The following is a 50,199-nucleotide window of genomic DNA, read 5'->3' as shown; positions in this document are numbered from 1 at the left end:
GCAAAGGTACGAACAAAAGAGAAGACTACAATGGTATAAACGCGGAGCCGCTTACTGAAGATTGGTGAAGAGTGGTGAAGAGTGGTGAAGAGTCAGCGTAACTCTTCACAACCACAAATGTCTCATATTCAACAATTTACACTACATCCGTGAAGAGTGAAGAGTAGAATTAAGAGTAGAATTTTTTCTTTCCTTTCAGAACATCTTTAGAATGGCAAGGGATTATTATCATCAACAATATCACACCAAATATACACTTCTTTGTCAGCCAACTTATAGCTAATAATTTTCCCGTCAAGAACTTTCATCACAACATGTTCTCTAACCAATTCGTCATCAACTGTGATGTAGCAACAATAAACATGAGCGGAATATCCTTTTTTCTCATCTTTTATCTGCACAGTAGGCAGAAAGTAACTCTTTTCAAAATCAGCTTTCAAAGCTACACCGTTTGAGGCTATATAAAAATCCAAATCTGAATTTTGCAAAATAAGATGCCGCTTTTCTGTCCATTTAGAAATCACTAGTGTCTTTTTTATAATCTTCAAACGACATTTCCTTGACGAGGTTTCCATCCAAATCATAAACAGATACCACAGAATACCTACCAAACCTAGTATCAGAATAATGACGATAAGACTGGCAGATTGGTAGTCCATCTTCAGATGTGAAACCTACACAGCCGAGATTAGAGGGTAACAATATTGCCTTTCCCGCATCCTTATCTACTATAAAAGTATAAATTGTATTCATCTTGTCTGTTGTTCCATTTACAACTACCACATCAGGATTTAGAGGGACAAGCATGGCTTCACTTGCCACAAAAACAGAATCTAGCCCTATCGTTACACCATGTTTTTTATCTGGATTATACCATAACAAATCTGCCATAGGATGCGCCGTAACTATTTCTTGAATATCATTCTGCTTCTTATAATATTTCCAAATGCTAACTACGTCACCGCCATAAATGCCATCTCCCCCATCAACGCTTCTCAACAAGATTGCATCAACATCCTCATCTGTTACAACAGTATTATTTGGCAGATGAAAATGTTTGATGATTTGTGCTATCATCGCTTGCGAATACTTTTCATCTTCATCATTTTCATATTTCAAAAAGGCATGATCTTGAGCAGGAGCAACTTGTTTTGCCCCCTTTTCTCCACAACTGATAGAAAGAAAGCACAGCTGTAGCAGTACAACTATCCAATATTTACACTCTTTCATTTTCTAACTTACGAGAGTTTAAATGACACAAAAGAACTTCCTTTATATCATCGGCAACATTATTAGCCAACCTTTCAAAGACCTTTGGTCCAGAACCATTAGGCAAGCTATCTATTTCATTGACTTCTATAAGATTATAATGAGGAATTTCGGGATGGCTATAGTCATAGCGATATCCTCCAAATGTCAGAAACTCTGCATTCGGAATACCAATATCCTTCATACGATTGATTACATTAGTGCCAGCCCCACCGACACCGATGCACAATATCTTCATTTTTTCAGAATCCTTTTCCATATAGTAGCATCTATTAGTATCGATTGCAAAATTAAACAAAAATTTGATAAGTTGTATCAGCAAGCCTTGTTTTTTTCATTCACAAGGCTTGCAAATAAATATAGCGTCCTATTCTATAGATTTCGATTTAAATTGAATATGCATCATTTCATGATAACTTTCATGCTCTTATTGCCAATCTTCACTATAAAAATAGAATTTTTACGAATAGGAGTGATAAGCGATGCAACCCCATTTTTAGAACCCACTAATCAAGTGGGCTCTTTTATGATAATATCCCAAGATATGCTATGCTGTGTTTTCAAGACACAGCATAGCAGCTTTATTTATCAATGAGGAAATTGATTCTGATCCAACTCACAATCAACATAATTACCTTCATGTGAAATCTCAGAAACCTTTAATCCAAAAATCTCCATGGAACTACTTATTGTACGATAATGACTATCCAAATAACAGCCATATATGGCCACAGAATCTATCCAACCATCTGAATTTGGATAAAAATCGAAATTATTCACTAATCGCCCATTCTGTTCTTGATGAATTCTTATCATTCCTTCACAAGAAGCAGCCATCGTGGTTTCAACACCCGCATAAATAGGCGCATTTCTCATAGTCTCGCAAAGTTGCATCAAAACTCTCTTGCAAGACTCGTTCATACTCTTTCTTGAACCAAATATTCCAAACATAATCTTACAGTTATAAAATTACACTTCAACAAACTTATCAATAGAGAAAGGTAACAACTTCTCGAACTTTGTACGGCTACCTTTTGGTATTCTTATTTCCTTAAGATTATCACACTTGTCAAACACGCCAGACCCCATCTCCATAACCGTATCAGGAACATAGACCCATTCTAACGAGTCGCAGTTCTTAAAAGCATAACTGCCTATTTTTTTGATAGAGTCGGGAAATACAACATTAAGTACATTGTAGCAATTCTCAAAAGCCTCCGCCTCAATATATGCTAAAGATTTTGGCAAATCCAATCCTTGCTTTGCCTTAAGGAGTTTGCATCCATAAAAAGCAGAAGCTCCAATAAACTTTAATTTTTGCGACCAAACCACATCCTGTATATTCGCTTGCGAAAAAGCACTCTTACCAATAGTCACAATACTATTTGGCATATAGATATTTCTACGGCGTTGTACCCCTTTCTTATTAAAGGCATTGTCGCAAATTGCAACAGTTCCTTCCTTTATCTTATATTCAACAACAGAGCCTGTTACTGCAGTTTGAAGATTACAGACTACATCAGACACGCCACTAATCAATCTATTGCCCAATGAATAAACTATATCATCATCATTGGTAATCTCCTTATTAAAATCTCGAAATGAGACTTGGCACAACACAGCCAATTCTTGCTCTGTCATCTCCTTTGACTTTTCTCCAAGGCCATTCATAAAGTCTCGAAGTTGTTCTATGGACTGAATCTTATAAATCAATCCATTGTACTCTAAATAACCATTCAAATCATTCATATTCATTTTATTTTGTTCTACGTATTTTCTCTTCACGCAACACACTCAATGTTTGGCGATAATTAGCCAATTTACTTCTCAAAACTGCACACACATTGTAATCATCTTCATCAGAAAGATAATCCTGAGCAGTTTCTATTCTATCTACACATCGTTCTATCTCCTCTTCTAATTCATCATTAGACAACAATCGTTCAGGATAAGCATTTCTAAACTCATCCACGGTTGCAATTTCTTCTCTCAACAAATCAGAAGGAATAGCCTCACTGCTTTTATCTTCATAAAAACAAATATGAAACCCTAAATCCAAACGTATCATTTCTATTGACACAATAGACTTTTCATCTTCCGACAAATGGTATATAATTTGTATACACTTAGAACGATCCTTAAAAACATATGGTTCCTTATCCCTTTGTTTATCTTGATTTACAATTTCAAAGGATACTACTCTATCAATACAAAAGTCAATTACAGTATTAGCCAAAGTTTTATCTCCATAGCCAATTGGTATATTCTGAAAAGAATAGTCTTTTTCAGACACTGCTGTCAAATTCCCATTTTCAAATCTTTTTTGAAAATGAGAGGTAAAAATAAAATTACTCATATCACACTAAATTACTTACAGTAAATCTACAATCTTTACTGGTCGGATAATTCTACCATAAAAACGTGTATCATCAACCAATTCATAAGTAGATTGGTTAAAGCGTAAATTATAAGCAGAACAATTTCCTTCCTCATGCAAGGTTGATGTCCAATACCTACCAAACTCCCCAATTCCCGCAACTCGATTTCCACTTGCAGAACCTGCTGCCGGTAAATAAATCGATTTTCCATTAGGTCCAGTCACTCTCCAACCATAAATACCATTCTGCGCCTCAACCTTCCAAGAACAATAAGACAAAAGTTCTTCCATATTCTTCTTTGATGGAATATGCCATTCTTTCCCTAAAGTCAATGTCGCTATATCATCTTTACCGTCCAGTTCAAATAGCCCATCAACAATTCCATATTTTGAATCTAAACAGTATTTTGAGAGAGTATTATAAGTTCCTTTACACAATGTATATGAGTCCCAGCCATACGATGTCTTACATTCAGTCTCACCCCATGCAAAATATTTTCCCAAAGGATAAACTGAAGATATGCCCAAATTCTCTGTAGCCCATAATACACCAGATGGAAGTCCTAGATCGACAACTTCTATTTTACCCATAGAATTTGAAACACTTGCCTTTTCTAAGTTTTTTTGAACAAGCGCAGATTTTCCAACACACCTTCCTAACAATTCTTTCAAGAAATCCATAACAATAGTTATTTAGTAAAATTCAATTAATCTATCAGGGTTCACGAAACGGAACGCTACTTTTGCGACCTTTTGGTCGATAGTAAAAACATTGCCGATAATAGGTTCATTCTCAACATATTTCTTTTTCTTTCGAGAATACCCCATCACCAGGCCTATCGCCGAAAGTCCTGCATCGTTAATGTTGGATTGCTCTGCATTGATGTAAAACACGAGTCGATCATTGTTTGTGATACAATTATCAAACTCAAACTTTGATAGAATTTTCTCAGGAATAGGATTATTCTGTAAATTAACAGTAATCAATCCTGCCTTCGTAAAGATACCACCATTATGCTGTTTGAAACGAATTTCAAAATGCACTTCACCTTGTGAGATGAGTTTACCGTCGACATACTCCTCATATCGATCAACAGGAAATGGAAACTCTCTGAACGTCAGAGTTTGAAAAATAGGCCATCTATCCATAGAGCTTAAGAATATTAGTGCTGTTGGCTACCTTTGCAGCAATAATTACACATGTTACATATATACAAAAAACGTGGAGCCAGTCCTGTCACTCGTTCCACTGTAGAAAGGCCTTCGCATTGCCCTGATTGTCGAAACGAGCAACGACAATACAACGTCAAATCTCATGCAACATTCAAAATGACAAGAAATTATGCGTAAATGCTAATATATACAGCATATAGCAGGCATTTGATAAAGTGTGTATTTTGTTATTTGTTTGTTACTTTACCATTTGATTTTATTATTTATCATAGTTAATGGTTCGTAATTGGTTCTTGTTTTGGGTAACAAATCCGATTATTTTTCGTATCTTTGCACCGTGAGTAACAAATCTCGCAAAATGACAATAAGTAGAATAAATAACAAAGTAACATGAGAAGTAACAATGAACCTGTGCGCATACGCTACAAGGATTTGGCGAATGGCACAAAGTCGATTTATCTCGACACTTACAAAAGTGGAAAGAGGTCGTATGAGTTCTTGAAGCTTTATCTGCTTCCAGAGGACGATGGCAAGGCTAAGGCTGTCAATGCCGAGACCTTGCAGAAGGCAGAAGCTATCAAGAACCAACGAGTGCAAGAAATTCTGTCTGGGAAGTTGGAAACAGTGAAGGCTTCCTTGGAGCATCCTGCTTCTACAACAACTTCAAGCAAGAAGACCGCACGTTTAAGTAAGAAGAAAAAAGTCGGCAGTGATAAAACTGGCAAAAGTGTCAAGGGAAAGGAAAGTGAGGTAAACGAAGTCGTTGGAGCCGTTTCTGGCAGAGAAGGACACCAATGGAAGTTTATTGACGATGACGGTGAGGACAGAGCCATAGATGGAACAATCAAAAAACATAGAGGCAGACCCAACAAGCGTGAAGCTGTCACTCTTCGTTTCAAGGACCTTGCCAACGGCAGCAAGTCGCTCTACTTCGACATATATTATAATGGTGAGCGCAAGTACGAGTTTCTGAAGCTCTATATCAACCCAGAGATTACCGAGGCTGACAAGCAGAATAATGCCTTGGTCATGGAAACCGCAGAGCGTCTGAAAGAACGCAAGATGCGAGAGGTTGTCAATGGAGAAACTTTCACGGATCCTTCTGACGAGCTGAACCAAGTGGAGAAAGTTGAGGAATACACCAGTTCTGTGATAGTCCGTAGTCGCAAGATGCGCAATGGAGACCGTTCCCTCTTTCTTGATATATATTATGGTAAGGGACAACGTGCCTATGAGTCAGTTGGTCTTTACCTTCGTAAGGATGACAGCGAGGAGAAACACAAGGAAATCTGGAAAGAAGCTGAGAAAAAGGCCAAGGAACGCATGAAAGCATTGAAGGACGGAACCTTTGAGAAGCGTGTCGGCAGAAGAGGCTACAAGCCGCATGGAGAAGATCCAGATGCCAACGTGGACAAATACAAGGAGTATCTTGCCACTAAGAAGGTGAAGACAGAGATTGCCGTTGCCGAGACTGAGCGCAAGAGAAATTCCAAGACCAAGGAGCCTGTGAGAATCCGCTTCAAGGAACTTGCCAACGGCAACAAGTCGGTCTATCTATCCATCAATGTCAACGGTCGCCGTACCTATGATTATCTGCGCCTTTATCTCATACCAGAGGTTGACGCAGCTGCCAGGGAGCAGAACAAGCAGACGATGCAAGCAGTCTATGCCATCAAGGCACAACGCATCATGAGCATCACTAACGGTATCGCAGGGCTCAAAGACAAGTCGAGAATCAAAATGCGACTTGTGGATTGGTTGGAGATATTCCGTGACGCACAAGTGGAGCGAGGAAGACAATCTGCCCGAAACTGGGTGAACAGCGTGCTGAATGCAGTGAGGGAACACTCGCCAAATGTGACACTCGCAGAGATGACCAAGGAATACTGCAATGGTTTCATGGTGTTCTTGTTGAACGACTATATCACCTACAAGCACACCCATCCGTCCAAATCCACGGTGATGAACTATCTCAAATGCCTCAAAGCAGCCTTCAACATGGCTATTGAGGAAGAGATAATGGACGACAATCCCGTATTGCGTCTTCGCATGGATGTTCTGAAAGGTGGCGGTACCAAGCGAGAGTATCTAACCGTTGACGAGGTAAAGAGACTGATTGACACCCCTTGCAAGCGTGAGGATATCAAGGCGGCGTTCCTGTTTTCATGCTTCTGCGGACTCCGTATCAGTGACGTGAAGAGTTTGAAGTGGAAAAACATCATCACCGAGGGTGACAAGACACGAGTTGAGATATTACAGTACAAGACCAAGCAGCCTCTCTATCTTCCTCTCAACAAGCAAGCCCTTCGTTGGATGCCTGAGCGTGGATCTGCGAGTGACGAGGACAAGGTGTTTCCAACACTGCCAAGCAAGAACTACGACTGCATCCCGGAATGGAGCCGTGCGGCAGGTATCAGCAAACATGTGACCTACCATGTCTCAAGACACACGTTCGCCACGATGGAGCTGACCATGGGCGCAGACCTATACACTACAAGCAAACTTCTCGGTCATACGGAGGTGCGTACGACACAAATTTACGCAAAAATCATCAATAAGAAAAAGGACGAGGCTGTTTCCCTATTGGACAGTGCGTTCGAAGAATAAAAATGGAACATAATAATACATCAAACAACCAAGGACGAGACGACTCCTCGTTCTCTCTTTTTACCCCAATGCAATGAATGCACCTTCGCTAACGGTGTAGGTGGCATTTGTGGTACCAACAAATTGTGGCTGTTCTTCAAGGAAGCCCATGAGTGCTATCAGACGGAAGTAATAGGATGCGGTAAACTGTATCACCGCTATAAAAAGGACTTTCTCAACAGCCATTCCTATACGGACTGCCAGTATGCGGCAGGCAAGAACGAGCACAAGAAGAACTTCTACATCATGGAGGAGTTTCTTGAAGAACGTGAGGACTTGGTAGTCATATTCTTTACCAAAGTGGATTTCGAGTATCATGACTACAAGGCTCTTCATCACAAGTTCAACACCACGGAGCCGCCTCCAAACGGTCAGTATCTCCATGGTAAACCACCGTCAATATTACAAACAGCACAAGAAACCAAACCGAAACAGGACTTTCAATGTTACTTTGATTCTACTCAGTTGAACCTCATTGCGCGCCATGCCAATGAGGTTCATTTGTTCTCAGCCGATGTGTCGGAAGAGGATATGCGAAAACTCTTCTCGTGCCAAGTCTGCAAGCAGCTAAAGGCGAGAAGTAACAGACGTGTGGCATTCTTCTTTGACATGCTCTGCAGCAAGAACTTGATTTGCAAGCAATGGCAATCGGTCATTGCCAAGCATAAACTCATTCTGTCTTCATCAACAGACAAGCCACTTACAACAACCAAGCTGTCCTCAGCAACCAGTGATGCCAAAAGTACCAACGCCAGTATCTATGAGGCTATCCGCAAGAAAGTGCAAGAAATAGCAGATTGCGGTAAAAATGACAGCAAGGACACCATCTGACAGATGAAAACCTTGACAGTTGGCTTGATAGTCGGTTGACAGTCAAGCGCACTTCCATCCGATTGGGCAGAAATGCCCTTACCTTTGCCCTCCGTAATCAGAAACCTGGTTATGGAGGGCGACCTCGTTATGTGTAACGATAAATAAAATTACGACAATGATTGGACAGACAACAAATCAGGCAAACAATCCACCAAAGGATGGCGCTATCCTACCGCCAACGATAGACGTGGATAAACACGAGTTGACAGAACCAGAACTGGCAGATATGACACCAATGAGACTTGCCGAGCGCATTCAACAAATGGAAGAAGCATTCAAGCTGCTTGGACCAGTGGAGGATGTGCTGAACCGCATCAAGTGCTTGGAGAAATGGCTCTTTGCAGGAAAAGACGTGCTCACCCTTGACGAGGCAAGCGTATTCCTTGACGCTTCAAAGAGTCAGCTTTACAAACTGACACGTACCTTTGCCATTCCCCATTACAAGCCAAACGGCAAGACCATCTATTTCAGCAAGGAAGAACTGGTGGAATGGATCAAGAAGCACCCTGTGAAAACAAAAGAGGTGTATGAGCAGGATGCCATACGCTATGTGATGAACAAACCCTTGAAGAGCAGATGACGATGGAAGAAATGAACGACATGAGCCTCTTTGAAGGCGCAGCGGACAATGCTGATTTGTTGGAAAAGTTGCTGAAGGCATCGCTTATCCATGCGGACGAGACCTACCAGACACCGCCACAGATAATATGGGTGGACAACTCGACCATAGCCACGCTTGGCAACTTCAGTGCCTCCACAGGCAAGGCGAAGAGCCGAAAGACGTTCAACGTGTCCGCTTTGGTAGCTGCCTCGCTTGCTAACGGAAAGGTGCTGCAATATACGGCAAAACTACCCGATGACAAGCGTAAGATACTCTACGTTGATACGGAGCAGAGCCGTTTCCACTGTCACAGCGTGATGCAGCGCATCCTCCGGCTTGCAGGATTGCCCGACAACATGAACAGTGAGAACCTTGTGTTCTTCGGACTGCGAGAGTACAGTCCCAACCTCAGACTGCGGTTGATAGAATATGCTTTGCAGACACAAAAGGGGTTTGGCTTGGTCATCATTGACGGCATAAGGGACTTGATGCTCGACATCAACAATCCGAGCGAGTCTGTCCATATCATCAACAAACTGATGCAATGGTCAAGCCGCTATGACCTGCACATCCATTGCGTCTTGCACCTGAATAAGGGTGATGACAATGTAAGAGGTCACATAGGAACGGAACTCAGCAACAAGGCAGAGACGGTACTGGTGATAAGCAAGAGCAATTCGATGGCGAATGTGAGTGAAGTGAAACCGCTCAACATCCGAGACAAGGACTTTGCGCCCTTTGCGTTCCAAATAAACAAGGAGGGACTTCCAGAGATTGCCAAGGACTATGTGGTTGACTCCACCACAGCCAAACAGCCGAAGATGACAATAGCCGACATTACCGATGAGCAGCATGACAAGGCGCTTGGAATGGCTTTCGGCAAGAAAGTGGTGTCAGGTTATGAGAATGTGATAAACGCATTGACGAAAGGATATACAACTATTGGTTTTGCCAGAGGTAGAACAGTGATGTCAAAGTTGCTGACCTTCCTATTGAAGAGCAAACTGGTGGTGAAGTGTGGCAACAACGAGTATTGCAGAATGAAGGATTATCCTTCGTTTCCGCTGCTTGAAGAGCAGGAGGTGAAGAAGTGAGGATGAAGCGAAAATCGCTTCAAAAACCACTTCATTCACCTCGGTGTATATATAATAGTAGAACGGACGGATTTTGTGAAGTGGCATCATATTTAACTACATGGACATACGACAAAATGACTTCACAAAACCGTTCATTCACTCTGGTGTATATATAATAAGCGCACGAATGAACAAAAAATGAATGAAAGATGAACATACAACAAGCAAAGGAAATCAAACTCACGGACTATCTGAGCGCATTGGGACATCAGCCCAAACGATGCAGCAAGTCCACATCTTATTATCTGTCGCCATTGCATGCGGAGACAAAGCCATCGTTCAAGGTGAACTTCAGCCGAAACCAATGGTATGACTTTGCTCTTGGCAAGGGTGGCAACATCATTGCTCTTGCCCAACTTCTCTACAATACGGATGATGTGGGTGCTGCATTGCAGCATATAGCAGCGGACATGAACAACCCAAAGTCCACAAAGGCAAAACCTCCCATACCGACACAAGTAGAGACAGACAAGATGGACAAGGTACATATCCAAGAATTGTCCTACCCTGTGCTTATGTCGTATCTGCGTTCACGCCATGTGGATGCGGACATAGGTAAACGCTATTGCAAGGAGATCTGGTACACGTTTAAGGGCAAGCGGTATTTTGGTATAGCCTTTCCAAATAACAGGGATGGTTATGAGCTGCGTAACCCATATTATAAAGGTTGTTTGGGCGAGAAAGACATATCCTTGATACATTCACAGCAAGTTGGAGTGCAGGACAGATGCTGCATCTTCGAGGGGTTTATGGACTTTCTTTCGTACAAGACTTTGGAAAAGCGAGGCGACAATGTGATTTGCATACAAGAACCATGTGATTATATTGTACTGAACTCCATCAGTAGCCTTGGGAAATGCATGGAACGATTGGTGTGTTACACTGCTATCCATTGTTATCTTGATAATGACCAAGCAGGAACGGTGGCTGCCCATACAATCATGGACTGTTATCAAAACAGGGCAATCAACGAATCCATAAGATATGCAGAATACAAGGATGTCAATGATTATCTTATCGGCAGAAAATCCATTATTCCGCATAAAGAGGATGTATAAAACGATAATTTTCTACGGAGAAAGTCAATATTCTCCGTAGAAAACTATATTTTGCGTGATTTTTGCGTAGATTTCCGTACAAACATACTACACTTTTGAAAATATGTAGTAACTTTGTACAGAATTAAAGATGCAAATCATGGAAAAGCGTATGACAAATCCAAAATCTGAAGGCTACATCTCTGCAAAAGATATGGCAGGAAGAGCTGCATACTATAAAGTATTGCAAGCCGCCAAGAATGGCGAACTCACCAGAATAAAAAGAGGTGTGTATGCAACCGATGACCATTTGGCAAGTCAAATGCTTGATGTGGAAAAGGTTGTTCCTGGTGGCGTGTTGTGTCTGTATTCCGCTTGGTCACATTATCAGTTGACTACACAGGTACCACAAGAATATTGTCTTGCAATAAAAAGAGGCCGAAAAATCACCCTTCCAGATTATCCCCCAATTACACTATACCATTGGAGTGATACCGCCTTTAACCTTGGAATTACGAATACTGAGATTGAGGGTTTCAATGTGAGGATATATGATGTGGAGAAATGTGTCTGTGATGCAGTAAAGTATAGAAACAAAATCGGCATAGATGTCTGTACGGAGATTATAAAGGAATATCTGAAACGCAGAGATCGTAATGTCAGCAAACTGATGAAATATGCCTCACAACTGAGAGTTGCCAAAACATTGGGACCATATCTACAAATGGAACTATAAAATAATAAATATGACAACAAAGAATTATGCTCGCTCGGTAAGAGCGAAACTGCTTAATATATCGAAAGAAGAGAATGTCTTCTACCAATCGATATTGACACGATACTTTCAGGAGCGTCTGTTGTACCGTCTGTCGGTAAGTCCATACAAAGAACGCTTTATATTGAAAGGTGGTGCATTACTGTATGCCCATGAGCATTTGAAAGCAAGACCAACATTGGACATAGATTTCCTTGGTCAACAGATTAGCCGTGAGTTGGACAATATCAAGGAGACATTCAGAAATTTATGCGACATAGAATGTCTGGAAGACGGAGTTGTCTTTGAAAAGGACAGCATTAGCGTAGAAGAAATCACTCTCAAAAAAGAATATAATGGTGTGCGAGTGCATGTCAAGGTAGGACTTGACACGGCAAGCCAAGTTATTTCCATGGATGTAGGCTTTGGCGACATCATAACTCCTGCACCCGTTGACCTTTCTTATCCGGTGTTGCTGGACACATTACCAGAAGTTGACATCTTGGCTTACTCTTTAGAGACCGTGGTGGCTGAAAAGTATCAGGCAATGATAGACCATGCGACAGAGAACAGCCGCATGAAAGACTTCTTTGATGTGTACAGAATACTAAAAGCAGGAAATATTGACTTGAACACATTGCAAGAAGCCATCACAGCCACGTTTGAGAATAGAGGCACCGCCATCTCAACGGAATATAGCCTTTTCGAGGATTCTTTTGCGACAGATGCCAAACGAAATATTATGTGGAATAGTTATTTGAAGAAAATCAAATTCAAGGAGCCACTAACCTTCCAAGAAGTTTGGACATATATCACACAGGAACTGAAACAATACATGGAAAAATAAAGGTATTACGATATACCTTATCAAGCTCTCCCATTCGGAGGGCTTTTTTTATGCCCTTTTCCCAAAAATGCGAAAACGAACAGAAGAAGCTGATTAAAGTATGATTGAGAGTATGATATATGATTATAATTTGAATATATCTTAAACTTTGATGGCCATACTTTACAAAATTCTTGTATGTCGGATTTTACTCTTTACTTTGCACTCGCAATTGGCACGTTTGCCACTGCATAGAGTATAAATCATCAATAAAACAAAGTATTATATGAGTCCATTTTTGATATTCGCTATCAGTCTTACCATTGCATACGCCATCTACTATGCGGTGATGATAACCAGAGACCTGTATGGTAAGAAGGAAGAAGCCAAGAGCAACGAGGAAGTGTTTGACATCAGCAACATAACGGAAGAGGAAGCCGCAGTAGCCGTCAATGAAAGCGATGGTGGCTTTAGCGTTGCCGACAAGCAATACGACACAAGTTTCCAAGACGGCACATCATACGATGAGGGCTATGGTATGGGAACAGAGAACAACGGAATGAGAGGTTATTCTCCAGAAACGGATTCTTCCGGCAGAGAAGATGATGTTGATGAAGACGAAGGAAATGATGTCAACCAACAGAAGCCGAAGAACGCAGCCGAGTCGTTGCAGGAAAAGATGGATGGGCAGATGGAGTCCACTTCTCCCATATGGATAGACGGACTATGGCAGGACGACTTCACGGAGAGCCTATTGAAACAAGGCGAGACAAAGCCAGGACAACCAAACATCAAAACAATACCAGTCAAGGATGAAATTTAGCCATATCATAAAGAATGTAGTAAGTTCCTTTGTCTTTGCGCTGCTCCCCCTGTCAGCATCAGCCAAATGCGGTAATGTGGACTATAGCTGGGGAGCAGACGCACTAGCAGGGATGCACGACTATGTGGTGACGATGATGCTGTATGTGCTGTATCTGACATACGCTGTCGCTGCTGTGATGGTGATTATATCCGCTTTGCAGATATACATCAAGATGAACACAGGGGAAGATGGTGTTACCAAGTCCATACTGACGCTGATAGGAGCCTGTCTGTTTATGGTAGGCGCATCCATCCTGTTCCCAGCATTCTTTGGCTACCAGATTTAAGACTCAACTGCAGAAGAGTATATCATGTGAAAGCGACAACACCTTTCTATATAATTATAATAAGGTGTTTCCAAACGAATCATTAACAAGTAAAACAAGAAAGAATGTTTAAGAAAACAACGAACTATTTGAAGAAGACCGCCAAGAGCGTTCTCTCTTCAGGACGCTTGAAGACATTGGCATTTATGCTCCTTGTGGGCGGTGGCATTGCCATGGCGCAGAACTCGGCAGGTGACTATACGGCAGGTACCACTGCGCTTACAACAGTGACGGAGGAAATTGCCAAGTATGTGCCTATTGTGGTCAAACTCTGCTATGCCATTGCAGGTGTTGTAGCCGTAGTGGGTGCTATCAGCGTTTACATCGCCATGAACAATGAGGAGCAGGATGTCAAGAATATCTTAGTCCTCCGAAATGCGTTTGAAAAGGCAAGAAAGCAAATGAAAGTAAATGCGCTAAGTATCAATGGTTTAAGCAATAATTTGAATTTTCCGATGTTTGCTAAACTCACTCTTAAAAAGACTTAAAAGACTGTTTCTTGTTTCCGTTTTGTTTCTCGTTTCTCGGTTTGTTTTCTTATCTTTACATCAGTTTTCCGAAGTAAGGGAAGAGAAAGAAAAGCAAATGTCAGCATAGGAAACCATATCTGACATGAACTTTCAACAAGAGGGAGAAAGACTCTCCAATGTAGCAGAATACAAAAACAAAATAACACTTCATACATCATGGCAAGACCAAAGAAACAAGTAAAGCTGAAAGAACCGATTAAAATTCGGTTGAAGTCGCTCGCAGATGGCAACAAGAGTATCTATCTTGACATCTACTATAAGGGAGTGAGGAAGTATGAATACCTCAAACTCTACCTCGTCCCCGAAATCAACCCTGTCTGCAAGGAACAGAACAAGCAGACTATGGCGGTTGCGGAACGCATCAAGGCAGAGCGCATCAAAGCCCTTCATGGTCACGGCATACAGGACTGGGAGACAGTAAAACAAGGCTCGATGCTTCTTACCACATGGATAAAGAAGTATTGTGAAGGTGGTGTCGGCATTAAGAAGTCAACGCTCCATTGCCGTGTGGAAATGCTGCACACCGTGGAGAAGTTTCTTGACGAGACTAACAAAGGCTTCATTTCGCTTGAAGAGGTCAATGCGGAGTTCTGCCGTGGTTATGTGAAGTTCTTGCGTAACTTCCCAAACTCCCATATCAAGTATGGCGAGCCAAGACCTATCAGCGAGAATACGGCAAGCCGATACCTCGGAATGTTCTCCACTGCTCTCAATAACGCTGTGCGACAAGGCATTATTCGCAACAACCCTATGAAAGAACTGGATGCACGTGAACGCATTCAACCCAAGGATGGCAAGAAAGAGTATCTGACCATTGAGGAACTTCGCACCCTCATGGCTACGGACAGTTACCGCCCAGAGGTCAAGGAGGCTTTCATCTTCGCCTGTTTTACTGGATTGCGATTAAGCGACATGTACCGTCTTGCTCCGATGCACATCTTCAAGACCGCTGACGGAAAGGGCGAATACATAGACATGGAAATGCAAAAGACGGAGAAGCCAGTTATAATACCTCTCTCGGAAGAGGCTAAGCGGTGGTTGCCAAAGCCAAGAGGAAATGATATTCCTTTCTTTGATATACCAACCACACAGACCGTTATAGGCAGGGCTCTTCGCAAATGGGCGGAAGCGGCAGGGATAGAGAAGCATATCTCATTCCATTGCTCACGGCACACGTTCGGAACGATGATGCTCACGCTCGGTGCAGACCTTTTTACCACAAGCAAGCTGATGGGACATTCCAACATTCAGACCACGAAAATCTATGCTAAAATCGTGGATAAGAAGAAGGAGGAAGCCATTAACCTCATTGACGGTATGTTCACATAAATCATTGACAACGAAAATATATAGAGACATGACAATAACTATCAGACAAAAGGCACTTGCCAACGACAACATAAGCTTGTATCTTGACATCTACGATGGTGGCAAGCGCAAGTTTGAATTTCTTTCCCTCTATTTGTTGCCGGAGGTTGATGCAGAGACCAAAGCAAGGAACGAAGAAACATTGCAACGTGCTCACCAGATAAGGGCAGAGCGCATTCTTCATCCAGAAACCATCCCAGAGGTAGGTCACTTGATGATTGTGAAGGAAATCCCCAATGACGAGTCTCCCGAAGTCTTGGACTGGATCCAGACTTACATCGACTGGATGAGCGACAATACAGACTACTCCAAGGCTATTGTTGACCAATCAAAGTATCTGAAATACCTAATGAGCGAGTTCCTTGCCAACAAGCGCAGACCTCACATCACTCTGAGGAAGTTCGACAAGGAATGGTTCAAGGCATTATTTCTTTGGTTGAAGAACGACTATGTACCACAGAAGTATGTACGAGTTGAAGCCAAGCCTTTGTGTGAAGGCTCGCTTCACAATGTTCAACAGCGCATAGTGGCGGTATTCAACAAGGCTGTCAAGTTCGGTAAGTTGAAGGCTAACCCTTTCTACCAGTTGGAGAAGTCAGACATCTTCCCCAAGCCAAAGACATCACATAAGCAGTATCTCACTCCCGATGAACTGAAAAGGTTCATGGCTTCAGACGAGAGAAGTCCAGGAGTTGCAGAAGCACAGAGAGCTTTCGGTTTTGCCTGTCTGACAGGACTTCGTATCAGCGACATCAAGGCTCTGCGGTGGAGTGACATCAAGAGAAACAAGGAAACGAACACGCTTGTAATCGTCCAAAAGAAAACCAAGGCTCTCAATGCCGTACCAATCGGCAATACCGCCTTGTCATGGATGCCACCCAAAGGCGATGATGATTTTGTGTTTCACCTTCCTGCCAAGGCTAATGTGGATGCAGCCCTTAAAAGGATAGCCAAAAAGGTGGGCATTGAGAAGAATATCTCTTTTCACTGCTCCCGACATACATTCGGAATTTTGGTACAGGCGGTTACTGGCAACATTGAGACTACCAAGAAGCTGATGGGACACAAGTCGCTCAAATCCACCGCCATCTATGCAGATGTGCTGACGAATGAAAAGGTCAAGGCTGTTGACAACACGAAGAAAGCCTTTCGAGGTCACAAACAACGTGAGGAGAACAAGCAAATACCGAAGACAAAGCGGACAGCAGCCACCAATACCCATCCACGCAAAACTACATTTACACAGGATAACAAGTAAACAGAACTTTTCAGGATAACGACCAGTTAATTTTCACTTTTGTAGTCCTCATTTATCGGGCAGGGATTTCTCTCTGCCTTGGGGGACTACACTTTCAAAACAAGCAATACAACAAATCATAAACAATTAAATTACAGGATAATGAACAAAACTATCGACACCGAGACTCTTCTTTTGAAGGTAGAGTCACATGAGCACCGCATTGGGATAATGGAGAACCTTCTCCGTGATGCCAAGCAAGTATTGACACTGGAGGAAGCTGCCTTATTCATGGGTATATCAAAGAGCAGTCTCTACAAGATGACACACAAGCATGAACTTCCGTTCTTCCGTCCCAACGGCAAGATTATCTACTTTGAGAAGTCCGAACTCTTGAACTGGATGCGCCAGAACCGCAGTATGTCCGAGGCTGAGACCAAGGCTGCAGCGACCAAGCACATGAGTGAACTTTGTAAATAGACATGGCGATGATGAAGGACGATATTTCCCATGAGGAGTACAGAAGCAAGTTGGCGAATGTCGCTGACATTGCCGTGAGTTACATCAATACTGGCAACGGCTACTTTCGGATGCGTGATGCTTTCAATCAGCTTGCCGAGCAATGCGGAGCCAACAAGGGCATCAATGATGAAGCAACTGTCGGCAGAAGAAAACTTCTTGCCCAGTCTGTTTGCATTGAGTGCATTTCACGATTAAGCAGCCATTCTAATGACAGGTTGCAAGGCGAGCTCTATGTTATAGCAGAGGACATTTCCCCAAGGCGAGGACGGCACAGATGATTTTCTCTTTACTGAGAAAAACAGTCTTGCCATTTATGGTTATAATATTCAAAATCCACGGAACATGGATAAACAAAAGATACATTACTGCTTCACGCTGTCAGATGTACAGATGGAGTATCTTCGCTGCAAGAAGTACAAGATTGACCGCATGGAATGCTTCATGTCTCTTGCCTCTCTTGCTGAACGTGAAACAACACTTGTTTCTATCAGCAAGACCCAACAAGTGGAAATCTTGTGTGGGCAATGTATGGTTGACAATACCCAACTTGCCAAACTCTGGGATAAAGACCGCAAGACCGTACCCAAAATTTTACAGGCTATGGAGGCTGTGGGCATTTCCTCTTCACAAAAAGTTGGAGACAACCGCATCATTACCCTGCATTCCCTCTCTGGTTGGTATGTGGACGGAAGATTTGTCAAGAACGGATTTTCATTGAAACGCAATGCGGATGGCTCTGCAATCATCCACACGGAAGTTCCACAAGCAAGAGTAATTGTTACGACAACAGAGGATGATACAAAGTCGGACAAGGAAGATGAGCATTCTGCCAATGGAATATCCGATACTGACAACAAGGACAATTCTTCTACAGCAGATATTTCTTCTTCCCTAAATTCGGCTTCATATAATGACAACAGAAGCGTGGGTAAGGTCGGAACGAATGGCAATCTTTCCGATGCTGTTACTGGTGGAATTTCCCAACAACAAAACTACTCCAGACAGTCTGTTGGCAATCCTTCTTCCCTACAAGAAGCAGATGCCAAACAGAATGAGGGAGAACACAACACATATCCACAGCATCTGGCAGAAGGACAAACACAACAGTCTAACGGTTCTAATGCCAATGGCTACAAGCCTAACGAATACCATAACGGCAACCAATAGGCATACAGAGGCTAATAAGCCACCATACATAAAAAACATCCCAAAGGACGATTAACCGCCATAGGCTACCGCCCAACTGTTATACGTTTAAGCAGCCTTGGGGACGGAGGCTGTTAAAAGTGCCGTCATTTTATAGGTACTTTTCGAGAAATCCTTTTGTAATACAGAAGCCGTGTCCGTCTTTCTGTATTCCTAAAAGTTTCTCGGACTACTCGCAGGCTCGCAGTCGTGACCACCTTTGTAAGATGCTTGTAATCATCCCTTTTTAATCAGAGACAAGGACAAATGAGAAAGAAGAACATCATAAGAAAACCGCCTACGGAAGTCCATACCTACCGATGCACGAAAGAGGAGTTGATGCAGCTCCAGACGCTTGCCAAGGAGTGTGGGTTAAGCCTGAGTCGCTATGTCGTTGAGACTGGCTTAAAGCACCGTCCACGCATGAGGCTTACCAAGGATGAGGTGGACGCTCTCAACTCTCTCGCCATCGCAAGGACGGATTTGATAAAAATCAGCAACGTGCTATCCAAGAAAACGGCTGAGGAAAAGGCTCGGTTCTTCAAGAATGAGAAGTTCATGCGTTGGTGGATTGATGCCGTTGCAGGACTTATCCAACATTGGTATAGCATTGAAGAGAATATCGCAACAAACGTACAGACCCAATCAAAGGAACAATTATGATTATGCTCGCAAAGGTCGTATCATACGGAGGCAATTCCGTAAGGTACGCATTGGAAAAGGAGAATGCAAAAACGGTCAAGGTGAACAATATGCCCGATGGTCTTGACCCTACCGCCATCTGGTACATGATGAAGCATCATTGCCAGTATCATCAAGCGGAAAGGACGGTGGGCAGAAAGTTGGAAAGGTTCATGACCACTTTTGTACTTTCCCCATCAAAGGAAGAGTCTGCAAACTTCACGATGGAAGATTGGGCAAACCTCCAAGACGAAGCATTGGAAGTTTTAGATTCTGTTGGACTTACACCCAACGGTTTCTCCAATGAGATAAAGACCAACTTCACCAATTCTATGAATGTGGGCGGATTGCACTCTGACTCCAAGTCTGGAACGCTGCACCTTCACATTGATTGTTGTCGTGTGGATATGGAGGGTAAGACCAATGATGTACACGACATTCACCTTCGGGCAATGAAGGCTGCGGAAATCATCAATATGTGTCATGGGTGGGAACAACCGCAGGAGATTCGGAATATGCGGAAAGTGGAGCTTGCGGAGGATTGCGAACATATCCTCAAAGATATGCAGCAGTTCAACATTGACAGATATTTCAATCTGTTGCGTATGAAAGGTTATGAGGTTAAACCTCGTTACGACAGGCAGCGGAAACTTGTCGGCTACACAGTCGGCAAGAATGCTTCCGTGTTCAAGGCTTCTGAGATTGGCAGAAAGTACATGGTGTCAAAGATAGAAGACACATGGAAGAAACTGCACCCAACACCAACGCAAGTCAAGACAAAGCCAGCTTCTCCATCCGTTGCTTCAACGCCTCGCCCAGTTCGTCCTATCGTTCAAACTCCAACTGCATCACAACCAAAGGCACAAGTTCAACTTGCACAAACGGCATTCACAATCAACATTGGCGATGGAGTCAAGAAGGTGTGGATTCCGAACTCTGTCAAAGATGTCTTTACTAATGAGGTTCAGATTCCAGAGGATAATGATATAGCGACAACAGAGAATGTAGCCCATGTAGCGATGCTGTTGTTTGCAGGGTATATTGACGCAGCCACTTCCATGTCTGAGTCATGTGGCGGTGGCGGTTCAGCTCCTTCTTCTGGTTGGGGTAAGAAAGACGATGAAGATGAATGGAAGTTTGCCCACCGTTGCGCACAGATGGCTCATTCCATGTGCAAGCCTAAACCACGCAGTAGAAGTTTCCACCGATAAATCAATGACAATATGGCTATCAGAAAAAGCAAGATAAACATAGACACAGAAGAAAGATCCGACTTTGACAACATGATGAATGATGTCGAAAACGAGGTCGAAGAACAGCAAGCCGAAGACGGACTTGTAAACCGTGTTCCAGAGTTGAAGCAGTTGAGTGAAGACATTGATAAGGCTACCAATACCTTTATCAATGCCACACTTGAACTGGAGTCTGCCATTCAGCAATATCAGCGTGCGGAAGCCCAATTAGGCGGCGCTGTGACTACTATCGGCAAAAAGGTTGATACCATCAATCAGCACATAGACAAAGTCTTGGAAAATGCTCCCACAAAATTAAAGGTGTCTGTAAATGTCAATGATGCTGACTGGCAGAAAATCCAAGAACTGTTTGCCAAAGAACGCCAATGGATGACCGCACAGATGCAGAAGCATATCCGTGATGTCAATTCCATGTTTGCTGATGAACGGAAAAAAGTCCGTGAACGATACAAAGAATATGATGGCTGCTATCTCGGTCACTATGCACAGTGGTTCTTCTGGTTCTTCTTTACGATTGGTATTTTTGTGGTTGCAGGAGGTGTTGGAATGATAATTGCACAGAACTATATATGAGATAGACGAGTTACTGCCTAACATTAATTTTGCACTTAAAATTAGGCAATTTTGGTTCAATAATCTCTTTATTCTGATAGTCCTGTATCCGCATATAAACCTCTATGGGATACGTGTCACTTCCCAGATCCACCAAGACCGCATTCAAAGCGAACCCTCCACAGAAATTATTGGGGGTTGGAAATGGAGTTATACAATGTTTAGGTCTATTCTGGTTTAATTTATTCCCATAACACATTATATTTCATTTTTAATGGTTAATACTAATTCTGTTGTTCAGTATTATTCTTGTTCATAGCCTGGAGGAGTTTCTTGTAGTCTTCCACAAACTTAGATATGGTTACAAATCCTGCTGCCATTTCATCATCGGATATCTCGTCCATGATGGAACTCTTGTCTGCCGGTGTCGCTTGCAGATAGTAACCGATAATCTGAGGAGTGGTAATCTTGATGTTGAAACTCTTGTCCGTGGAGATGGTCGGGATGATAGAAGAACTGGAGATTCTCGTAGTTGTCGGGGTCTTTGAAAGACTTGGCAACCGCGCGACTCTGAGCCTTCCTCATTGCTTTGGTCTGAGCAGCCTCCAATGTGCCGTCGTTGCAGCAGAATTCCTCGCCATCGGCATAGTTGTTGTTGTCCGTACAGTTGTAGAATACATCAAAGAATCGGTAGTGGTTTTTGATTACCTGTTGCTATGCAGTGTACCTGGATTTGTAGTCAACTGACAGTCCATCAGTCTCGTTTCCGCCATATTCTATACGGCGTGGGTCAAGAACCTTAGGAGGCGAAATCTCCGACTTTCGATACGATTCGCTGCGAACCAGCGTATATATGCTTGGTGTAGCGACCACCCTGATTTGCGACAAGGTAAGGACTTACGTAGAGCGAGAACTTCGCGGTGTTGGTCGAGCCTCCGGAGAATACTCCGTTGACATAGACCTGATCGCTTTCGCCGGAAGTCTTCACGGTACGCTCACCATCAGCGTCATACCAATAGTTGGACACGAAACCGTTATCGTCCACTGAAAGCAGACGGTTCTCCTCGTCCAAGATAAGCTTACGCTCACCGACACTGTTGTCCCTATGTCCGTCGGTCATCATAAAACCCAATTCTCATCAAATAGGAGTAGTGACTTGCGTGTCATCTATTTGAATGCCATGCGAATCGAAAATATTATAAAGGCGCTTCAGTTCACTGATTAACATTGAGGAAAGCGAATCCCATACAAACAAACTTGTTGAGTCATCAGTATGACAAAAGTGTATTTTCTCATCGGTAGTCATATATAATAGAGAACCATCCCAATCATAACTGCCGATAAACAACATATCTTCTGTTGAATTTCTTGGCTTATCATACTTATTTAAACTTACTAAACTATAAGGTTGCCATGAAAAATCAACAGTTCTCATATAATTAGAGCGATATCCAAACAGACACAGGGTATCTCCAAGGATATTTAGACCATTTGAAAAGTCGGTCAAGAAATCAACATATGATGCTGGAATCTTTTTATTAATACCATCCTCCAATTTAAATATTTCTATTTTGTCTATTGGTGAATATAGCCGATTTAGCCACGCATTTTCCGCAATGTGCGGAGCCCTACCAATCAACATTGCACCAGTTGATTTACTATTTTCTATTCCTAGAAATGAAAATTTCAGGAGTAATTCTTTTATTTCTGAATAATCTTTCATATCAAAGTAACGTTTGATTTTGTGCCCTGTTCAGTTATAACTGAGCAGGACACAAATTTTTTAATCTTTATTTGGATTTCTGTTTAGTAACTCTCCATGTGTTTCATTCTATTATTCGGTTATGAAAACATGATAATTTTGATCAACCATCATCTTTCTAGGTTTGTTGGGATTTGGCTTCAGTGTTTCAAAATTCACATGAGGTCCACCTCCATGTTTACCTAAAATATCATTGTCACCCATATCTCTTATCCAAGACGGAGTGATTCTATTTTGGAATCTTGACAAACGATTTTCCGTAAGCCATTGCGTATATTATTTTTGTTTTCGGTTGCAAAAATACTCATTCTTCTCCAGATATCGTTTGTTAAATCCGAAAATCATTATAAAAAGCGAAAATTATTTGTCTAATTGGAAATCCCATTGATTTTTGTATGATTTACAGTGACTCTTTCCCTATTTATCTTGCATATCACTATATTCTGTTAAAATGAAAACAGATGTGGCTACTTATAAGATTCTTCTTTTGTAGTTGATTTATGAATGCCAAAATCGGAAAAATTCCGTTGTTTTCTATGTTAATTTTTGTTTTCCCATACTTTCATTTTGGGGTTTCTCAATTATGTTGTTCCTAATTTGTTTCTTTCGTCATTTTATCATTCCAATCAGTGTTGATTATCAGTACGTTACGAACAATCAGCAAGATTTCAAGAAGAAGATCATGATGATTGTAGGAGCATGTATCTTCCTCGTGGCAGCAGCACAGGCATTGCCATTGTTCTTCGGTGTGACCAACTAACGAGTGAGAGTTATTCAGTGCATATTCAGTAATAGAGAAACGACGTGAAGAATGGCAAGAGAAGAACAGGAAATCCGCTACCCCGACTACCCACTGTTCAAGGGACTCCAGAAGCCCCTTGAATTCATGGGAATACAGGGGCGGTACATCTATTGGGCAGCAGCCACGGCAGGAGGAGCCATCATCGGCTTCATTGCCGCCTACTGTCTGATGGGTATCATTGCAGGACTGATAGTGTTGGTCGTGGCAATCACTACGGGTGCAGGTCTCATCATGTTCAAACAACGGAAGGGACTGCATACCAAGAAGAACGACCAAGGAGTGTTTATCTATGCCTACAGCAAGCGCATATAAAAATGTGAAACAAAAAAAGTATCGACATGACCAAGATGTGGATGACAAGTAGAAAGTGAACGACTGGTAGGCTCATTCTCCCCCAAGGGCGTGAGCCTACCATTATTTGTTTCCAGCCGAAAGTATCGCATCTTTGACATAAAAGAATGGTTATGAGCATGAAAGCAAAAAACACCATCATGATGGCATTGACTGGCATATTGCTAATTTCTTGCAAGGATAAGACCTACACGCCACCCACATTGGATGCCATGAGGAGTGCTGACAAGGCAAGGGCAGCTTGGGCGAGAGAGACCGAAGAACATCCTGCAACCGTGGAAACACCAATAAACAGGATGGATTCCACAGCAAAAGATAGTGTATCAACCCTTTATAGCGAAGAAAGTTCCAATACCTCTTATCAAGAGAATGACAACAAATCATCCAGTATGGGAGAAAATCATCAATCATCCGAAGAAACAGAAGAATAAACGAATATGGTACTATATGTAATCTTATTTTTCGTGGCAACCTGCATTGGCATGGCCATATCGGTCTATGCCTTTGGCACTGGTGGCAAGCGGAAGAAAATCTTTCAGGACATCTACTTCTCCGTGGAAGACACGGACGGTATCGGTGTGCTCTATACCAAGACTGGAGAATATTCTGCCATTCTGAAAATGGAGAACCCTGTGCAGAAGTATTCTGCCAATATAGACAGCTATTATGAGTTCACCAACCTGTTTGCTGCCATCGCACAGACTCTGGGTGAAGGCTATGCCCTGCACAAACAGGACATCTTTACCCGAAGGCAGTTCAAGGATGAGAGTGGCAAGGGACATGAGTTCCTGTCAGAATCCTATTTCCACTATTTCAACGGAAGAGAATATACGGACAGCATGACCTATCTGACCATTACGCAGGAGAACAAGAAGAGCCGTCTGATGTCTTTCGACAGCAAGAAGTGGCGAGATTTCCTGGTGAAAATCAGAAAGGTGCAAGACCAACTGAAAGATGCCGGTATCAAGTCGGAGTTTCTGAACAAGCAGGAGGCAAGTCTGTATGTTGACCGCTTCTTTGCCATGAACTTCCGTGACAAGATGGTGAGCATGACAGGATTCAAGGTGGATGACGAGATGATAGGTATGGGTGACAGACGCTGCAAGGTATATAGTCTTGTGGATGTGGATTGCGCCAACTTGCCGACACAAATCCGTCCGTTTACCAACATCGAGGTGAACAACACAAGTATGCCTGTGGACTTGGTGGCATTAGTGGACAGCATTCCAGGTGTGGAGAGTGTGGTGTATAACCAAATCATCTTTGTGCCGAATCAGAAGCGTGAGCTTGCCCTGCTAGACAAAAAGAAGAACCGCCATGCCAGTATGCCAAACCCAAGCAACTTGATAGCCGTGGAGGACATCAAGCGAGTGCAGGAGGTGATAGCGAGAGAAAACAAGCAGCTGGTATATACCCACTATAATCTGATAGTGACGGTGAAGCCCGACACGGATATACAGAAGTGCACCAACCATCTGGAGAATGCCTTTGGCAGGATGGGCTTCCATATCTCGAAGCGAGCCTATAACCAGTTGGAATTGTTTGTCAACTCATTCCCCGGCAACTGTTATGGGATGAATGCCGACTACGACAGATTTATGACCTTGGGCGACGCTGCCACTTGCTTGATGTACAAGGAAAAGATTGTGCATAGCGAAGACACACCCTTCAAGGTTTATTATACCGACCGCCAAGGAGTGCCAGTAGCCATCGATATATCGGGGAAGGAAGGAAAGAATAAGTTGACCGACAACAGCAACTTCTTCGTACTCGGTCCTTCGGGAAGCGGCAAGAGTTTTTATGTAAACTCCATGGTGCGCCAAGCCCATGAGCAGGACACCGACATCGTGTTGGTAGATACAGGAAACTCGTATGAGGGACTATGTGAATACTTTGGAGGCAAATACATATCCTACACAGAAGAACATCCTATCACGATGAACCCTTTCAAAATCAAGCGAGAGGAATGGAACATCGAGAAGTTGGGATTCCTGAAGAACCTGGTGATGCTGATATGGAAAGGAAGTCAAGGCACAGTGAGCAAGACCGAAGACAGACTGATAGAACAAGTCATCAACGAGTATTATGATGCCTACTTCACCACCAAGCGAGTGAGCAACCTCTGTTTCAACAGCTTCTATGAGTTCAGTACTGAGCGACTGCCGAAGATATGCGAGGAGAATGGTCTGCATGGCATAGACCTGTCATCCTACAACTATCTGTTGAAGGACTTCTATAAAGGAGGCAGCCATGATGTGACGCTGAATGAGAATATGGACAGCAGTCTGTTTGATGAGACCTTCATCGTCTTCGAAATCGACAGTATCAAGGATGATCCATTGCTCTTTCCACTGGTGACACTCATCATCATGGACGTGTTCCTGCAGAAGATGCGCATCAAAAAGAACCGAAAGATGCTCATCATCGAGGAGGCATGGAAAGCCATCGCCTCGCCCATGATGGCGGAATACATAAAATATCTGTATAAGACCGCCAGAAAGTTCTGGGCAAGCGTGGGTGTGGTGACACAGGAGATACAGGACATCATCGGCAGCGAGATAGTGAAGGAAGCCATCATCAACAATTCGGATGTGGTGATGTTGCTCGACCAGAGCAAGTTCAAGGAACGCTTTGACACCATCAAGGCGATACTCGGTTTGACCAATGTGGACTGCAAGAAGATATTCACCATCAACCGTTTGGAGAATAAGGAAGGACGCAGTTTCTTCCGTGAGGTCTTTATCAGGCGAGGACAGACAAGTAATGTGTATGGTGTGGAAGAACCGCATGAGTGCTATATGACCTACACCACGGAACGAGCGGAGAAGGAAGCATTAAAACTCTACAAGCGAGAGTTGAAATGCAATCATCAGCAAGCCATCGAAGCCTATTGCAGGGATTGGGATGTAAGTGGTATCAGCAAGAGCCTCGCCTTTGCTCAAAAGGTAAATCAGGCAGGAAAAGTACTGAATTTAGGGAGCAAAAATAAAAAGTAATCAAAGATGAAACGACTTCTATCCATCATAATGCTGATAGTCTGTGTGTTGGCAAAGGCTGACGCACAGTACTACAGTGTGAACTATGACAAGCAGACGGTGGCTGCTATGGCTGCTGCATACGGAACGGAAGCCGTGGCAGAGGCATACTATAACGAGCAGGTGCAGAACATATTGAAACACTATAATGCTGCAGAAGTGGCGAGTGCCGGCATCTTCGCCTCCAAGTTCTTGGAGCGTAAAGCAATGACAGAGTTGGGCATCTGGAACAGTAGCACAGAGAACTACTATTACCGCCGTATCTACAACATGGTGTCGGGCAAAATCATGCCGAAGATATGGACGGTGGCAGGAATGATGCTAAAAAGTCCGCAGACTGCCTTTTATTGGGGAAGTTATCTGGTGAAGATATGTGACGACACCAAGAACCTGTGTATGCAGTTTGAGAGCGTGGTGACAAACAGCACCCTCACCTTCTCGGACATCGCCTTTCTGCAAATCTTCCTCATCGATGGTGAGGTCGTTCATTTCCCAATCGTATGCGAGTTCAGGCATTGGGTCACGAGAGTAAGGGAAATGGATGGTATAGCCAATTTGTCCATAGGAGACATGGAGCGGAGTGACGCAAAGGTCTCTACCGAAATAGCTTTGGGTGGTAAGGTATTTGCGCCAGTCGAAACGCTCATTGAGAATGTTTCGACATAGGCGGTAAAGATATTGTTCTATTGTCATACGGCTTGAAGTTCCAACTGTGAATAATATTGTCTGAATGCCTCATAAAGGTCAGCCATCATGACTTCGGCTTCCTCCATGTCTTTGACTATATCGGCAATGTGGTAAGGTGCGCCATTTTTGCCGTGACCGTCTGAGCCAATCCAAATGTACGCTTCCTCGTCAACATCAAAGTTCTCATAATACTCATGGATATTGTCGATGAAGGCTTCCATATCATCGTCTTCAAGTTCCACGCTGAAATTGAAATCTTGACCATAGGAAGTATATTTGGCGAAGTTTACATCTGTCTTGCCATTTTGTGGCTCGGAGAAATCAACGCTCCATCCTAATATTTCGGCTATCTCCGTTATCTTTTGCTGTATCATATCGTTTGATTTTTAGCAGCCATAGGCAAGAAGCCTACGGCTGATGTGTAGTTTAAGCTTCTTCCCTGTCATACATATCAGACAGGAACGACTGCAATCTTTCGTCGGGAATGTTTCCGATTGGGCAAGGCTTGAAGCTCTTGTCCTGCAATATCGGTATCTTAGGAAGGTTATATCCGACATCCACGCTGATACTTTCCATTTCCTTGATGGAAGCATAGCCATATTCTGTATCGGCAAGACCGACAACGATAGAGAACAGCGTGAAGTCATTGCCTTCCGGCTGACCTTCCAATACATACCAACGGACTTTGCCGATGAAGAAGACGCATTGGCAAATGGCATTCTTCTTCTTGCCGTCCTGTGAATAAAGCGGATATTGCTTGAACAGCTCCGCCAACTGTGGTGTAATCAATCTGCTTGTCATAACTGCATTATTTATTGGGTGAATACTCTGATGAAGATGGATAGTAGAGCTGCTGCTCACGCAAGGCTTCAATGGCTGCATGTGCCAAAGTGCAAGCCCATTCATTGCGAAGGTCATAATAGCCCTTCTGATAGTTTATTGCCAACTGCTCCATGAAAGCCATCGTCACCTTGAACTTCTCGTTTACAAGAAAGCGGTGGTCATTGGCAAACTCTGCACCCACCTTGGATGCGGAACACATCTTGCCGTTCACGAAGCGTGAAAACTCACTGGCAAACTCCTTGTCTCTTTCGTTAATCATATCGTTCATATCTGTTCGGATTAAATTGTGAAACTTCTTTTTCTTCCCTATTCTCAAAGCCTTTACGACTTCATCGAGGGAATTGATTTTACGTGCAATCAAGAGTTCGGACATGGAGGCAGACAAGACAAGGAATTGGGAGATTATTTCATTGGAATACCCCAATCTTTGATTGGTGGAAGGCTGCTGATGAAATAACCTGCTAATAGCAAGGCGGTACTTGACAGTCTGGTGGGCTGAACTAAATTTGCTAAGGAAAAACAAGGGAGGATGAAGAGGTATGGGAGATGTGTTCAACAAAAAGGGTATGTTCAATACCATTGAACAATGTATAAAAGTTGAACAAACGGCGAAAGGAAACTGACAGCTAATGGCTTTTACAAATGGAATTGGAGGAAAATATCGGGCATGAAAGGTTAAATAAATATATAAAAGTCAAGTTTATGACGTAAAAAACAAGACTTTTATTAACTTTGCAGTCGAAAAAGGAGATAAAATATGGTTATAGCAAGACAGATAAAGGAAAAATTGTCCTCAACTCCTGCTGGAGTTGTGTTGACAACAAGAGACTTTGGCGTGGAGATGCGGTATCAACCTGCACTCGCCAAGGCTCTCAGCCGTCTTGTACTCCAAGGCGAACTGCAAAAAATAGCAAAAGGAAAGTATTATATTCCGAAGAAAACCATTTTCGGACAGTTGAAGCCTGCCGACTCTGAACTTGTAAAAGACTTTTTGGAGCAAAATGGCAAGATTGTGGGTTACATTACAGGAACTGCCGCATTTGCAGCTATGGGGCTGACAACACAGATAAGCTCATCCATCCTTGTCGGCACAAATAAATATCGGAGACCCATCACAAGGAATGGCGTGAAAATATCTTTTTTGTTACAAGAGAACGCCATAACATCAAGCAATATTCCACTACTTAGAATATTGGATGCTCTGCGCCTTATCAAGGATATTCCTGCCACTTCACCAGATGACTGTGTGATGAACATTTGCAAAGCAATCAATTCTCTTTCAAAGGAACAGAAGCAAGAATTGGCAGAGTTATCTTTGGCATATACGCCTTATGTAAAAGCTTTGCTTGGAGCCATCTACGAGAGCTTGGGACTTGAAACGGAAGTCATCAGCAGGACATTGAATGGGGTGACAAGCTACAAGTTGCCAATCTCCAACAAAGTATTATCAAACAAAAGAAACTGGAACATCATATGAGATTACATGAAAACTGGGAGTTGTTCTCAGATGCCTTGCAAGCAGCATCCCAACCAATAGAGGATGGAGGTCTTGGTATCAAGAGCATTTTTATAGAGAAAGACTATTGGATTTGTCGCTCGTTGTCATTGATGGCTGCGAATGACAAGGATAACCGTGCCATATTCAAAGGAGGTACGAGTCTTACAAAAGCATACGGCATAGGTAGCCGTTTCTCTGAGGATATAGACATTGCCATATCCGAGGCATGGACACTTAGCGGCAACCAATTGAAAATGCTGATTAAGAGAACAGCCAAAAGCATGACTGAAGGATTGCAGGAAATGGATATGCCTGGTTTTACAAGCAAAGGTTCTCACTATCACAAGGCATACTACTCTTATCCACGAGCCATTGATACCTTACAAGTAGGTGCTATCAAGGCAGGACAGTTGCTTGTCGAAATCAACTCCTTTGCCAATCCATATCCATTTCAGAAATGTAAACTGCAAAGCTTCTTGACCGAGTTCCTGCAAAAAACAGGCAACGAGAACTTGATAGAGGAATATGATATGCAACCTTTCGAGGTGAATGTTCTCGACAGGCGTAGGACATTGACGGAGAAGCTGGTGTCATTGCTACGTTGCTCCTTGGCAGACAATTATATGCCTGAGTTGACAGCCAAGATACGCCATTTCTATGATTTGCATTTCCTCTTGAATGATGCCGAGACACAGGACTATCTGAAAAGTGACGCTTTCAAGTCAGACTTCTGTAACTTGTTTGCGCAAGACCAACAGAGATTTGACAAGCCCGAAGGATGGCAAGACAAGAATATCATGGATTCTCCAATCATCAATGACTTACATAACGTATGGTCAGCATTGAGCAGTGTATATTCACGAGAATTGCCTGACCTTGCCTACAAAGAGATACCGACAGTTGAGAGCATCGAGAATAGCATGGAGCAGCTGATTTCGTATTTGACAGAATAAACGATTATGGCAAAAAAGAAACATAGAGGACATTACTGTAAGATTTGTGGTGAATACAAGTCGAACGAGTCATTTTCGGGGAAAGGTCATGCTCAACACATCTGTAAGGAGTGCATGGGTGAGATGAAGAAAGAAAACAAGAAGATTTTGGACTTGCCTTTCGGGGACAATGAGTTTGAGATCGTAGATGCCGATGAATATATCGATACTATTTTATATGGCAACAACGAAGAACGAGAAAACAAGACTTTCAAGAAACTCAGCCGTGAACAGAAAATGGTGTTGAAAGCGATAGTGCAAGATGAAATTACGTTCTATTGGCAAGCCCATCGACAGATACCAGTAAACGACAAACTAAAACAACTCAGAAGTTCTGTCAATACTGTAGTATATGAACAGTTGGACTTTGCCATAAAGGATGACACGATGTTCAAAGCTTATATACAAGAGCAAGTCATCACTGTCATAAACAAGATATTGCGACAGGAGAAAGAACAAAACAACCAATAGCAGAAAGAGTCCATTCATCACGAACGGACTCTTTCTTTTGATAATCATTGTTTTGCAGATTACCGCTTATCGTATGAATGATAGTAAAACACATTTACTGTGCAAATAGTCTGACCGCCGTATGACGGTTGGCAGCAATTGGTGAATACTTATCAATACCGCCCTCGCTTTTTGATATTATCATGGACTTGTCAATGCCTCTTGCCACAAGCTGTTGCGTGATATAATCCGCTCTTGACTTGCTGAGAGGATTGTTGATGCCATCGTTTCCTGTGGCACTGTCGGCAGCACCAACAACGGAAATTTTGAGATGATAAGCCTTAGCAACACGAGTAAGCTCATCCAAGTTTGCCATCTGTGAAACGTCAACTAACTGCGTGGTTCCAATCTTGAAAAAGAAGAACACTGGCGAACCGATGCACTTGGTTCCACCTGCCATTTCTGCAATGTATTTGTTCCAAGAAACAGAATCGGAAACAGAGAAACTATACTCCAGAGAGCGGCTTGTTTTAGGTTTTCCCATGCCATTCCAATCCTTGTGAGCCAATCTTGCACGGAGCGAGTTCAAACCGCTGTAGTCATTTTTGGGGTAGATGCAATACTCCGTACTATCCGCATAATATGTCAGGCGGTCGGCATAGGCTTTCAGCAATCCTTCAATCTCCAAGATCTTTCTCATTTCAGCGATGGCATTGGCATCCTCCGCATGAGCTTTGCTTAACTTTTGGTTGCGAGCCAACAAATCATTGGTGTAATCTGTCAGCCATTTGTTCTGGTTGATATAAGGAGTGGCATCTACAACCTTCTTCCAACCGACCTTCCCGATATTGAAAGTCAGTCCGGCAGACAAGGTGAACAAATTGTCACCAAACTTATTGGATGCGCCCACACCATCAAAGTCACGGAATGCGGTTGCGCCACCCAATTCCATGTTGACCGCCAAACGCTTTGTTAAACGATATTGTCCAAGCACACCATAGTTGATGACAAACGGACTCTTGCCGTTATCCTCGTTATAGATAATACCGCAACCAGCATACGGAATTAATCCCCATCTTTGTGTGGTGGCATGGTCTTTGACAAAACTGTTGGTCACATTCCAAAGAAAATCCGCATGAACCATCTTGTAATCACGGACATTCTTGCTGGCATCCTTGAACTGAAAACCTTGGAAGCTCAATCGACCACCAATCTCTGGTGTGAACCACTTTCCTGCCTTTATTGCCAGGGAAGGTTTCATCCTGTCGAACAAGTTCCCTTTACCATGCGGTTTTCCTACAAAAGCGGAAGTGCCACCCGATACACCAACGAACCAGTTGGAAGACCATGCAGAAGGAACTGCCACTTCTTTGAGGTATGTAGGTTCAATCTGTCGAAGCATATCCTCGTTTATGCCAGATGACACCATTTCATTCGTGCCATCATCCGTTGTTGCTGCATTGACCTGCATTTGTCCGCATAGGCACAATGCCATCATAAATATTGCTTTTCTAATCATAAATTTCAATTTGTCGATTATTTTTTCTATTAACGCTTTCTACTCTTGCTGCCTTTCGGTCGCATCATCCTGTTTGTCATCGCAAGACAACGGTGCGCCCAACGCCTGTCATCTTCGTCATCGTTGCGTCCCCATTTCATGTCATTGCTGCCACCGCCTCCGCCACCTTGCCCTTCGGCAAATGTCGTAGCTTGGTCGATGTAGCCAAGATACAACAATGTGGCACAATGCAGAACTTCGGCAGTGTGCTCGGCTATGGTTTCCAATGGTGAGCCGTCAAATGCGACTTTGATTTCAGGTGGCAACGATGCTATCTTGGAACGGTAGTCAGTGACCATACTTTCCAACATAGCTGTCTTGATAAGTGTGCCAGCACCAGTCTGAGCTTCACGAGAGAACTGCATGGCATCCTGTCGAAGCGTCTCTGTCCGCTCCTTGACAAACTCCATGTCCTTATTCAACTCATCCAACTGTCGGTCAGCCACAGCGAGCTTGTCTTTCTTGTCTGCCAGTTTCTCATCAACGGAAGCCAACTCATTTTGCAATTTTTCCATCTTCTGCGACAAGATGGAACTATCTCCTTCCTTGTTAGCAATCTGCACCTTCAACTTGTCAATCTCCAACATCTTCTGATGTTTCTCTTCTTCCAGATGTTCCACCATAGAAGAGAGACCTTTCACACGACGTTCTGCCAGTGCTATTTCCACCCGAAGATCGCTTACAGCCTTGTTAAGGTTGTCCAGTTCCTCTTCCTTTGAAGAACATTCCTCGGACAGGTGCTTGCGGTATTCCTCCGTAGGTCTGTGTCGTTGCCGAGTCTCCGTTTGGCTCATTCCACGCACCAGTCCCCAAGGCTCATTGACCACCGCCAACTCGTCATGAAGTTTCGATGTACGTTGACTATATTCCCGATTGTTGGCACCTGCGAAGATTTCTTTGAAGGCAAACTTGCCGTCCTTGATTGGCAGAAGAACGCAATGGATGTGTGGTGAAGTCTCGTCCAAGTGTACATAGAAGGCAACGATATTCTCCTCACCATACTTTCCTGCGACAAAATTATAAATGTCCGTCGCCCATTGCTCAATCTCAGGCATACGCTTGACGGCATAATTCTCCTTGTTGTCGCCGGGCTTGAAGACAACCTTTTGGTCACCGAAGGCAAGCTCACGCATCTTCCATTGCGAACCGCTGAAAATGAAGTCCGCCACCGTTCTGAAACGTGGCTCAGTCAATCCCTCATTTTTGTCCTTGATGCCACGAGCAGCCAAGTTCTCAGCCATCATCTGTGGGATGGACTTGCTCTTGTCGATAGGTGCTATCTTGCCTCCCTTGGAAATCTGGAAGTTCAGATGCTGTCTGCCGAGGTCATAGTTACCCTTGGCAATGGCTACCTGCCAAGCCCGGTCGCTCCAGTTTCGTTGGTATTCACGGCTGAGAGCGGCGGCGCATCCCTTACGTCCCCTGACGTTCAATACCTGCTTTGCTATTCTTTCCATATCTCTGATATGCTTATATGTGTCAGTAAAAACAGTGTCCCAGCTTGCTGCCTTGGCGGACACTCTCCCGAAGACTTTTAGGTCGTAGGGGTAATGAGTTACCACACTCCCTAAATTCGTGAACAGCGGGCAAGCCCGATGCACTAAAAAAGGCAAGCCACGACGAGTGCGATATGCCAGTACCGAACCGTGAGGTCTTAAAAGGAGAATGTCCGTAAGGCAGCTAAAAAAGAACAGAATGAACTCTACTTATGGTTGTCCGCCTTGGCGGTTACAACTGACTTGGAAGCAGTCTCAACTGTTGAGGTAGGACAGCAAGCCTTATAAGCGGAACACAGGGATTGGAAAAGGCTCATGTCTTCAGCTGTGTTCAATTTGACGGAAGCAGCCTTTCCATGACTGGCGATGTCGGGCAGTTCCTTTATCAGAAGGAGCAACTGGAGCCAGTCGCGATTGAGAACACGAGTGAAGAACTTGAAGATTGCGTTACGCAACTGAAGTTTGTTATGTTCTTCCTCATCTACAAGAGGCATACAATCCACAAGTCTGCCAATCATGCAAGTGGCAATATCATCAGATGAAAGTTGGTTGTCAGATGATGTAGAAGCAGAGTTGTTTTCTTGCGATAATGCTACCGCACCCTTTACAATCTGGCCACAGACAACGGCAGTCTCTTCTGTGGTGGAAGTGCCATTGAACCAACTGTCCATTGTGAAACGGATGATTGGTTCCAATATGCTATTTCGCATTGTCGGAACGTTACCGTCCTTCATGCCAATCATCGTGATGATGGTGTATTTCGTTTCAAACTCCTTGCAGTGTATCAGCCCATGTTCCGTTAATTTTTCGAGAAACTGACGCACGGTGGCACGATGCCAATGCCAGTCCTCCGCAAGTTGGGTTTTGGTTGTGATAAACTGAAAATCTTTCAATTCGTCTGCCACTTCCTTGCTTACGGCTTTCGGCATGTAGTGTTCACAAGCCTTGTCCAGCAGATAACAGAATGCCTCATGTTTGGAATATCGCTCGTTATGTCGCTCCTGGAGAGATGCCAGAAAGCCGACAGAAAGGCTTACCTTTATATTTTCCTTTGGTATATGTTTCATTGAAAATGTCTTGTTGATGTTGTGAAATAATGATTCTCATTTTAGACTGAGTGTTGTGGAATGCGCCAGTACCAAGTGGCATTTTCCAAGAATGGACTAAAAGTAGAAGTTTACGATGTCCTCAGGACATTGCGCCAAGTGTCTGCCACTGTCAGGACATTGTGCCTTGAAGATGACCTTTGAGGACGGATAGTAGATGGATGCCACCAAGAGCATACCTACCATCACTCCCAATGTGTACAAATGGGGAGTGAACATGAACACCAATGAGGCTGTAAAGGCGATGGCATGTGATTTCCTGTTGTCGTGCAACCTATGTAGCAGATTGTCTGCATAGGAGAACTTGAACAGCAACAATGCCAATAGTGCCGTTACATGAGCACCAATCTCGTTGGGCTGTACTTGATATGCCACGAAACTGAACACCAATATTGCCATCAGCAACAGCAATGTGTACAGTTTTCGAAAATTATGCGAAAACACCATGCGGAGATAAAATCTCTGCATCATCCGATTGTTCTTCCTGTAGCACATCGTTGATGCCAAGAGAAGAAGCATAGGGAAGAAAAGAAAGATAATCTTGAATATCATAGATCAAATTGTAATGTAAAACGGTCAATAACCTTCGAATAGCTCCAACTCAATAATTCCATAGGTGACTTCCATGAAAAGTCGCTCGACATCCGCCATTGTCAAAGCATTTGATGCAAGGCGTTTCTTGAAACCAGCATCCTTTCTCATAAGAATCTTGGCACTTCGGTCAATGTCAAGCAGTGGAATATGCCACTCCTGCCCACGGACATAATCATTATTGGAATGACAGGCTCGAAGAGTCAGACACCGACAGCAGACGGTCTGCACCATGCCATGCCGTGAAACGGCGGTGTCTTTCCAATGGAACGAACTGCCAACGTCTATCCATGTGTGGCATTTGTGGATGATGTCCACGATGTTCTGAAGCTGCACGTCGCTCATAAATGGAACGTAATGTCACATAAAACACATCAGCATGTCCGCCTTGTCACGCTTGTACTTGAAGAAGCCTGTCCTCGCTTGCAGTTCCATGTCGTGACACAAGTCACCGTACATGAACTCCAAGGACTCATAGATTGTCACCATGACGGAGTGGACATTTCCATTGGCATCCGTACTGGCATTCATCTTGTACATCCGCCCGAAATTAGGGTTGGAGAAGGCACAGCAGAACTGTCCGAACTCAGTATGTACGGAAGTCACCTTGTGGTAAAGGATGACCAGTTCCATCTGGTCTTCGAACAGGTTCATCACCTCTTCGAGAGGACAAGGCTTTTCCAACTTGAAGTCAAGCAGGACATAGCCGTCTTCATAGACTGGCTGTTCCATGCGCTCCTGGTTGATAAGCTCCGGCAACTGCAATGGTGCAAGTGCCAGGAAGTCGTTGAGAAATTTATGCAGCATAACTATTGTGTTTATAATGAAGAAATGTATAGCTTGATGAACATATCTGGTAACCCGTCTGTCATATTCTTGTCCATCTGCGAGGAACGGCTAAGACAGGCGATTGTGCCTAAAGCATCTATTGACAGTTGCACCAAATCCTTTCGCTGATTCTCTGAAAGCATCGCCATTCCGAAGTCATCAATGGACAGGAATGGTTGCAGTATCATCCAAAAATAGGCAGTCCGTTGTTCAGCGGAAGTAACCTTTCCACTCTTAATATCAGCAACGCAAGTCTGCGCATTGGCGATGATTCTTCGATTGGTACGAACCGCCATATATGCCACGGCATCCCTTGCCGGTAAGTTTCCTTTCCTTGAAGATTGAGCAATCATCTTGCACACATCTTCTGTTCCACTTGTTATATGCGAAACCGACACGTCGCTCATCTCGTATAGATGAGATAGAAATGTTCTGAACAGCCTATCCTCCGTTTTCAGAAAGGCGAGAAACTGTGATTGGTTGGCAATGCCTTCCTTCTTCACCTTCTCCAAGAAGAAATGATAGGTGGTCAAGATCCTTGTCTTGTCACCTTTATATAATGGTATGGTGTCCATACTCTCAAAAAACTTTGAAGCCACCAGGGAAAGGCTGTCCGTTTCCTTCTTACCTTTATAAGGGGAGGCTTTCATCTTCAACAGGAGCACATCCTTGAATGTCCTTCGCTTGGCGGTAGCTATGCGCATAAACTCGTCACGGATGGAGTCATGGACATTGGAAAATTCTTCCATCGGAAACGAATGTGCCTTTTTGATGGTGTCTCGCATCAGACAAGCAGAAACCGAGTCTTCTAAAGTACGCCATTTGGATATTTTGTCGGCAAGGTGTTCCATAGACAAATCCTTGTCTGATTTCATCCTTGAAAGGAACACCTTTTGCGCATCCAATGCCTCCCTTGCATCATGGAAAGACAGTTCACTGGCATTTTTTGAACAGGATGCCAGCAAAAGAATGGCAAGTATGATGGCAGACAACATGGACATATGTTTTCTACCATCAAAGTATGATATGCGAAAACTTGAAGTGCAAGGTTGTTTGCACTTCACCCTCAATCGGCTTTTTGCCGCAGATATGATAATGTTTATACTTTCCATTTCGGACTTTGTTTGAAATTTGCGGTGCGAATTTACGACTATTTATCGGGTATTCATTCAAACTAAATCAAACTTTATGTTTTATTCTCATTCATACTTTATAGCATGATATGAAATGATAATATATCCAAGAAAGTGCAGTACATCAATCTTTAATTAACTATAATAATTATCAGAGTATGATTATACTTTGATGGAATATAAGTATCTTTGTCGGCAAATTACAAATCAGTGTATAATAGCTATGGCAAAAGTAGGTTACATATTTAACTCGGAGCAGTATGACACATTCACCTTTGACCGGGCATGGATGGAGAAGTACGGTTGCTGCCGTATCATAGAAGATAGTGCAAGCCAAGAGAAGACACGCCCGGAATGGAAGCAGCTCATGGATTGTCTGGAACGAGGTGACGAACTGGTCATCTCGAAGTTCAGCAATGCGCTGCGTGGTGTTCGGGAATTGGCGATGTTCTTGGAGTTTTGTAGGGTGAAGGTGATAAGGATAATATCCATTCAGGATAAGATTGACTCAAAGTGTGAGTTGTTCCCAGGTACATCAATAGCCGATGTGCTATTCATGTTCGGCTCGCTATCGGAAGAGGTTGTCGCCTTGCGCAAGGCTACTGCCCATGTGGAATATATCAAGTCGGGTATCAAACCTGCCAAGAGTTCAACTCCGAAGAAAGGCATCGACCGTGAGAGGAATATCGTCAATATGTATAACAACAACTACACTATCGATGACATCTGGAAGGTCAGCGGCTTCAGGAGCCGCAGCTCGGTGTTCCGCATACTCAACAAGTATGGGGTGAAGCTGAACCGTGGCAAGTTCAGCGGACCGCTTGGCAAGAGAAAACCAAAGAATGAAAGCGAAATATAAAAGGTGATTTTATGAAGAATATACTTTGTTTTGAGGGAGAATGGAAATTCAATACCCACAAAAAGCCTGAACGCTTTGATTTGAATAGCGAGCCCATTCTTAGAATGTTGAAAGAATATCATAAATGCGATGCTATTTATAGGCACATTTTGACAAAAGAGGATTTGAAACTCTACATAGAGTATTTCAACAGGAACAAACGTGAATGGAATAAAATAGACATTGTTTATATAGCTTGTCATGGTTGGTTTCATTCTATAAGTTTAGAGGGAGAGAATGGAAATGTTGATTTACAAGAATTGGCAGATATAGCCGGGGAGTTCTTCCGTGATAAAATAGTTCACTTTAGTTGCTGTAAAACACTCGCTAACACCTCTGAAGTTGAACACTTCAAGTCTATTACAGGCGCAAAATTGGTATGTGGATATAAGAAGAGCGTAGATGCAATGAAATCAGCCATAGCTGACACGGCTTTACTGAATGAATTGATAACAAGCAACAAGCCAGGCAATATCAAAAATATTGCCATTAGTAAGTTTCGCAAAACATACAAATCCTTATTGAACGAATTAGATTTTTGTGCAATATAGATAAATGGTGAGCCATACTGCAACTGATGCTTGCAGTATGGCTTGCTCATAATACTTGGCAGATAAGGCAATTCCTTATCTGTCTCTTCTGAAATCATTTCGCTTGTCTCCGTGGAAAAGGCTTTTGAGCGTTCCGCCTAAAGCCTTGAACACGAAGAACACCACGAACAAAGATACGATGTCGTCCATACGCTATAGTTTTCGTTTGTTATACTTGTGTCTTGTACAGATTGATGATGTCCATCCCCATCGACTTGGCTTTTCGGCAAGTGTAGAACGTGCCGCCCTTGGGCTTGCCGTCGAAGAAAGCAATCAGTCCGCACGAATGAAAAAGCATATAATCATTTCGTCTGAGCAAGCATCCATTGAAATAGTGCTTGCTCAACAGAATAGCATCGTCCGCCTTGTCAAGAATATCCCAATAGCGGTCTTGCTCCCTTGCGCTCCACCTCTCGTTCTGACCGTCATAGGGAATGACGGCAATAAGTTTCAGATTGGGAAGTTCCACTTTCAATGAAATCACCTCCTCGGCTGCCAACATATCGAAACCGAGTGCCATGCCACAATAGAAATTGGTGATGCCCATAGCATAGAGCAGCCTTATCTTGCCACTCAGTTTCTTCCTTATCTCGTCCTTGCGGTCTTCCGCTATCGTGCGATGTCCCGAAAAAGCCACGGAATTGGCTTTGATGTACTTTGTCTTATCCATATCACTTTGCATATTTATAGTGTGTGCGTCCCAAGAAAAGACCTCCCAACACGTTTCCGCCAAACATTTCCAACTGATTGGCAAAAATGGCATAGCTTGCGCCGGTCGTTACCACATCATCAAAAACATAGATGTCCTTGCCTTTGAAGTAGGCTTCATCAAACTCTATCACTTGTGTCTTAGTGATGCTCTTTTCCTTGTCATGGCGGTGCTCGTGTACTGCCAAGCGGTCGCCTGAAACGGATATGTGCGAATAGCCGTTGATGATGCCGCAAAGCTCGCTCACACGATTACAGAAAGCCATGTATCGACTCTCGTTCTTGGCTTGGGTGCTGGCTGGCACACATACAAACACGATGTCCTTTATCTTCTCACCACAAACTTTTATAAGATGTGCTGCGGTCATTTGCGCCACCTTCTCAAAAGCGTTGTCCCTTGCATCCTTGAACGCCCAAATCAGTTGGCGTGCAGCCACTGCGTCCTCGCCCACATTGCGAACCCTAACAGGGAAATACTTCAAGAAGAAATCCATCCTCTTGCTCAGCTGTCTCTTGATGTTGTCGTCTATCATTCTTGCCATAGTCGGAAAATTATTTGCGTTAAACTCGATTATTTATTTTCCCTATTTTCGGAAGCCTTTCGGCTTGCCCAAGGGATATTTTTCCGCCACGCAAAGGAGTTGGAAGGCAAAAAGACAAATCGGAAGCGAAAAATACGCTCTATATGCAAGGCACATAGAGGAAGATTTTTTGAAAAGCATCCATGATGCCCAATTTGGCATTTGCCACGCAACTGGTACCTTTGCGGAAAATATCCGAAGCGGCAAAGACGATGGACGAAATGAAATGGCTATAAGTGCTACTACATAAGATTACAACAAGAAAAGGGTGGGTGTGGAACTGCGCCATTGGTGCAATTCCGCAAGGGAGGGACGAAGTGCTATAAAGAGAGAATGGCTTGCCGATTATAATAGAAGGACGGAACAAAGATGCGGCAGGAGTAATTGGGAAACTCTCTTGGCATCCATGCCGAGTGTGTTTCCGCTCCAGCCTTCATACCATGTGGCTTATTGCAGTAGCGACAGTTGGTCGCCACAGTCAAGGAGCCTTTTGGCATGAAATCTTTGTGACGGCTATAAAAAGGGTAAACCATGGATTATAAAAGGAAGACGAGAAGTGAATATAAAAGATATGGGTGGGAGTGAAACTGCGCAACAGCCAGACAAGCAACTTAACGAAAGGGGTGGCATTGGTAGACAGCATGTAAGTGACGGTTGCGTCACGGATGCCGTTAGCCAATGCCATTCTGTTCGTGCTTGTCCTTCGGCAAATGGTCATTCTTCATCTTTCGGGATCTTACTCCCGATAAATAAAGAATGTCGCTTTGACGAACTGTTGGTGCGGTTTCGCAGATGGGTGGGACAAAGTAATAAAAAGGGAAGACGGCTTGACGCTTATAATAGCAGTACGCATGCGGTTATAAGAGTAAACTTGCTAATAGTGGGTATAAAAGTAAACATGGTTGTATGAGCAAAACAAAAGCGACCGAAGCCGCTTTGTTTATTGGAGAGAATGAAGAAATCCTATTTCTTGCCTTTCTTGGTAGGCTTTTCAGGCTCTGCTGCTGGAGTTTCCTCCTTGTCTGGTGTAGGATAGAACTTGTTTGCGATGAAGACGATGCGGTTGTGCTTGGTGCCTTGCTGATCAACCCACTCGTCTGGTTTGAAGTAGCCCTCGACGGTGAGCATGGTTCCCTTCTGCAGCTTGTCGAAAGAGTCTACATGCTCGTTCTTGCGCCATGCCTCCATGTTCATGAAAGCTGATACCCTGTTGGTTTCCTCACCATTCTTCTCCTGACGGCTGACTGCCAATGAGAAACGTGCTACTGAAGCGTTGGTGAACTGACGGATTTCTGCGTTGTTGCCTACGAATCCTGTTACTACGAAAGTGTTCTCGATTTTTTTCATATTGAATTACTTTTTGAAGTGAAACTTAATTTTTACATGCAATTCAAAAGCAGGGATGTGGCACATGAGGGCAGCACCATGAAAATCGACTATAATACTCGTTTTCTGTTGGCGGTGAGGAGAAAAAGGAAGATTATCGGCTATTTTATTGGTCACAGCGAAGCGACCGCACAAGACGGATTCCATCTGTCGAAGCATCACGCTACCTTTGCATAGGAAAAATAGTGGCTTCAAAAAAATCGGTAATTCAGAAAAGGACGCAAGAACACCGTAACAGCATCGTATGGCTCAATCATTTGCAGTAACCGTCACCAATGCAAAGCACGTTTCCATGGCGTGTGCCGTCATAAACAATGGTAAACCAACAGGCAATACACTTTTCCGCATGGAGGGTGGTCGCATGAGCATATTGACAAAGACAAGCAGAAGGAGAACCAGCTTCGAAGGCTACTCCTATTTGTAGAGGAAGGAAAGCATGAGCAACCAACTACAATCGCAATGTTGCAAACAAGATCCATCCTCAGACAAAAGGCTTCATTGTACGAAAAGCTCCAAGAAAGGCGTAGTCGCAGATTTTATCTCATACAAAGAGGCAGGTCGCCATTTGGCGAATACAACCATCAAAGCATAGCCATATAAAAGTTTATCGGCAAACGATGAAGGGAGTTTGCCGTTACATACAAAAGGGCTTTTACTGGCGGAAAGAAAAAAGATGCCTGGCGAGTATAACCTTCACCAAGCATCCTTTTCGTCAGTCATAGACAAGAACGTCATCACGTCTTTCTACTATTTCCTTGCCATTGCGCAATTTCACCACGATGTCCTCACCATAGTCTGCAACCACGAAACCTTCTGTGCGTCCTCTGTAGGGTATCAGCAGTGTGCAACTGCAACCGATAATGTCGGTCAATTCTTCGTATTCAAACATAGCTCTATAAAGTTTGTGAGTTCTCTGAATGATAAATCACCTTGCACTCCTCAACCTCGGCAGGTAGTCCAAAGGCAGGATAGTGCGAGAATGATACGTTTCCGTCTTGGCTGATTGGAGAAACAATCTCCACTTGCCATTTCTGCATGAAGCCATCAATCATCTTGATGTCCTCATCACTCAATCCCGTAGGGTCGCCATTGATGATATAGCATAATGCCCAAGTGGGGATTTTCTCTATCGTCTCAAATCTTTTCATCAGCTAAACGTGAACTTGTTTATATAATAATAGGTGTCCTCGTTCTCATACTCATAGCCGTTGATGAAGTCCATCATTTCATCATCGGTTCTGTCACCTTGCGCGATACCCATCTTCTCACACCACTTGGCAATAGCATCTTGGCAAGTGTCAAAGATGTCCTCACAAGCATCCTCGAAAGGCTCACCCGAAGAACTCACACAGCATTCCTCTGGGAAGAAGCCTTGCTCGTCATGGACATAGAAAATGTCGCATCCACATTCTATCTCACGATAACTGACGGAAAGTTCTCCACCAAGAACTTTGTTCAGTTCATCAAAGAACTCCTCACAGGCAGACCATGCACTTTCGGTGTCAAAGGACAACAAGCAGATGTCCTCGTCTGCCTCAAACTCTGCCCAATAGATATGTCCTCTTACCGATATACCCATCTTCTCATAGTCGATGCCATAGTGTTCCGCCAACTTGTAGAGATATACGTTCTTGGTGTTCACCTCCATTGCTTGGAGTGTGTTCCAAAGGTCGGCTACCGCCTTGCGTTCGCCCATCACCTTGTACTGAGTGTCACAAATGTTTGCCATAAGTCTTCATTTTTTATTCCCTAATTTTGCATCTGCAATTTCGGGATTGATTAAAATTTTGTTGCCTCAAAAGGTGTCTGTGCTTTTCCTGCAAGGTTCTCTGCTCAAATACGACCTGCAAGGTGGAGATTTTAGCAAGAGACCATAGGCACTGACCTTGCAAGGAATATGGGTACAGACATTACCTTTGCAACCAAATTTATCAAAGCCCAGAAATGGTGATGAAGATTCAGGTAACGGAGTAACAATTAGAATAGTTGAGAAATGAGAATAAAAGAGCTAAGAATGACTTGAAACAAGCGGTTACAAGTGGAAAGTAACAGAAATCATACAAGAGTTCTTACTGGCGGAAAGAAAGAGAGCGACAACCCAATACTGCACATGGCACGGTTGGGCTATCGCTCCGCAATTCGTTCAGTTCATCCAATCCATTAGTATATATATCCTAAGATGAATGAATTTATATTTGTGTATTGGCTTTGGTTGGCTGCCATAGACAAGTAACACATCTTTTTTCTTTCCGCCAGTAAAAATGGTTCTTGAAGTAAAAGTAACAGGGAAAATGGTTGTTGGGTAGCAAAATTTGTTGCACAAGATTTGTTTTTCATTTTGTTGGTTCTTTCTTGTCACCCAATAAAATGATGCTTATGTTTGAGTTTTCCTGTACCTGCTGATAATCAAGTAGGTAACAAATAAGAAATATCGTCTTTCAATGTACAACGCTGATACAACGCCGAAAGCCCCACGCTGATGCATATATAGAACTCCCACACTATCACAAACATTATGATAATGCAAGCGTAATATTATACTACACCCTTGGGGCGTTCCCGTTGCTTTGTTTTTGACAATCAGATGAGTTTGCGAAGTTCTTCTACAGTCAAAACCAAAGCGTCCAGTAACGCCTTATGTATATATGCCCTCAGCCTCCACGTCACATACGACATGCGACTTCAGCGTGAGGACAGTGCAAAAATATAAAATACTTCTGTAACTTCCAAATATTTTCGCATATTTCTTTATTTTTGTGGATAAATTATTTCATTTTTACGATTTTAGACTAAAGATATTGACTTTTCACACTTACAAACCAATTTCCACGAAAAACATATTATCTATACCTCGCAAAGCACAACAACATCTTAACAATATTGTAACACCTGTTTAAATCGCCTGTAACATCGTACTCGTACCTTTGCACCCGGAAAAGCAAGGGGAGAAATGTATCTAGCTATGTTGAGACAAGCCCCTATATAATAAGGTATATAAACATTAATAAATATGAGTACGATTTATCTTTGTATTGTGATCTTCCTGCTCTGTCTGGCAGTGTTTGATCTCTTCGTGGGAGTCAGCAACGATGCTGTCAACTTCCTGCAATCTGCCATCGGAGCTAAGGTGGCTAAGTTTCGCACGGTGCTCATCATCGCATCCTGCGGTGTAGTACTAGGTGCCATCATGTCATCGGGAATGATGGATATTGCCCGACACGGCATCATGAGTCCAGACCACTTCACCTTCGAGGAAGTGATGACGCTCTTCCTGGCAGTCATGGTGACTGACGTTATCGTGTTGGATGTGTTCAACACGCTGGGTATGCCGACATCAACCACCGTTTCGCTGGTGTTCGAGCTCCTGGGAGGTGCCTTTATCCTCGCAACCCTGAAGATGTATGGCGATGACAGCCTCAACTACGGTGTCTTGCTGAACAGTAACAAGGCACTGGAGGTTATCATGGGTATCTTCTCATCCGTTATCATCGCCTTCGTGTTCGGTGCTTTCGTGATGTGGCTTTCCCGTATCATCTTCACCTTCAACTATCGCAAGCATTCACGCTACAGCATCGCCATCTTCGGCGGTATCGCCTTCACAGCCCTCTCTTACTTCATCTTCATGAAGGGATTGGGTAAGAGTCCTTACCTGCCAGCTGAATGGCGCGATTATATCGACCAGAACCTGGGCTTGCTGCTCTGCATCACCTTCGTAGGTTCTGCCATCGTGATGGAGTTCCTGCATCTCTGCCGCATCAACATCTTCAAGTTTACCGTATTGATGGGTACTTTCGCCCTGGCTATGGCTTTCGCCGGCAACGACCTGGTTAACTTCATCGGTGTGCCTCTCGCAGGTCTTTCTTCTTATCAGGACTATATGGCAAATGCCAACGGGGCTGCTCCAGACCAGTTTATGATGACTTCTCTGATGGATAGTGCCAAGACTACCCCACTCTATCTTCTCGCTGCCGGTGCGGTGATGATCATCGCCATGGCTACTTCCAAGAAGGCTCAGAACGTAATCAAGACTTCTGTGGATTTGAGCCGTCAGGACGAGGGTGACGAGATGTTCGGAAGTTCTTCTGCAGCCCGCGTGATTGTACGCAACTGCCAGGCTACAGATTCATGGTTGAAGCAGTTCCTGCCAAAACCTTTGATGAACTGGATCAACAGCCGTTTCGACAAGAACGATGTAGAGTTGGAAGAGAGCGCAGCCTTCGACGTGGTTCGTGCAGCCGTAAACCTGGTATTGGCAAGTATGCTCATCACCATCGGTACCAACCTGAAGTTGCCACTCTCTACCACCTACGTAACCTTTATGGTGGCAATGGGTTCTTCACTCGCAGATAGAGCCTGGAGCCGTGAGAGTGCCGTATTCCGTGTAACAGGTGTTTTGAGTGTGATTGGTGGATGGTTTATCACAGCCGGTGTAGCTTTCGCAGCCTGCGCCATTGTCTGCCTCATCATGCACTTCGGCGGTGTAGGAATCCAGAGCTGCTTCATGGCATTGGTTATCTTCCTGCTCATCCGCAGCAACATCCAGTATAACAAGAAGGTTAAGGAAGAGAGCAAGGGCAGTACCTTCCAGTTGATGATGCGTTCACACGATTCAGAAATAGTATGGGATCTGCTTCGTCGACAGGTATCCCGCACCCAGAGCTTCGTCTGCCACTTTGCCCTCAATGAGTTCAACCAGATTATGGATGGTCTTGCCAACGAGAATCCTAAGTATCTCCGTCATGCCAACAAGGACTTGAAGAAGGAGCAGGATATGCTGAAGAAGTTCCGTCGCCAGGAGATGCTCGGTTTGAAGAAATCACCTATGGAGATTGCCATCGAGCGCAACACCTGGTTCCACCTGGGTGCCAACAGCAACCAGCAGTTCATCTACTCTCTGCGCCGTATGCTCGACCCAATCAAGGAGCACGTGGACAACAACTTCAATCCACTCCCAGCAGAATACACCAAGGAGTTTGCTCCTGTACGCCAGAAGATCAACGACCTGATGCGTATGAGCTGCGAACAGATTGAAACCAACCGCTACGAGAACTACCGCGAAATTCTCGCCGAAGCAGATGCCTGCAAGGATGAGCTCAGCGTACTTCGCAAGAAGCATATTGACCGCATCCAGCATCTTTCAGATAATTCTCTGATGCAAATTTCACTGGTTTATCTGAATGTACTTCAGGAGAGCCAGGAATTCCTGAGCGTGATGAGACACCAGCTCAGAGCTGCCAAGAAGTTCATGGAGAAATAAAGAACCGGGGGGACTCTCGGTGAAACCGAGAAGAACAGCGGCTCTCTTGTTAAAAATTACGAGCCCGGCATTCGTGACAGAATGTCGGGCTTTTTATTTTGTTTGGAGGGTTTTTATTTGCTTTTCTTCAGCTTTTCTGCCGAAATGACAGAAATTTCCACTTTGGTATAAGGATTGCAAAAAGAGAGAATGTAAGCGGATAAATAATTCGCTACACAACATTAAATAATAACGAATAATAATAATTAAAATATAATCGGAGGTTAAGATTATGATGTACAGAAATTCTTGGATACCAGAGGTATTTAACGGACTCTTCAACGAGGGTAATATGCAGAAGGCTAATACTACAGCCCCAGCCATCAACGTAAAGGAGTCTTTGACAAAATATACAGTAGAACTTGCAGCTCCAGGAATGCGCAAGGACGACTTTGAGGTAAATCTCAATGAGAACGGTGATCTCCATATCAAGATGGAGAACAAGCGCCAGCCAGAGCAGGAGGAGCACGTATATTTGCGTCGCGAGTTCTCTTACGCTAAGTTTGAGCAGACTCTGATTCTCCCAGACGATGTCAACAAGGAGAAGATTTCTGCCAGCGTAGCTGACGGTGTGCTCACCATCCAGTTGCCTAAGATGCAGCAGGAAGAGCAGAAGGTTGCTCGACAGATTACTGTGGGCTAACATTCTCAGCTAGGTTTCAGTTTAGGCTTAGATTTCCATCTAAGCCAAACTCCATTAGTTTGTTTTAGGTTTAGATTAAGTTTATATAAGTTGTTAGTTAATTCGGATAACTCGCTCTAAATTGGACTTTGATTGAAAATCAAGAATTTGGGCGTTTACCTATATTATACAGGTAACAATATGGAAACGAGCGGACTTCTGCCCGTTTCTGTATTTTGCAATATACAAAGAACGCCTTAATTCGGGGACAAAGATACGATAATTTTCTAAATATCCAATGAATTACGATGAGAATTTTATGGCAATTAGAACTTTTTGTGTTAAATTCCATGCATGAAATGCAGTTTTCTAAGAAAATATTTGGAGATTCCGACAAAAAAGCGTATTTTTGCAGCAACAAATCCCACCACGCCTCTCAACGATGCGTACCACGGTGGGACTTCGCTTTTTATATGGGTATATGAACTACGACAAACAACCGATAAATATAGATGAACAATTAGCCTTGCTCCAAAACAGAGGACTAATGATAGAGGATGTTGCTACAGCCAAATTACAGCTTCGCAATATCAGCTATTTCCGTATCGCTAGTTATCTTCGATACATGGAGCAAGACCAACAACATCATCTTTACAAATCCGGCAGTACATTCGAGCAAGCCATCAACCTTTATCTCTTTGATAAAGAACTACGCCAACTTATATTCAAGGCTATCCAAGATATTGAGATTTCTCTCCGAACCAAGATGATTCAAGTGTTCTCAATGGAATATGGGGCATTTTGGTTTATGGATTCGTCATTGTTCAAGAATGCAGAGTTTTATGAAGGTTGTCTTGACAATATCAAGAAAGAGGTGTCTCGCTCAAATGAAGATTTCATCAAGGAACATTCCGAGAAATATAATTATCCAGCTCTTCCACCCGTGTGGAAGACCTTGGAGGTTGTTTCTTTTGGTACTCTTTCCAAGTTGTTTTGCCTGTTTAAGGACAATCGATTAAAGAAGCAAGTGGCAAGAGAGTTTGGACTTCCTCAATACACTTATTTAGAAAGTTGGATAAGGTGCATTACCGTACTTCGCAATTGCTGTGCCCATCATGCACGTATATGGAACAGACGTTTTGCCTTGAAGCCTCAATTGCCGAACCGACTTCCTCTCAATTGGATTACTCCAAGTCAGAAGCCTATCAAGTTGTACCATCAGCTATGCACCTTATTATATTTGGAACAAACTATCAAACCTTGCATGGACTTGAAAAGTTCTCTACTCAAACTCTTTGCAAAATACTCTAATGTAGATTTGCATGCCATGGGATTTCCGCAAGGATGGGAAAATGAACCTTTATGGAGATAGTAGGCGGTGTTCGGATATAGCTTATCCGAATACCTGTTGCCATAACGTTCTGTTGCTGACGATGATTCTCACATCGGCTTTCATCATTTTACGTTATTTTTAGTTAATCTTTTCCACATCTTACCTTTATCTCTTGAAAATTTATTATTTTTTGCAAAGCAATGAATAGTAAACAGACTATAATTGCAGGAACTAGATTGTCGAACTTTTAAAATTTACATAAGAAAAAGAAACAGAAATAAACATAAGAATAAAACGCTAAAGGTTTTGTAATTCCAGGAATTGCAACCTCTCAAAGAGATTAAAAACGGGATTATATAATCCCACTATTATTAACGAAGCGTTTCTGTTGTTTATGCCTTGACAAAAGCGACAAATACGAGATATACTGTTGGGATTAATTT

At 43.3% G+C, this 50,199-nt stretch carries 59 protein-coding genes and 2 pseudogenes; 33 read left to right on the top strand and 28 right to left on the bottom strand.

Annotated features, from left to right (window positions below):
• Window positions 1-206 precede the first annotated feature (206 nt).
• The 8 genes from F7D73_RS04640 to F7D73_RS04605 form a co-directional block, all read right to left on the bottom strand.
• Window positions 207-548: a hypothetical protein gene (locus tag F7D73_RS04640; RefSeq protein WP_153122545.1), complete on the bottom strand. Its 342-nt coding sequence runs from the start codon at window positions 546-548 to the stop codon at window positions 207-209.
• Complete coding sequence (locus F7D73_RS04635; protein WP_153122543.1) at window positions 514-1,230, bottom strand: hypothetical protein; 717 nt, start codon at window positions 1,228-1,230, stop codon at window positions 514-516. Before F7D73_RS04635 ends, F7D73_RS04640 begins: the two co-directional genes overlap by 35 nt.
• The gene (locus F7D73_RS04630; protein WP_153122541.1) at window positions 1,217-1,528 is read right to left on the bottom strand and encodes a hypothetical protein; all 312 of its coding nucleotides are present in this window, start codon (window positions 1,526-1,528) and stop codon (window positions 1,217-1,219) included. The genes F7D73_RS04635 and F7D73_RS04630 overlap by 14 nt, the downstream gene beginning before the upstream one ends.
• 329 nt (window positions 1,529-1,857) lie before the next feature.
• The gene (locus F7D73_RS04625; RefSeq protein ID WP_153122539.1) at window positions 1,858-2,220 is read right to left on the bottom strand and encodes a hypothetical protein; all 363 of its coding nucleotides are present in this window, start codon (window positions 2,218-2,220) and stop codon (window positions 1,858-1,860) included.
• An 18-nt stretch (window positions 2,221-2,238) separates the two neighbouring features.
• The gene (locus F7D73_RS04620; RefSeq protein WP_194256849.1) at window positions 2,239-3,018 is read right to left on the bottom strand and encodes a leucine-rich repeat domain-containing protein; all 780 of its coding nucleotides are present in this window, start codon (window positions 3,016-3,018) and stop codon (window positions 2,239-2,241) included.
• Between the two features lie 7 nt (window positions 3,019-3,025).
• Window positions 3,026-3,625 (bottom strand): hypothetical protein, encoded by a 600-nt coding sequence (locus F7D73_RS04615; protein WP_153122535.1) that lies wholly within the window; start codon window positions 3,623-3,625, stop codon window positions 3,026-3,028.
• Between the two features lie 15 nt (window positions 3,626-3,640).
• Window positions 3,641-4,327, bottom strand: a complete 687-nt coding sequence (locus tag F7D73_RS04610; RefSeq protein WP_153122533.1) for a hypothetical protein — start codon at window positions 4,325-4,327, stop codon at window positions 3,641-3,643.
• Window positions 4,328-4,339: 12 nt separating this feature from the next.
• Window positions 4,340-4,795: a hypothetical protein gene (locus F7D73_RS04605; protein WP_153122531.1), complete on the bottom strand. Its 456-nt coding sequence runs from the start codon at window positions 4,793-4,795 to the stop codon at window positions 4,340-4,342.
• 414 nt (window positions 4,796-5,209) lie between these two features.
• Between F7D73_RS04605 and F7D73_RS04585 the strand changes: the two genes are divergently transcribed.
• From F7D73_RS04585 to F7D73_RS04500, 18 genes are all read left to right on the top strand, one after another.
• A complete protein-coding gene (locus tag F7D73_RS04585; RefSeq protein ID WP_437182085.1) occupies window positions 5,210-7,426 on the top strand; it encodes a site-specific integrase in 2,217 nt (738 codons plus the stop codon).
• Between the two features lie 123 nt (window positions 7,427-7,549).
• Complete coding sequence (locus F7D73_RS04580; RefSeq protein WP_125104695.1) at window positions 7,550-8,296, top strand: hypothetical protein; 747 nt, start codon at window positions 7,550-7,552, stop codon at window positions 8,294-8,296.
• Between the two features lie 157 nt (window positions 8,297-8,453).
• Complete coding sequence (locus tag F7D73_RS04575) at window positions 8,454-8,918, top strand: helix-turn-helix domain-containing protein (protein ID WP_420196628.1); 465 nt, start codon at window positions 8,454-8,456, stop codon at window positions 8,916-8,918.
• A complete protein-coding gene (locus F7D73_RS04570; protein WP_153081340.1) occupies window positions 8,915-10,033 on the top strand; it encodes an AAA family ATPase in 1,119 nt (372 codons plus the stop codon). The genes F7D73_RS04575 and F7D73_RS04570 overlap by 4 nt, the downstream gene beginning before the upstream one ends.
• Before the next feature lie 191 nt (window positions 10,034-10,224).
• On the top strand, window positions 10,225-11,133 hold the full coding sequence (locus F7D73_RS04565) for a toprim domain-containing protein (protein ID WP_153081339.1): 909 nt from the start codon (window positions 10,225-10,227) through the stop codon (window positions 11,131-11,133).
• Between the two features lie 130 nt (window positions 11,134-11,263).
• Entirely contained in the window at window positions 11,264-11,848 is a 585-nt protein-coding gene (locus F7D73_RS04560; RefSeq protein WP_194253584.1) for a type IV toxin-antitoxin system AbiEi family antitoxin domain-containing protein, read from the top strand.
• Window positions 11,849-11,858: 10 nt separating this feature from the next.
• Window positions 11,859-12,713 carry a nucleotidyl transferase AbiEii/AbiGii toxin family protein gene (locus F7D73_RS04555; RefSeq protein ID WP_010537135.1) on the top strand — a complete coding sequence of 285 codons (855 nt, stop codon included), beginning with the start codon at window positions 11,859-11,861 and terminating at the stop codon, window positions 12,711-12,713.
• A gap of 265 nt (window positions 12,714-12,978) precedes the next feature.
• A complete protein-coding gene (locus F7D73_RS04550; RefSeq protein ID WP_153081333.1) occupies window positions 12,979-13,515 on the top strand; it encodes a hypothetical protein in 537 nt (178 codons plus the stop codon).
• Window positions 13,505-13,843 (top strand): DUF4134 domain-containing protein, encoded by a 339-nt coding sequence (locus F7D73_RS04545; protein WP_153122529.1) that lies wholly within the window; start codon window positions 13,505-13,507, stop codon window positions 13,841-13,843. Before F7D73_RS04550 ends, F7D73_RS04545 begins: the two co-directional genes overlap by 11 nt.
• Before the next feature lie 104 nt (window positions 13,844-13,947).
• Complete coding sequence (locus F7D73_RS04540; RefSeq protein WP_153122527.1) at window positions 13,948-14,370, top strand: DUF4134 family protein; 423 nt, start codon at window positions 13,948-13,950, stop codon at window positions 14,368-14,370.
• Between the two features lie 198 nt (window positions 14,371-14,568).
• Window positions 14,569-15,741, top strand: coding sequence for a site-specific integrase (locus F7D73_RS04535; protein ID WP_153122525.1), 1,173 nt, complete (start codon window positions 14,569-14,571; stop codon window positions 15,739-15,741).
• Window positions 15,742-15,769: 28 nt separating this feature from the next.
• Window positions 15,770-17,038 carry a site-specific integrase gene (locus tag F7D73_RS04530; RefSeq protein ID WP_153122523.1) on the top strand — a complete coding sequence of 423 codons (1,269 nt, stop codon included), beginning with the start codon at window positions 15,770-15,772 and terminating at the stop codon, window positions 17,036-17,038.
• 141 nt (window positions 17,039-17,179) lie between these two features.
• Window positions 17,180-17,497 (top strand): helix-turn-helix domain-containing protein, encoded by a 318-nt coding sequence (locus F7D73_RS04525; protein ID WP_004302115.1) that lies wholly within the window; start codon window positions 17,180-17,182, stop codon window positions 17,495-17,497.
• Window positions 17,498-17,505: 8 nt separating this feature from the next.
• Window positions 17,506-17,817 carry a hypothetical protein gene (locus F7D73_RS04520; protein ID WP_228117629.1) on the top strand — a complete coding sequence of 104 codons (312 nt, stop codon included), beginning with the start codon at window positions 17,506-17,508 and terminating at the stop codon, window positions 17,815-17,817.
• 64 nt (window positions 17,818-17,881) lie between these two features.
• A complete protein-coding gene (locus tag F7D73_RS04515; protein WP_153122519.1) occupies window positions 17,882-18,706 on the top strand; it encodes a hypothetical protein in 825 nt (274 codons plus the stop codon).
• Between the two features lie 285 nt (window positions 18,707-18,991).
• Window positions 18,992-19,387, top strand: a complete 396-nt coding sequence (locus F7D73_RS04510; RefSeq protein WP_153122517.1) for a plasmid mobilization protein — start codon at window positions 18,992-18,994, stop codon at window positions 19,385-19,387.
• Window positions 19,384-20,616: a relaxase/mobilization nuclease domain-containing protein gene (locus F7D73_RS04505; protein ID WP_153122515.1), complete on the top strand. Its 1,233-nt coding sequence runs from the start codon at window positions 19,384-19,386 to the stop codon at window positions 20,614-20,616. The genes F7D73_RS04510 and F7D73_RS04505 overlap by 4 nt, the downstream gene beginning before the upstream one ends.
• Before the next feature lie 12 nt (window positions 20,617-20,628).
• Complete coding sequence (locus F7D73_RS04500; protein ID WP_153122513.1) at window positions 20,629-21,231, top strand: hypothetical protein; 603 nt, start codon at window positions 20,629-20,631, stop codon at window positions 21,229-21,231.
• A gap of 263 nt (window positions 21,232-21,494) precedes the next feature.
• Here F7D73_RS04500 and F7D73_RS04495 read toward each other — a convergent pair whose 3' ends face one another.
• From F7D73_RS04495 to F7D73_RS16315, 4 genes are all read right to left on the bottom strand, one after another.
• Window positions 21,495-21,770 (bottom strand): hypothetical protein, encoded by a 276-nt coding sequence (locus tag F7D73_RS04495; RefSeq protein WP_228117630.1) that lies wholly within the window; start codon window positions 21,768-21,770, stop codon window positions 21,495-21,497.
• Between the two features lie 239 nt (window positions 21,771-22,009).
• A complete protein-coding gene (locus tag F7D73_RS16415; protein WP_437182289.1) occupies window positions 22,010-22,333 on the bottom strand; it encodes a hypothetical protein in 324 nt (107 codons plus the stop codon).
• Between the two features lie 15 nt (window positions 22,334-22,348).
• Window positions 22,349-22,933 carry an SMI1/KNR4 family protein gene (locus F7D73_RS04485; RefSeq protein WP_153122511.1) on the bottom strand — a complete coding sequence of 195 codons (585 nt, stop codon included), beginning with the start codon at window positions 22,931-22,933 and terminating at the stop codon, window positions 22,349-22,351.
• A gap of 111 nt (window positions 22,934-23,044) precedes the next feature.
• Window positions 23,045-23,176, bottom strand: coding sequence for a hypothetical protein (locus tag F7D73_RS16315; RefSeq protein WP_262884874.1), 132 nt, complete (start codon window positions 23,174-23,176; stop codon window positions 23,045-23,047).
• A 379-nt stretch (window positions 23,177-23,555) separates the two neighbouring features.
• Between F7D73_RS16315 and F7D73_RS04480 the strand changes: the two genes are divergently transcribed.
• From F7D73_RS04480 to F7D73_RS04460, 5 genes and pseudogenes are all read left to right on the top strand, one after another.
• Window positions 23,556-23,732, top strand: coding sequence for a DUF4134 family protein (locus F7D73_RS04480; RefSeq protein WP_417126066.1), 177 nt, complete (start codon window positions 23,556-23,558; stop codon window positions 23,730-23,732).
• A gap of 51 nt (window positions 23,733-23,783) precedes the next feature.
• Window positions 23,784-24,086, top strand: coding sequence for a DUF4133 domain-containing protein (locus tag F7D73_RS04475; RefSeq protein ID WP_118312534.1), 303 nt, complete (start codon window positions 23,784-23,786; stop codon window positions 24,084-24,086).
• A gap of 152 nt (window positions 24,087-24,238) precedes the next feature.
• Window positions 24,239-24,556, top strand: a complete 318-nt coding sequence (locus tag F7D73_RS04470) for a hypothetical protein (protein ID WP_153122509.1) — start codon at window positions 24,239-24,241, stop codon at window positions 24,554-24,556.
• Between the two features lie 6 nt (window positions 24,557-24,562).
• Window positions 24,563-27,121 (top strand): TraG family conjugative transposon ATPase, encoded by a 2,559-nt coding sequence (locus tag F7D73_RS04465; RefSeq protein ID WP_153122507.1) that lies wholly within the window; start codon window positions 24,563-24,565, stop codon window positions 27,119-27,121.
• 6 nt (window positions 27,122-27,127) lie between these two features.
• Window positions 27,128-27,622 (top strand): annotated as a pseudogene (locus F7D73_RS04460) (hypothetical protein); the annotation flags it as partial.
• Here the strand turns inward: F7D73_RS04460 and F7D73_RS16175 are convergent.
• From F7D73_RS16175 to F7D73_RS04440, 4 genes and pseudogenes are all read right to left on the bottom strand, one after another.
• Window positions 27,620-27,853: pseudogene (locus F7D73_RS16175) on the bottom strand (hypothetical protein); the annotation flags it as partial. The pseudogenes F7D73_RS04460 and F7D73_RS16175 overlap by 3 nt on opposite strands.
• On the bottom strand, window positions 27,850-28,221 hold the full coding sequence (locus F7D73_RS04450; RefSeq protein ID WP_153122505.1) for a hypothetical protein: 372 nt from the start codon (window positions 28,219-28,221) through the stop codon (window positions 27,850-27,852). The gene F7D73_RS04450 and the pseudogene F7D73_RS16175, both read right to left, overlap by 4 nt.
• Window positions 28,222-28,273: 52 nt before the next feature.
• Window positions 28,274-28,648, bottom strand: a complete 375-nt coding sequence (locus tag F7D73_RS04445) for a hypothetical protein (protein ID WP_153122503.1) — start codon at window positions 28,646-28,648, stop codon at window positions 28,274-28,276.
• 7 nt (window positions 28,649-28,655) lie between these two features.
• Entirely contained in the window at window positions 28,656-28,958 is a 303-nt protein-coding gene (locus F7D73_RS04440) for a sulfide:quinone reductase (RefSeq protein ID WP_153122501.1), read from the bottom strand.
• A 489-nt stretch (window positions 28,959-29,447) separates the two neighbouring features.
• Here F7D73_RS04440 and F7D73_RS04435 point away from each other — a divergent pair, with 489 nt between their 5' ends.
• The 3 genes from F7D73_RS04435 to F7D73_RS04425 are packed head-to-tail and all read left to right on the top strand — an operon-like array spanning window position 29,448 to window position 31,651.
• Window positions 29,448-30,167 carry a DUF6088 family protein gene (locus F7D73_RS04435; RefSeq protein WP_153083505.1) on the top strand — a complete coding sequence of 240 codons (720 nt, stop codon included), beginning with the start codon at window positions 29,448-29,450 and terminating at the stop codon, window positions 30,165-30,167.
• Window positions 30,164-31,141 carry a nucleotidyl transferase AbiEii/AbiGii toxin family protein gene (locus F7D73_RS04430; protein ID WP_153113318.1) on the top strand — a complete coding sequence of 326 codons (978 nt, stop codon included), beginning with the start codon at window positions 30,164-30,166 and terminating at the stop codon, window positions 31,139-31,141. The genes F7D73_RS04435 and F7D73_RS04430 overlap by 4 nt, the downstream gene beginning before the upstream one ends.
• A 6-nt stretch (window positions 31,142-31,147) precedes the next feature.
• Window positions 31,148-31,651 (top strand): hypothetical protein, encoded by a 504-nt coding sequence (locus F7D73_RS04425; RefSeq protein ID WP_153083503.1) that lies wholly within the window; start codon window positions 31,148-31,150, stop codon window positions 31,649-31,651.
• Window positions 31,652-31,745: 94 nt separating this feature from the next.
• Here F7D73_RS04425 and F7D73_RS04420 read toward each other — a convergent pair whose 3' ends face one another.
• The 6 genes from F7D73_RS04420 to F7D73_RS04395 form a co-directional block, all read right to left on the bottom strand.
• Complete coding sequence (locus F7D73_RS04420; RefSeq protein WP_153083502.1) at window positions 31,746-33,149, bottom strand: OmpA family protein; 1,404 nt, start codon at window positions 33,147-33,149, stop codon at window positions 31,746-31,748.
• A gap of 29 nt (window positions 33,150-33,178) precedes the next feature.
• Window positions 33,179-34,645, bottom strand: coding sequence for a MobV family relaxase (gene mobV / locus F7D73_RS04415; RefSeq protein WP_153122499.1), 1,467 nt, complete (start codon window positions 34,643-34,645; stop codon window positions 33,179-33,181).
• Window positions 34,646-34,890: 245 nt separating this feature from the next.
• Window positions 34,891-35,751, bottom strand: coding sequence for a hypothetical protein (locus tag F7D73_RS04410; RefSeq protein ID WP_153122497.1), 861 nt, complete (start codon window positions 35,749-35,751; stop codon window positions 34,891-34,893).
• 96 nt (window positions 35,752-35,847) lie between these two features.
• Window positions 35,848-36,261: a hypothetical protein gene (locus F7D73_RS04405; protein ID WP_153083499.1), complete on the bottom strand. Its 414-nt coding sequence runs from the start codon at window positions 36,259-36,261 to the stop codon at window positions 35,848-35,850.
• A 480-nt stretch (window positions 36,262-36,741) separates the two neighbouring features.
• Complete coding sequence (locus F7D73_RS04400; protein WP_043610617.1) at window positions 36,742-37,188, bottom strand: hypothetical protein; 447 nt, start codon at window positions 37,186-37,188, stop codon at window positions 36,742-36,744.
• A gap of 11 nt (window positions 37,189-37,199) precedes the next feature.
• Window positions 37,200-38,204 carry a hypothetical protein gene (locus tag F7D73_RS04395; RefSeq protein WP_153122495.1) on the bottom strand — a complete coding sequence of 335 codons (1,005 nt, stop codon included), beginning with the start codon at window positions 38,202-38,204 and terminating at the stop codon, window positions 37,200-37,202.
• Between the two features lie 361 nt (window positions 38,205-38,565).
• On the opposite strand from F7D73_RS04395, the gene F7D73_RS04390 reads away from it, so the two are divergent.
• Window positions 38,566-39,201 carry a recombinase family protein gene (locus tag F7D73_RS04390; RefSeq protein WP_153083497.1) on the top strand — a complete coding sequence of 212 codons (636 nt, stop codon included), beginning with the start codon at window positions 38,566-38,568 and terminating at the stop codon, window positions 39,199-39,201.
• A gap of 11 nt (window positions 39,202-39,212) precedes the next feature.
• Window positions 39,213-39,791, top strand: coding sequence for a DUF6642 family protein (locus tag F7D73_RS04385; RefSeq protein ID WP_153083496.1), 579 nt, complete (start codon window positions 39,213-39,215; stop codon window positions 39,789-39,791).
• Between the two features lie 208 nt (window positions 39,792-39,999).
• Here F7D73_RS04385 and F7D73_RS04380 read toward each other — a convergent pair whose 3' ends face one another.
• The 3 genes from F7D73_RS04380 to F7D73_RS04370 all read right to left on the bottom strand — a co-directional run bounded on the left by F7D73_RS04380 (window position 40,000) and on the right by F7D73_RS04370 (window position 42,466).
• Window positions 40,000-40,500, bottom strand: a complete 501-nt coding sequence (locus F7D73_RS04380) for an SLOG family protein (protein ID WP_194253650.1) — start codon at window positions 40,498-40,500, stop codon at window positions 40,000-40,002.
• Between the two features lies 1 nt (window position 40,501).
• Window positions 40,502-41,080 carry a ribonucleotide-diphosphate reductase subunit alpha gene (locus tag F7D73_RS04375; RefSeq protein ID WP_010537201.1) on the bottom strand — a complete coding sequence of 193 codons (579 nt, stop codon included), beginning with the start codon at window positions 41,078-41,080 and terminating at the stop codon, window positions 40,502-40,504.
• A 1,002-nt stretch (window positions 41,081-42,082) separates the two neighbouring features.
• Window positions 42,083-42,466 carry a single-stranded DNA-binding protein gene (locus F7D73_RS04370; RefSeq protein WP_010537205.1) on the bottom strand — a complete coding sequence of 128 codons (384 nt, stop codon included), beginning with the start codon at window positions 42,464-42,466 and terminating at the stop codon, window positions 42,083-42,085.
• A gap of 36 nt (window positions 42,467-42,502) precedes the next feature.
• Here F7D73_RS04370 and F7D73_RS04365 point away from each other — a divergent pair, with 36 nt between their 5' ends.
• Both F7D73_RS04365 and F7D73_RS04360 read left to right on the top strand, forming a co-directional pair.
• Window positions 42,503-42,682, top strand: coding sequence for a hypothetical protein (locus F7D73_RS04365; RefSeq protein WP_022327465.1), 180 nt, complete (start codon window positions 42,503-42,505; stop codon window positions 42,680-42,682).
• A gap of 67 nt (window positions 42,683-42,749) precedes the next feature.
• On the top strand, window positions 42,750-42,929 hold the full coding sequence (locus F7D73_RS04360) for a hypothetical protein (RefSeq protein ID WP_153083494.1): 180 nt from the start codon (window positions 42,750-42,752) through the stop codon (window positions 42,927-42,929).
• Between the two features lie 288 nt (window positions 42,930-43,217).
• Here the strand turns inward: F7D73_RS04360 and F7D73_RS04355 are convergent, their stop codons facing one another.
• From F7D73_RS04355 to F7D73_RS04345, 3 genes are read right to left on the bottom strand one after another with little or no spacing between them, the layout of a single operon-like run.
• Window positions 43,218-43,394: a hypothetical protein gene (locus tag F7D73_RS04355; protein WP_010537206.1), complete on the bottom strand. Its 177-nt coding sequence runs from the start codon at window positions 43,392-43,394 to the stop codon at window positions 43,218-43,220.
• A 4-nt stretch (window positions 43,395-43,398) separates the two neighbouring features.
• The gene (locus F7D73_RS04350; RefSeq protein ID WP_153083493.1) at window positions 43,399-43,653 is read right to left on the bottom strand and encodes a DUF6926 domain-containing protein; all 255 of its coding nucleotides are present in this window, start codon (window positions 43,651-43,653) and stop codon (window positions 43,399-43,401) included.
• The gene (locus F7D73_RS04345) at window positions 43,653-44,234 is read right to left on the bottom strand and encodes a hypothetical protein (RefSeq protein ID WP_153083492.1); all 582 of its coding nucleotides are present in this window, start codon (window positions 44,232-44,234) and stop codon (window positions 43,653-43,655) included. The genes F7D73_RS04350 and F7D73_RS04345 overlap by 1 nt, the downstream gene beginning before the upstream one ends.
• 1,281 nt (window positions 44,235-45,515) lie before the next feature.
• Here F7D73_RS04345 and F7D73_RS04340 point away from each other — a divergent pair.
• The 3 genes from F7D73_RS04340 (at window position 45,516) to F7D73_RS04330 (ending at window position 49,795) form a co-directional block, all read left to right on the top strand.
• Window positions 45,516-47,762 (top strand): inorganic phosphate transporter, encoded by a 2,247-nt coding sequence (locus tag F7D73_RS04340; protein WP_153122493.1) that lies wholly within the window; start codon window positions 45,516-45,518, stop codon window positions 47,760-47,762.
• Window positions 47,763-48,036: 274 nt separating this feature from the next.
• A complete protein-coding gene (locus F7D73_RS04335; protein ID WP_153122549.1) occupies window positions 48,037-48,444 on the top strand; it encodes an Hsp20/alpha crystallin family protein in 408 nt (135 codons plus the stop codon).
• Window positions 48,445-48,904: 460 nt separating this feature from the next.
• Window positions 48,905-49,795: an Abi family protein gene (locus F7D73_RS04330; protein WP_228117627.1), complete on the top strand. Its 891-nt coding sequence runs from the start codon at window positions 48,905-48,907 to the stop codon at window positions 49,793-49,795.
• Window positions 49,796-50,199 lie beyond the last annotated feature (404 nt).

The sequence above is a fragment of the Segatella copri genome (assembly GCF_009494395.1).
Taxonomy (GTDB): domain Bacteria; phylum Bacteroidota; class Bacteroidia; order Bacteroidales; family Bacteroidaceae; genus Prevotella.
Note: the sequence above shows the minus strand (reverse complement) of the source record. Positions and strands in the feature narration are given on the sequence as shown.

Excerpts from the sequence above, each read along its gene's own strand:
- F7D73_RS04635 (WP_153122543.1), bottom strand. The coding sequence starts at position 1,230 with ATGAAAGAGTGTAAATATTGGATAGTTGTACTGCTACAGCTGTGCTTT.
- F7D73_RS04630 (WP_153122541.1), bottom strand. The coding sequence starts at position 1,528 with ATGGAAAAGGATTCTGAAAAAATGAAGATATTGTGCATCGGTGTCGGT.
- F7D73_RS04625 (WP_153122539.1), bottom strand. The coding sequence starts at position 2,220 with ATGTTTGGAATATTTGGTTCAAGAAAGAGTATGAACGAGTCTTGCAAG.
- F7D73_RS04620 (WP_194256849.1), bottom strand. The coding sequence starts at position 3,018 with ATGAATGATTTGAATGGTTATTTAGAGTACAATGGATTGATTTATAAG.
- F7D73_RS04615 (WP_153122535.1), bottom strand. The coding sequence starts at position 3,625 with ATGAGTAATTTTATTTTTACCTCTCATTTTCAAAAAAGATTTGAAAAT.
- F7D73_RS04610 (WP_153122533.1), bottom strand. The coding sequence starts at position 4,327 with ATGGATTTCTTGAAAGAATTGTTAGGAAGGTGTGTTGGAAAATCTGCG.
- F7D73_RS04605 (WP_153122531.1), bottom strand. The coding sequence starts at position 4,795 with ATGGATAGATGGCCTATTTTTCAAACTCTGACGTTCAGAGAGTTTCCA.
- F7D73_RS04585 (WP_437182085.1), top strand. The coding sequence starts at position 5,210 with ATGAGAAGTAACAATGAACCTGTGCGCATACGCTACAAGGATTTGGCG.
- F7D73_RS04575 (WP_420196628.1), top strand. The coding sequence starts at position 8,454 with ATGATTGGACAGACAACAAATCAGGCAAACAATCCACCAAAGGATGGC.
- F7D73_RS04570 (WP_153081340.1), top strand. The coding sequence starts at position 8,915 with ATGACGATGGAAGAAATGAACGACATGAGCCTCTTTGAAGGCGCAGCG.
- F7D73_RS04565 (WP_153081339.1), top strand. The coding sequence starts at position 10,225 with ATGAACATACAACAAGCAAAGGAAATCAAACTCACGGACTATCTGAGC.
- F7D73_RS04560 (WP_194253584.1), top strand. The coding sequence starts at position 11,264 with ATGCAAATCATGGAAAAGCGTATGACAAATCCAAAATCTGAAGGCTAC.
- F7D73_RS04555 (WP_010537135.1), top strand. The coding sequence starts at position 11,859 with ATGACAACAAAGAATTATGCTCGCTCGGTAAGAGCGAAACTGCTTAAT.
- F7D73_RS04550 (WP_153081333.1), top strand. The coding sequence starts at position 12,979 with ATGAGTCCATTTTTGATATTCGCTATCAGTCTTACCATTGCATACGCC.
- F7D73_RS04545 (WP_153122529.1), top strand. The coding sequence starts at position 13,505 with ATGAAATTTAGCCATATCATAAAGAATGTAGTAAGTTCCTTTGTCTTT.
- F7D73_RS04540 (WP_153122527.1), top strand. The coding sequence starts at position 13,948 with ATGTTTAAGAAAACAACGAACTATTTGAAGAAGACCGCCAAGAGCGTT.
- F7D73_RS04535 (WP_153122525.1), top strand. The coding sequence starts at position 14,569 with ATGGCAAGACCAAAGAAACAAGTAAAGCTGAAAGAACCGATTAAAATT.
- F7D73_RS04530 (WP_153122523.1), top strand. The coding sequence starts at position 15,770 with ATGACAATAACTATCAGACAAAAGGCACTTGCCAACGACAACATAAGC.
- F7D73_RS04525 (WP_004302115.1), top strand. The coding sequence starts at position 17,180 with ATGAACAAAACTATCGACACCGAGACTCTTCTTTTGAAGGTAGAGTCA.
- F7D73_RS04520 (WP_228117629.1), top strand. The coding sequence starts at position 17,506 with ATGATGAAGGACGATATTTCCCATGAGGAGTACAGAAGCAAGTTGGCG.
- F7D73_RS04515 (WP_153122519.1), top strand. The coding sequence starts at position 17,882 with ATGGATAAACAAAAGATACATTACTGCTTCACGCTGTCAGATGTACAG.
- F7D73_RS04510 (WP_153122517.1), top strand. The coding sequence starts at position 18,992 with ATGAGAAAGAAGAACATCATAAGAAAACCGCCTACGGAAGTCCATACC.
- F7D73_RS04505 (WP_153122515.1), top strand. The coding sequence starts at position 19,384 with ATGATTATGCTCGCAAAGGTCGTATCATACGGAGGCAATTCCGTAAGG.
- F7D73_RS04500 (WP_153122513.1), top strand. The coding sequence starts at position 20,629 with ATGGCTATCAGAAAAAGCAAGATAAACATAGACACAGAAGAAAGATCC.
- F7D73_RS16415 (WP_437182289.1), bottom strand. The coding sequence starts at position 22,333 with ATGATGACCGACGGACATAGGGACAACAGTGTCGGTGAGCGTAAGCTT.
- F7D73_RS04485 (WP_153122511.1), bottom strand. The coding sequence starts at position 22,933 with ATGAAAGATTATTCAGAAATAAAAGAATTACTCCTGAAATTTTCATTT.
- F7D73_RS16315 (WP_262884874.1), bottom strand. The coding sequence starts at position 23,176 with ATGGGTGACAATGATATTTTAGGTAAACATGGAGGTGGACCTCATGTG.
- F7D73_RS04480 (WP_417126066.1), top strand. The coding sequence starts at position 23,556 with ATGTTGTTCCTAATTTGTTTCTTTCGTCATTTTATCATTCCAATCAGT.
- F7D73_RS04475 (WP_118312534.1), top strand. The coding sequence starts at position 23,784 with ATGGCAAGAGAAGAACAGGAAATCCGCTACCCCGACTACCCACTGTTC.
- F7D73_RS04470 (WP_153122509.1), top strand. The coding sequence starts at position 24,239 with ATGAGCATGAAAGCAAAAAACACCATCATGATGGCATTGACTGGCATA.
- F7D73_RS04465 (WP_153122507.1), top strand. The coding sequence starts at position 24,563 with ATGGTACTATATGTAATCTTATTTTTCGTGGCAACCTGCATTGGCATG.
- F7D73_RS04450 (WP_153122505.1), bottom strand. The coding sequence starts at position 28,221 with ATGATACAGCAAAAGATAACGGAGATAGCCGAAATATTAGGATGGAGC.
- F7D73_RS04445 (WP_153122503.1), bottom strand. The coding sequence starts at position 28,648 with ATGACAAGCAGATTGATTACACCACAGTTGGCGGAGCTGTTCAAGCAA.
- F7D73_RS04440 (WP_153122501.1), bottom strand. The coding sequence starts at position 28,958 with ATGAACGATATGATTAACGAAAGAGACAAGGAGTTTGCCAGTGAGTTT.
- F7D73_RS04435 (WP_153083505.1), top strand. The coding sequence starts at position 29,448 with ATGGTTATAGCAAGACAGATAAAGGAAAAATTGTCCTCAACTCCTGCT.
- F7D73_RS04430 (WP_153113318.1), top strand. The coding sequence starts at position 30,164 with ATGAGATTACATGAAAACTGGGAGTTGTTCTCAGATGCCTTGCAAGCA.
- F7D73_RS04425 (WP_153083503.1), top strand. The coding sequence starts at position 31,148 with ATGGCAAAAAAGAAACATAGAGGACATTACTGTAAGATTTGTGGTGAA.
- F7D73_RS04420 (WP_153083502.1), bottom strand. The coding sequence starts at position 33,149 with ATGATTAGAAAAGCAATATTTATGATGGCATTGTGCCTATGCGGACAA.
- mobV (WP_153122499.1), bottom strand. The coding sequence starts at position 34,645 with ATGGAAAGAATAGCAAAGCAGGTATTGAACGTCAGGGGACGTAAGGGA.
- F7D73_RS04410 (WP_153122497.1), bottom strand. The coding sequence starts at position 35,751 with ATGAAACATATACCAAAGGAAAATATAAAGGTAAGCCTTTCTGTCGGC.
- F7D73_RS04405 (WP_153083499.1), bottom strand. The coding sequence starts at position 36,261 with ATGATGCAGAGATTTTATCTCCGCATGGTGTTTTCGCATAATTTTCGA.
- F7D73_RS04400 (WP_043610617.1), bottom strand. The coding sequence starts at position 37,188 with ATGCTGCATAAATTTCTCAACGACTTCCTGGCACTTGCACCATTGCAG.
- F7D73_RS04395 (WP_153122495.1), bottom strand. The coding sequence starts at position 38,204 with ATGTTGTCTGCCATCATACTTGCCATTCTTTTGCTGGCATCCTGTTCA.
- F7D73_RS04390 (WP_153083497.1), top strand. The coding sequence starts at position 38,566 with ATGGCAAAAGTAGGTTACATATTTAACTCGGAGCAGTATGACACATTC.
- F7D73_RS04385 (WP_153083496.1), top strand. The coding sequence starts at position 39,213 with ATGAAGAATATACTTTGTTTTGAGGGAGAATGGAAATTCAATACCCAC.
- F7D73_RS04380 (WP_194253650.1), bottom strand. The coding sequence starts at position 40,500 with ATGGATAAGACAAAGTACATCAAAGCCAATTCCGTGGCTTTTTCGGGA.
- F7D73_RS04375 (WP_010537201.1), bottom strand. The coding sequence starts at position 41,080 with ATGGCAAGAATGATAGACGACAACATCAAGAGACAGCTGAGCAAGAGG.
- F7D73_RS04370 (WP_010537205.1), bottom strand. The coding sequence starts at position 42,466 with ATGAAAAAAATCGAGAACACTTTCGTAGTAACAGGATTCGTAGGCAAC.
- F7D73_RS04365 (WP_022327465.1), top strand. The coding sequence starts at position 42,503 with ATGCAATTCAAAAGCAGGGATGTGGCACATGAGGGCAGCACCATGAAA.
- F7D73_RS04360 (WP_153083494.1), top strand. The coding sequence starts at position 42,750 with ATGGCTCAATCATTTGCAGTAACCGTCACCAATGCAAAGCACGTTTCC.
- F7D73_RS04355 (WP_010537206.1), bottom strand. The coding sequence starts at position 43,394 with ATGTTTGAATACGAAGAATTGACCGACATTATCGGTTGCAGTTGCACA.
- F7D73_RS04350 (WP_153083493.1), bottom strand. The coding sequence starts at position 43,653 with ATGAAAAGATTTGAGACGATAGAGAAAATCCCCACTTGGGCATTATGC.
- F7D73_RS04345 (WP_153083492.1), bottom strand. The coding sequence starts at position 44,234 with ATGGCAAACATTTGTGACACTCAGTACAAGGTGATGGGCGAACGCAAG.
- F7D73_RS04340 (WP_153122493.1), top strand. The coding sequence starts at position 45,516 with ATGAGTACGATTTATCTTTGTATTGTGATCTTCCTGCTCTGTCTGGCA.
- F7D73_RS04335 (WP_153122549.1), top strand. The coding sequence starts at position 48,037 with ATGTACAGAAATTCTTGGATACCAGAGGTATTTAACGGACTCTTCAAC.
- F7D73_RS04330 (WP_228117627.1), top strand. The coding sequence starts at position 48,905 with ATGAACTACGACAAACAACCGATAAATATAGATGAACAATTAGCCTTG.